Raw genomic sequence first — 55,538 nt, 5'->3', positions numbered from 1 at the left:
ATGTAGACGACGGCGGCGAAGGCGGACAGCAGGTAGGCAAGCGGCGCCTCGGAGAACTTGGTGAGGATCTGGTACCCGGCCCGGGCGGTTGCCGAGAGCGCGAACACCGCATAGACAGCAATCAGCAGCCGGCCCGGTCCGGTGTTGCGGGTATCCTTCGACGCCGGGCGGGCGGTCCCGGCGGCGGTTTCGCTCGGCTGCCCGGCGGTGGTCCCGGCGTCGCCGCCAGTGTGCTGTGAAGCCGTCATGTTCTTCTTTGCCTCTTCCACGTCAGTACCAGATCTGGTTCATTCGGGCCGCCATCACCAGCGCGGTGACGCCGACAGCCGCCAGCACGAAATTGCTCCACCGGGTGCGTTCCAGGATGGCCCAGTACACCGCGCCGACCGGGAGCATCAGCGCTGTGACCAAGTAGCCCCAAAACTCCCAGGGCTCCCCCGCGATGTGCTCCCCCGACGCGACCCGGATAATCGAACCCACCAGATAGACCAGCAGGGACAGTTCGACGGCGGCCACCGAGAGGATTGTCGCATCGTTCGGGGCCTTCTTCAGGATGCCGGCACCGACGCAAAGGAGGGTGGAGAGCAGCCCTACCACCAGGATGATGTAGAAATACGCGTCCAAGGCTAGCCCGCCGGCTCTGCGGAGGAAGGCGCCGAGGAAGGCGCGGAGGAAGGCGTCACGGAGGCAGTCTTCCCGGCGGCCGGTTTTTCATTGTCCGGCGCGAAGACCAGCACGGGCTTGGCATAGCTTCCGGCGTCGGCCAGCAGCGCCACGAGTGAGCCGTCCGGCGCGAACGCGGCCGCGGGCTTCTCCGGCGTTGCGGCGTCCGGCGTGCCGGCAGCGGCACCCGCCGCGATCCTGCGGCCGAAGGACAGTTCCGTGGTTTCTTCCGCCGTGAGCTCCCGGTTGGGCATGAGCGCCCGGGCTGCCTGAGACATCTCCAGGACGTCCAATTCCTCGGCCAGCTGCTCCAGGGTGCGCGCCTGCTCCAGGCTGTAGGGGCCAACCTGGGTCCGGCGCAGGGCGGTGAGGTGGCCTCCAACACCGAGGGCCTCGCCGAGATCCCGGGCGAGGGCACGAATGTACGTGCCGGAGGAACACTCCACGGTCACGTCCAAGTCCAGGGCTTCGCCGTCCTGCGTGCGGCGGAGTTCGTGGATGTCGAAGCGGTAGATCGTCACAGGCCGTGCGGCGAGCTTCACATCTTCCCCGGAACGGACGCGGGCGTAGGCACGCTCACCGTTGACCTTGATGGCACTGACACTGCTGGGAACCTGCTGGATCTCGCCGGTCAGGGCGGCGACGCCGGCCCGGATGCCTTCCTCGGTGACCGCGGCGGCACTGCGGGTTGCGGTGACCTCGCCTTCGGCGTCGTCCGTGACGGTCGACTCGCCAAGGCGGATGGTGGCGGTGTAGGTCTTGGAGGTGCCCACGATGTAGGTCAGCAGGCGGGTCGCCTTGTTGATGCCGAGCACCAGCACCCCGGTTGCCATGGGGTCCAGCGTTCCGGCGTGGCCCACCTTTCGGGTACCGGCGATCCGCCGCATCCGTCCAACCACATCGTGGCTGGTCCAGCCTTGCGGCTTATCCACTATTACCAGTCCAGAAAGCACGCCTCCCAGTATATCCGCGCCGGGACGGCCCCCGGCGCGGACGCCCGGGCCTGGCAGCCGGCCACGGCTAGGATGGCAGACATGCCCGAGCTTGCAGCCCACGTCCGCGACGTTCCCGTCAACCAGATCCGCGAAATCACCGAGGCCGCCTGGCACACGCCCGGCGCGATCGTGCTGAGCATCGGCGAGCCGGGCTTTGCCCTCCCCCGGCACATCCTCGAGGCCGGGATGGCCTGCCTGGACCGTGACGAGACCAACTACACCCCCAATGCCGGCATTCCGGCGCTGCGGGAAGCCTTCGCAGCCAGATTCCGCGAGCACAATGCGACGCCGGTCGGCGCCGAACGGGTGTACGTCGTCGACGGCGCGCAGCAGGGCCTGCACTTTGCCATGACCTTGTTGCTCTCCCCCGGCGACGAAATCCTGATCCCCAATCCGGGTTACCCGACCTTTGCGATGACGGCCAGCCTGCTGCATGCCGTCCCGGTCGGATACCCGCTCTACCCGGACCACGACTTCCAGCCGCGGATCGAAGACATCGAAGCGCTGATCACGCCGCGGACCAAGGTCCTGATCCTCAATTCCCCGTCCAACCCGCTCGGGGCCGTGCTGGGCGAGGAACTCACCCGCAGCCTCCTGGAGCTGGCCCGGCGGCACGATCTCTGGATCATCTCGGACGAGTGCTACGAGGCCTTCACCTATGACGTACCGCACATCAGCCCGGCCCGCTTCGACAGCGACGTTCCCGGCGAGGCCAGGGTGTTCACCTCCCTGACCCTGTCCAAGACCTACGGGCTTACGGGGCTGCGCATCGGTGCGCTGATCTGCCCGCCGGGGATCGAGCAGCAGATGAACAACGTGATGGAGGCGATCGTTTCCTGCGTCGCGTCGCCCTCGCAGTATGCCGCGCTGGCAGCCCTGACCGGCCCGCAGGACTACGTCAGCCACGCCCACGCGCATTACCGGGCCAATCGGGACGCCGCCTCCGCCGTGCTGGAGTCCAAGGGCATCCCGTTCCTCACCGCGCAGGGCGCCTTCTACCTCTGGGCCGACGTCTCGCACGTCAGCGGCGGAGACGTTCGGGCCTGGGTGCGGCGCTTCCTCGGGGACTCCGGAGTGTCCTTCGCCCCGGGCACCGCGTTCGGCTCCATCGGCGAAGGCTGGATCCGGATTGCCCTGTGCGGCAGCCAGGCGGAGCTTGTGGAAGGCCTGGGCCGGCTCCCTGCCCGCGACCCGGCCGTCTAGTCCTACCGCCCGGGCGCGCCAGGCAGTAGCCTGACCAAACGCGGGTGCGGGCGGATTCACGGCGGGTGCGCGGCTGGCCCGGGAGGAGGACCTCATGTGGTGGCAGGACTTGTTGTGGGGCATCTGGAACGGGCTCACGGCCTGGATTGTGCTGATCGCCCACGTCTTCGGGGCCTGGCGGGAGTTCCCCTTCTACAACATGGGGCGGGCCGGCAACTGGTATGACTTCGGCTTCCTGCTGGGGATGGGCTCCCCGCTGCTGGGCGGCCTGGGCGCCCGACGGCGGCGCTGAGGCAGCGACGCCGGCCGATCCGGATCAGGGTTACCGGCTCAAAGCCGGATTTCGTCTTCCGGCAACGGCAGCGGCGCCTGCGCCGCGCTGAAGGACATCTTGACGATGAAGTGTCCCTCGGAGCAGTTCCTCGCGATGATGGCCCCCGCTTCGCCGGCCAGCTTCACCCCGAATTGAAGTTCCAGATGTTCGGGAGCGAGCTCCCTCATCACGTCGGCAGCGGCCCTGGCTGCCGGCCTCACCGCGGCAAGGGCGTCTTCAAGCCGCCGGCCGGCGTCGAGGATGCCGAGTTCGTTGCGCGCCGGCCGTTCGACGCCGAAGCTGCCTTCCTCGACCACCACCAGCACCGTTCCCGACCCGACCTCGTAGCGCAGGATTTCAGTCATTGCTTGCTCCCTTCGGGCCGGGCTGCCAGCGCACCGTCCAGCCAACTGCGCAGGGCAGCAGCCGGCGGGGCTCCCGCCTGCCGTGCCACGACCTTGCCGTTGGCGATCACCAGCATGGTGGGAATCGCCTGCACATCGAAGCGCCGGGAAAGCTCCGGAGACTTGTCCACATCCACCTTGACGAGTTTGACCCGGCCGGCCCGTTCCTGCGCCAGTTTGTCCAGTACCGGGCTGACCATCCGGCATGGGCCGCACCACGCCGCCCAGAAGTCCACCAGGGCGGGCACCGGGGACCGCTCCGCGACGGGGGCAAAGTCTGCGTCGCCGGCCTCGACAATCCACGGCAGGTCCCGGCGGCACTTGCCGCAGCGCGGGTGCCCGGCCGCAGCGGCCGGTATGCGGTTGGTCGTGCCGCACTGGGGGCACTTGAGGAGCGTCGTCGTCACGGCCGGTCGCCGCCGTTCCACTTGCCCGCAGTCATGCCTCCATGGGACGCTCGGGCCGGGACCGGGCATAGAGTCCAAAGTCCTCCGGAGCCCTGGCGGACACAGAACTGGCCGGGCCCGTTTCCGGGTCCGGCCAGTTCTGGCGGTGCTGGGGTTACTTGTTGCTGTCCTCGTCGACGTCGCCGTCGGCGGTGAGGTCAGTGTCCTCTTCGTCGAAGTCGTCTTCGTCGAGCTCGACGTCCTCCGGGATGTCGCTCTTGTACGGATCGGCGTCGCCGGCGTGCTTGGCGCTGGCGGCCAGGGCCGCAACCTCGGCGTCGCGCTTCTTGGCCTCGCGCAGCAGTTCCTCAAGGTTCGAGGCCACCACGGGGATCTGGTCGGCCACGAATTCCAGCGTCGGCGTCAACCGGACGGTGATGTTGCGGCCGACTTCCTGGCGCAGCACACCCTTGGCCTTCTCCAGGCCCTTGGCCGCGTCGGCCTGGGCCACCTCGTCGCCGAAGACGGTGTAGTAGACGGTCGCGTGCTGCAGATCATTGGTCACACGCGCGTCGGTTACGGTCACGCCTTCCAACCGGGGATCCTTCACCCTCCGGCCCAAAGCCTCAGCGACGACAACCTTAATCCGCTGCGCCAACTTGGCAGCCCGTGCGGGATCAGCCATTTCCACTCCTAAAAAATTTGGATGTACGACGACGCCGAAACGAATGCCGCACATTGGTGAGTTTGGTGCCACGCGCCTAAGTCAAGCCTACGACGGACTCCCGTTAGATTTTTTCCGGCGGCCTGGGAGTGGCATCGGGCCTGCCGGAGCTGGGCGGCCGACGTCGTCAGACGTTGGCCGCCCAGCGCAGGGGCGGGGCCGCCGGAAAGAATCCAACGGCCCCGCACCTGTTACTGCTGACTCGCCATCAGGCGGACCGACTTAGACGCGCGGCTTTTCGCGCATCTCGAAGGTCTCGATGATGTCACCTTCGTTGATGTCGTTGTACGAGCCAAGGCCGATACCACACTCGAAGTCCGTGCGGACCTCGGTTGCGTCGTCCTTGAAGCGCTTGAGCGTCTCAACGGTGAGGTTGTCGCCGATGATCTTGCCGTCGCGGGTGATGCGGGCCTTCGCGTTGCGCCGGATGACACCGGAGCGGACGATCGAGCCTGCAATGTTGCCGAACTTGGAAGAACGGAACACTTCGCGGACCTCGGCGGTACCAAGCTGGACCTCTTCGTACTCCGGCTTGAGCATGCCCTTGAGGGCTGCTTCGATGTCATCGATTGCTGCGTAGATGACGGAGTAGAAGCGCATGTCCACGCCTTCGCGGTCTGCCAGTTCGGCAACACGCTCGGCGGGCTTGACGTTGAAGCCGATGATGACGGCGGAGTCGACCGTTGCCAGGTTGACGTCGTTCTGCGTGATCGCACCGACACCGCGGTGGATAACGCGGAGCTGGACACCTTCGCCGACATCGATCTTGAGCAGCGCGTCTTCGAGGGCTTCAACCGCACCGGACACGTCACCCTTGAGGATGAGGTTGAGGGTGTCGATCTTGCCTTCGGCGACGGCCTGGTCGAAGTCTTCCAGGCTGATGCGCTTGCGGCGCTTGGCCAGGGCGGCGTTGCGGTCTGCGGCTTCACGCTTCTCGGCGATCTGGCGGGCGGTGCGCTCGTCAGCGGTCACGAAGAAGGTGTCACCGGCGCGCGGGACGTTGGACAGACCCAGCACCTGAACGGGGCGGGACGGGCCGGCCTCGGTCAGCGCGCTGCCGTCGTCGTCGAACATGGCGCGGACGCGGCCGTGGGCCGTGCCTGCCACGATCGTGTCGCCGACGTGCAGCGTGCCGGACTGGACCAGGACGGTAGCGACCGCACCGCGGCCCTTGTCCAGGTTGGCTTCGATCGCGATACCGCGGGCGTCCTTGTTCGGGTTGGCGCGCATGTCGAGGGCGGCGTCCGCGGTGAGCAGGACTGCCTCGAGCAGCTCGTCGATGTTGAGGTTCTGGCGGGCAGAGACCTCAACGAACATGGTGTCACCACCGTACTCTTCCGGAACCAGGCCGTACTCGGTCAGCTGGCCGCGGACCTTTTCCGGGTTGGCGCCTTCCTTGTCGATCTTGTTCACGGCCACGACGATCGGCACGTTGGCCGCCTGGGCGTGGTTGAGCGCTTCGATGGTCTGCGGCATAACGCCGTCGTCCGCTGCCACCACGAGGATGGCAATATCGGTGACCTTCGCACCACGGGCACGCATGGCGGTGAACGCCTCGTGGCCCGGAGTATCGATGAAGGTGATCTTGCGATCGGTGCCCTCGTGGTTGTGCGTGACCTGGTACGCACCGATGTGCTGCGTGATGCCGCCGTGCTCGCCCGCCATAACGTCGGACTTGCGGATGGCATCGAGCAGCCGGGTCTTACCGTGGTCAACGTGGCCCATGACGGTAACTACCGGCGGACGAGCCTCAAGCTCCTCGTCGCCTTCGGCTTCCAGCTCCGCTTCGAAGTCAATGTCGAAGCCGGAGAGCAGCTCGCGCTCCTCGTCCTCCGGCGAGACGACCTGGAGCTTGTAGCCAAGCTCCTCGCCCAGCAGGGCAAAGGTTTCCTCGTCCAGCGACTGCGTGGCCGTGGCCATTTCGCCGAGGTGGAACAGGACCGTCACCAGTGCGGCCGGGTTTGCCTCGATCTTGTCGGCGAAGTCCGTGATCGACGAGCCGCGGCGGAGCCGGACAATGGTGTTGCCGTCGCCGCGGGGTACGCTCACGCCACCCAGCGAGGGGGCACTCATCTGCTCGAGTTCCTGGCGCTTGGCACGCTTCGACTTGCGCTGCTTGCCGCGGCCTGCACCGCCCTTGCCGAAGGCACCCTGGGTGCCACCGCGACCGCGGCCACCCTTGCCGAAGCCACCGCCGGCCGGAGCGCCGCCGCCGGCACCGGGAGCACCGGTTCCGGGAGCGCCACCCGGGCGGCCCGGACCACGGCCGCCGCCGCCGGGACGGCCGGCACCAGCGGGTGCGGGACGTTCGGTGCGGTTAGGCATCATGCCGGGAGTCGGACGGTTTCCGCCGGCTCCGGGACGGGCGCCGGGAGCGCCGGCCGGACGCGGAGCGCCCGGACGTGCACCGGCAGCGCCGGCCGGACGCGGAGCGCCCGGACGTGCACCGGCAGCGCCGGCCGGACGGGGTGCGCCCGGACGGGGACCACCAGCGCCTGCTGCGGGACGGGGGCCGCCGGGGCGTTCGCCCTCGGTGCGGCTTCCGCCCGGACGCGGCATGCCTTGGGAAGGAGCGAACGGGTTATTGCCCGGACGGGAGGTGCGTTCGTTGTCGCCGCCGCGGCCGCGGGGCATGCCCTGGGACGTGGCGAACGGGTTGTTGCCGGGACGGGGTCCGCCCGGACGCGGCGCCGAGCCGCCCTGGCGTGCCGGAGCAGCCGGGGTTTCGGCCTTCGGTGCCGGACGTGCGCCGGGCTTGGCGCCGGAGGACGGAGCCGCCGGGGCCTCGGCAGCCGGAGCGGCGGCGGGTGCCGCTGCTGCGGGCGCCTCGGCCGGAGCAGAGGGAGCCGACGGAGCCGGGGCTTCAGTCTTGGTTTCGGCGGCCTTCGGCGCGGCCGGAGCCGGCGCGGGCGCCGGTCGTGTCGCTGCGGGGCTGGCCTTGGGGGCGGACGCGGGCGCTTCGGACTTCGGAGCGGCAGGCGCGTCGGGGTAGGCGTTGCGGAGTTTCCGCACAACGGGGGCCTCAATGGTGGAAGAGGCGGAGCGAACGAATTCGCCCAGTTCCTGCAGTTTGGTTACTGCATCTTTGGAAGTAATACCGAGCTCTTTTGCAAGCTCATGTACGCGGACCTTGGCCACATTTCTCCTGTCTCGGTCCGCACCGAGCCAGGCACGAACCGTCTACTTCTTACTGCGGGCCTCCGCCGCGATTGCAGCTGAAAGGCCCATTGCAGAGCGCAACAAAGTTGTCATCGTTGCGCACTCATCGCTGGGAACTCATCGGGTTTCCATCAGTTTTCTGACCCGCTTTCAGGTTGGACGGTTGTTGCTGCGGCCACCGGGGTGTCCACTGCTTGCGTGCCTGCCGTGATCCGGCGTTCGACGTCGGCGGTTCCGGCAGCGCCATTGAGGGCGCGTCCGAACGCTCGACGTTTGACCGCCAGTGCCAGGCACTTTTCGCTGGGGTGCAGCCATGCACCCCGGCCAGCCATCCGGCGTCGTTCATCCACCACGACAGCGGATGAACCGCTGGCATCGGCGACGAGCCGGACTAACTCCGACCGCAGACCCTTCTTCCGGCATCCGATGCAGGTGCGCTGCGGCTGATTCCCGAGGTGTTGCACTTCTGCCACTACGAGTATCTTCCTGCCAGTACGCATCTGCCGGCCCCCGGCTCCCGGTCGGAAAACCGGTCGCGTCGAAGGCACGCGGACACCGGCCGTTAGGCGCGGTCATGTCTATTCTAGCCCCTCCGGCCCCCGTCGCCCGAAACGGGGGCTACGCGGGAACCCCGGAGGGGCCACGGGCGCGGGTGCCGCGGGACGGCCCCGGTCCGGTGCTATTTGTCGCGGTTCTCCGCGGCGTCGGAGACGATGTCGATCCGCCATCCGGTGAGCTTGGCGGCCAGGCGTGCATTCTGGCCTTCCTTGCCGATGGCCAGGGAGAGCTGGTAGTCCGGGACGACCACGCGGGCGGACCGGGTGGCCTCATCCGTGATGGTGACCGAATTCACCCGTGACGGCGAGAGCGCGCTGGCGATGAACGAGGCGGGATCGTCGCTGTAGTCGACGATGTCGATCTTTTCGTCGTTCAGTTCAGTCATCACGGCCCGGACGCGCGAACCCATTTCGCCGATGCAGGCACCCTTGGCGTTGATGCCGGGGGTGTTGGCCTTCACCGCGATCTTGGTGCGGTGGCCGGCCTCGCGGGCCAGCGCGACGATCTCGACCGAGCGGTCCGCGATCTCCGGGACTTCCAGCTCGAACAACTTCCGGACCAGCCCGGGGTGGGACCGGGACAGCGTGATCGAGGGGCCCTTGGTACCGCGGTGCACGTCGATCACGAAAGCGCGGAGCCGGTTGCCATGGGTGTACTTCTCGCCTGGAACCTGCTCGGGCGGCGGCAGCAGCGCCTCCACCGTTCCGAGGTTGACCTGGATCATGTGCGGGTTGTTGCCCTGCTGGATGGTGCCCGCGACGAGTTCGCCCTCGCGGCCCTTGAACTGGCCCAGCACGTTGTCGTCCTCGGCGTCGCGAAGGCGCTGCAGGATGATCTGCCGCGCGGTGCTCGCCGCGATGCGGCCGAAGCCGGCCGGGGTGTCCTCGAACTCGCCGATCGGCGCGCCGTCGTCGTCGATTTCGGTGGCCCAGATCGTCACGTGGCCGCTCTTGCGGTCCAGCTCTGCACGGGCCTTCTCGAAGGCCCCCGGGGTCTTGTGGTAGGCCACCAGCAGGGCCTGCTCGATGGTCGGAATCAGGAGATCCAGCGGGATTTCGCGCTCACGCTCCAGGAGTCTCAGTGCGCTCATGTCAATATCCATTAGGCCTCCTCGGAAGGTCCATTGTCGTTCTCCAGACCGGCCTCTTCGAGGTGGCTGAACTCTATCTCGACTTTTCCACTACGGATCCTGTCGAAAGGAAGTTTGACGGGTTCGCCCTGCTTGGGCTTCATCCCCTTTTTGACGGCCAGCTCCGGAACCAAGGTCACGCCGCCGTCGTCGACGGACTGGATGCGGCCGGTGACGTTGTCGCCCTGGATCACGTTGACCGTGACGAGCCGTCCGCGGGCGCGGTACCAGTGCCGTTCCTCGGTGAGCGGCCGCCCGACGCCGGGCGAGGAGACCTCAAGGTCGTAGGGGCGCGAGTCGGTGCTCGGATCGTTGTCCAGGATGTCCGAGAGGGTCTTCGAAATCTCGGCGATGACGTCAAGACTGACGCCGCCGGTCTCCTCCTGCGGCAGGTCCACCACCACGTGGACCACCCGGTTGGCGCCGGCAATGTGGATGGAAACGTCCTCCAGGTACAGCCGGTTTGCCAGGACTGCAGGCTCGAGGAGCGCGTACAGGCGCTCGGCCTCCAGATTGTGAGCGGGTGCGGCTTCAGCCTTCCCCGTCCCGGTCCGGTCTGTCGAAGTCGTGGCTTCTGCGTTGGTCATGATGCCGCCCGCCTCCCGCTAGATGATGTTGTGTCTACTAGCGTAGCGATATTCCCGGCGACGTGGTGCACCCACTTCCCGGCCGGCATGACAACATGGTCTGTTGTGAAAGACGACAGCAGGGAAGAACGACGGCGGCTCCGGGCTCCCCGGCACCTTCCCCGGCTGGCCCTCCTCGTCTGCCTCGCCCTCGTGGTGGTGAGCCTGGGTATCGCGTTTAGGCCCGGAAATCCGCCGAAACCACCGGAACCGCCCTTCTCGGAGCAGGCGCGCGCCGCCGCCCTGGCCGATACCCTGCAGTTGCGGACCGCCGGCGAGCAGCTCGGCGCCGCCCCCACCGGCACCGGACGCCCCGCCGCGCCGGCTGCCGCCCGGGCCGCCCTCACGCGGACTGTGAGTTTGCTGACAACCCAGGCCCGCGCACTGCTGCGCCCAGGTCAGGCGCCGGCTGCCGCGCCGGCAACGGCGGCTACTTCTGCGGCGGCTTCTGCAGTCCCCGCCGACGCCGCCAGGCTCGCCGCGGACCTCGCAAAGAGCGGACGGCAGCGGCTCAGCGATGCAGCCGCGGCCGACGGCGGGATGGCCCGGCTGCTGGCTGCTGTCGGGACCGCTCAGCTGCTTCAGTCCTCCGCCCTCGCCGCCGCGGCCGGCGCCCCCGACCCTGCTGGCTCGGTGCCCGCCCCGGGGGCGGCCGCACTGGAAGCGGCCCCCGCCGGATCCTGCTCCGCTGCGACGGCGTCGCCTTCGGCCGCGCCCGCCAGCAGCCCCGGAGCCGCAACCGGGAACGCCGGGCTGCCGGGCGCCCTGGCAGCCCTGGTCAGCACCGAGCTGGAGACCGTTTACGGCTACCAGGTGGCACTGACCCGCTTGAACGGTGCAGCGGCCAGGTCGGCCGCCGATCAGCTCGCGCGGCACGAAGCGCTGGTCTCCGGGGCGGAATCCCTGAGCCGATCGCAGTGTGCCCCAATCCCTCCACGGGAACCCGGCTACGCCCTGGACCCGTCGTTCCTGGCTTCCCCGGGGCCCGGACTGGCCGCGCTGGAGGCCGCCACGTTGCCCGCCTACGGGGACCTCGTGGCCCTCAGCGACGGCGAGACCCGAAAGTGGGCCGTCGCGGGGCTGCTGGGCGCTGCGCGCCGCGCCGCCCTCTGGGGCGCGGACCCGGGAGCGGTGCCGGGGCTGGGCGCGGATCCGGCGTCGTTCCCCTCCCTGCCCGCGGGCTGAGGCTGGCCGCGGACGTGTCCGCGTCAAGGCGTCCCGGGCCGGTTCTCCCCCGGACGACCAAGGTCCTGCTTACCTTGCTTAGCCTTCCAATACTGGCCCGCGGCGCCAGCTGATGATTTGCTGTAGGCATGGAAACCAGCGGAGCAGCAGCACTTCATGACAACGAGCCCCACCACAACGACATCGCGCACCGGCTCAACTGGCTCCGGGCCGGGGTTCTAGGCGCCAACGACGGCATCGTCTCGGTCGCTGCGGTCGTCGTCGGCGTCGCCGGTGTGACCACGGATTCGGGGCCGATCCTCATCGCCGGCTCCGCGGCGCTCGTGGGCGGCGCCATCTCCATGGCCCTGGGCGAGTACGTCTCGGTCAGTAGCCAGAAGGACAGCCAGCAGGCGCTGGTCGAGAAGGAACGCCGCGAGCTGGCCGAACAGCCCGAGGAGGAACTGGCGGAGCTGGCCGCCATCTACCAGGGCAAGGGACTCAGCCCGGAAACCGCCCGAACGGTGGCCACCGAGCTGACCGCGCACGATGCCCTGGCCGCGCACCTGTCGGCCGAGCTGCACATTGACGAGACGGACATCGTCAGTCCTTGGCACGCGGCCTTCGCCTCCGCCGTCGCCTTCCTGGTCGGCGCCATCCTGCCGATGCTGGCCATCCTGCTGCCGCCGGAAAACATCCGTGTCCCGCTGACCTTCGCGGCCGTGCTCGTGGCCCTCGCGGCGACCGGAGCCATCGGTGCCTGGATTGGCGGCGGCTCGAAGATGAAGGCAGCCGTCCGGGTGGTAATCGGCGGTGCCGCGGCACTGGCGGCGACCTTCCTGATCGGCAGCTGGCTGGGCGCCAGCGGCATCACTGCCTAGGCCAGCCACTACGCTGGAGGCGATGAGAACGCCAGCAGCCGTCCCGATCCCGCCCGGCCTCACCGGCCGCTACGGCAACAGTGCCGAGGGCCGGTCCTGGCTGGCGTCACTCCCCCGGCTGATCGGACGCTGCCTGGAACAATGGCAGCTCGAGCCTGACCTCGCCTCCGGCGTGCTGCCCTGGCACGGCCACGGCGCCGTCGTGGTCCCGGTGCGCCGCCGCCCTGATAACGGCGGGACTGGGCCCCAGCGGGCCGGCTCAGCGGCGGTCCTGAAACTTGCCTATCCGCACGAGGAAGCACTGGTCGAACGCCACGCCTTGGCGCTGTGGGGCGGCCGGGGCGCCGTCCTGGCCCTTGCATCCGACCCCGACGCCGGCGCGCTGCTACTTGAGCAGCTCGACGCCGGGCGCTCGCTGCAGGACGTTCCGCTGGATGCCGCCGCGGACGTCTGGGGCGGCATCGTCCACCAGCTGAGCCTGCCGCCGGACGGCCGGCCGGAGTGGCGCGAGTTCGACCATGTGGCGGCCCGCGCCGAGCAATGGAGCGACGACCTCCCGGAGAGCTGGGAACAGCTGGGCCGGCCCTTCCCCCGCTGGCTGTTGGAGGCCGCCCTGGAGGTCTGCCAGACCCGCGGCGCCGTCGGCCGTCGCTCCGGCACCGACGTGCTGGTGCACACGGATCTGCACTTCCTGAACATCCTCGCCGTGCCGGGTGCCCCGGCGGCGCCCGGGGACTTCAAACCCGGGGACTTCAAGGCGATCGACCCGCAGCCCATGATCGGCGAAGCGGAGTTCGCGGTGGCCCCGCTGCTCTGGAACCGTCTGGCCGAGCTGCCCCGGTCCGGCGCCGGCGAAGCCTTGCTGCAGCGTTGCCTGGACTTCAGCTCCGCCGCCGGCCTCGACGGCGAGACCGCCCGGCAATGGGCCCTGGCCCGCGAGGTGGACATCGCCTTGTGGTACGCGGCCAAACGGAACCACGACGGCGACCTGGCCCGCTCGCTCTGGGTCGCCAGCACCCTCGCCGGGAACACCCTCGAGGGCCTGCCCGGGCCGCAGGAGCTGCCGGCGCCCGGGGACGCCATCCACCAGCCGGGCCAGCCCTAGCGGTGCCCCCGGACCGCTGCCACAGCGTCCCGCACGGCGTCGACGGCGGCTGCCACGTCGTCGTCGTCCGTGCTCCAGTTGCTCACCGAAATCCGCAGGATGTCCCGGTCCTGCCAGCGTGAGCCGGACATCCAGACCCGGCCCTCGGCAATGATCCGGGCCGTCACGGCGCGCGTGCTCGCGTCGTCGCCGAAGGCCAGCGAGACCTGGGTGTAGCCGACGTCATTGAGCACCTCGACTCCGTCCAGCCCGGCGAGTCGTTCGGCGAGCTGCGCGGCGCGCTGGGCCAGCCTGCGGACCTGCTCTGCCACCCCGGTGCGCCCGAGCGATTTCAGCGCCGCCCACACTGGGACGCCGCGGGCCCGTCGGGAGAGCTCCGGGACGGTTTCCAGCGGATCCCCCGCCCCGTCCCCGGCTTGGATCAGGTAGCTCGTGTGCACTCCCAGCGACGAGCGGAGAGCCGTGCGGTCCCGGACCACGACGATGCCGCAGTCGTAGGGGACGTTGAGGGTCTTGTGCGCGTCGGTAGCCCAGGAATCGGCCAGCCCCATGCCCGCCGTCAGGCCGGCGAGTTCGGGCACGGCGGCGGCCCAGAGCCCGAAGGCGCCATCCACGTGGACCCAGGCGCCGTGCTCCTTCGCCACCCTGACCGCCTCGGCAAACGGGTCGAAGGCTCCGGAGTGAAGGTTCCCTGCCTGCAGGCAGACGAGGGCCGGACCGGCGCCCTCGGCGAGTTGGCGTTCCAGTTCGGCCGGGATGATCCGTCCCTGCCGGTCCGACGGAACCGGGGTGGGCGTCCCGAGCCCGAGGTAGCGCAGCGCCAGGTCCACGGAGTCGTGCCGTTCCCGGCCCACCAGGCAGCGGATCCTGGGGGCGCCGAAGAGCCCGTCCCGTTCAAGGTCCCAGCCCGCGTCGGTCATCAGCCGCCAGCGGGCCGCGGCGAGCCCGGCGAAATTCGCCATGGTCGCTCCGGTGGTGAAGCCGACGTCGGACTCCGCCGGAAGTCCGAGCAGTCCGACGAGCCAGTTCCCGGCGGCTTCCTCGATCGCGGACACCGCTGGCGCGGCATAGCGCAGTACGGCGTTCTGGTCCCAGGCGCTGACCAGCCAGTCGGCCGCCAGCGCGGCCGGAAGCGTGCCGCCGATGACCCAGCCGAAGAAGCGGCCGGAGGGCATGGCCATCAGGCCGGGTTCCGCCCTGGCCGCAAGGTACTCCACCACTTCGGCGGCGGGGGTTCCTGTCTCCGGCAGCGGGCCGCCGAACTCGGCCGCCAGTTCCGCTGCAGTGGCGCTGGGCGCCACCTTGCGGCTGGACTGGCTGTCCAGCCATTCGTGGGCGTGGCGCACGGCGGCTTCCAGGGCAGCGCGGTAGGGGTCCGGACCGTCAGGCATAGCTGCATGCTACGCCTGGCCGCGCCGGTCCGGGAGGGCTTGGAGGTGCCGGCGCCGGAGGGCCGTGGTCCTTCAGGCGAAGGCGTCTTGCCAGACGTCGGAGCCGAGCTTGAGGATCAGCGCGCCCACCACTACGAGGAAGACGATCCGGATGAACTTGCTGCCCCGGCTGACGGCGGTCCGGGCGCCGAGGTAGCCGCCGGCCATGTTCGCTGCGCCCAGGACCAGCCCGAGCCCCCACAGCAGCGAACCGTGCGGCAGGAAGAACATCAGCGCGCCGGCGTTGGTGGCCATGTTGACGATCTTGGCCTTGGCGCTGGCCTCCAGGAAGGCGTAGCCCATCGCGGAGACCAGCGCGATGATCAGGAAGGAACCGGTGCCCGGGCCGATCATGCCGTCGTAGAAGCCGATTACGGCGCCGATCAGGCAGGCCACGACATAGTGCCGGTGGCCGTCGTGCCGCAGCTTGGTCAGCTCGCCCACGTTGGGACGGAAGGCGGTGAACAGGGCGACGGCGACCAGCGCCGCCACAATGATCGGCTTGAACACGCTGGCCGGCAGGGTCGCCGCCAGCACCGCCCCGCCGAAGCTGCCGGCCAGGGCGATCACCGCCATCGGCACCGCGGTGCGCAGGTCCGGCCGCACGCGCCGGTAGAAGGTGACGGCGCTCGTGGTGGTGCCGAAGATGGAACCCATCTTGTTCGTCGCCAGTGCCTGCACCGGGCTGATCCCGGGGATCAGCAGCATGACCGGGAGCTGGATCAGCCCGCCGCCGCCCACCACCGCGTCGACCCAGCCGGCGGCGAAACCGGCCACCACCACCAGGATGAGCGTGCCGAGCTGGATCGACTCAAGTCCGGAAACCATTCCCTGCAACGCCGGGGCGGGTCAGTTGTTGCGGACGGCGTTGACCACGTAATCAACGGCCTTGTCAACGGTTACGTTCTCGGCGTTGCCACTGCGGCGGTCCTTGATCTCCACGACGCCGTCCACCAGCCCGCGCCCGACGGCGAGGATGGTGGGGACGCCCACGAGTTCGGCGTCGCCGAACTTGACGCCCGGGGACACCTTGGGGCGGTCGTCGTAGATGACCTCGAGGCCGGCGGCCTCCAGGTCGAGGGCCAGCTGCTCGGCGGCCGCGAAGATCTCCTCGCCGCGGCCCACCGCGACGACGTGGACGTCGGCCGGAGCGACGGCGCGCGGCCAGACCAGTCCCTTGTCATCGTGGTTGGATTCGGCCAGCGCGGCCACCGCGCGGGTGACGCCGACGCCGTATGAGCCCATGGTCACGACGACCTGCTTGCCGTTCTGGTCCAGGACCTTCAGGTCCAGGGCCTCGGCGTACTTGCGGCCTAGCTGGAAGATGTGTCCCATCTCGATGCCGCGGGCGGTTTCCAGCGGGCCGGAACCGTCGGGGGCTTCGTCGCCGGCGCGCACCTCGGTGCACTCGATTACGCCGTCCCAGCCGAAGTCGCGGCCGGCGACCAGGCCGAAGACATGCTTGCCGGCCTCGTTGGCGCCGGTGACCCAGGCGGTCCCGCGGACCACGCGGGGATCAACGAGGTAGAGGAGCTTTGAGGCAGCTTCGGCACCGAGCAGCGGCGCGTCCAGGGACAGGCCGGGGCCGATGTAGCCCTTGACCAGTAGGGCCTGCTTCTTGAGGTCTTCCTCGTTGGCTGCCTCGAGCGTGATCTCGCCGCCGATGGGCAGGAAGGCGCCGATGTTCGCTTCGACGCGCTTGAGGTCCACGCCGCGGTCGCCCGGCACGCCGATCACGACGAGCTGGCGTTCCCCGGTGGGCAGGGTCACGGCGAGGACCACGTTCTTGAGCGTGTCCGCGGCGGTCCAGGCGCCGCCGTCGGCCTCGCTGCGGGGAGCCAGGGCGTTGGCGGCGTCGACGAGCGTTTCGATCGTCGGCGTGTCCGGGGTGTCGCGGACCTCCGCGGCCGGGGCGTTGGAAAAGTCGATGTCCGCGGGGACAACGGTGGTGACGGCTTCGACGTTGGCTGCGTAGCCGCCGGCGGAGCGCACGAAGGTGTCCTCGCCGATCTCGGTGGGGTGCAGGAATTCCTCGCTCTTGGACCCGCCCATGGCGCCGGCCGTGGCCGTGACCGGGATGACCTCAAGGCCGAGGCGTTCGAAGATCTTCAGGTAGGCGCCGCGGTGCGCCGCGTAGCTGGCGTCCAGGCCGGCGTTGTCGACGTCGAAGGAGTAGGAGTCCTTCATGATGAATTCGCGGCCGCGCAGCAGGCCGGCCCGGGGACGGGCCTCGTCGCGGTACTTGTTCTGGATCTGGTAGATGCTCAGCGGCAGGTCCTTGTACGAGGAGTACAGGTCCTTGACCAGCAGGGTGAACATTTCCTCGTGCGTGGGGGCCAGCAGGTAGTCATTGCCCTTGCGGTCCTTGAGCCGGAAGATGCCCTCGCCGTACTCGGTCCAGCGGTTCGTCGCCTCGTAGGGCTCCTTCGGCAGCAGCGCGGGGAAATGCACTTCCTGCGCGCCGATGGCGGTCATTTCCTCACGGATGATCTGCTCCACCCGGCGCAGCACACTCAGCCCCAGCGGCAGCCAGGTGTAGATGCCCGGGGCCGCGCGGCGGATGTAGCCGGCCCGGACCAACAGCCGATGGCTGGCCACTTCGGCGTCGGCGGGGTCTTCACGCAGGGTGCGCAGGAACAGCTTTGAGAGTCGAAGGACCACTGGGAGGTATCCGTTTCTGAGGAAGTGCGGGTGGACTGGGTAGGTACGAAAATGTCCAGAGACTAATCTACCGCCAAGCCGGGGCCCGGTTCCCTTCCGGAAATGGAAGAGCCACGCCATGACACGGAAGCCCCTGGCCGTTTCCGGCTGGTCATCCTGTGATGGCGTGGCCCCTGCGACCCCAGTGCCGCTAAGTCCAAGGCTGCCGGGTTGACTGATGCTGCCCTGCCGGGTGGCACCCGCAGCCCACGGTTGGTTTCCCCCTGAGACCGCACGCGCCTGCACGGCGCGGCTAGCTAGAACCTATGTGATCCAAGTCGCTAAAACAAGAGTCTGCAACCAGATTTCTGTCATAAATGGCTGTCACGAACGTGTCTAGAAGAGCACGGTCGCAAAAGTTCCCACCTGGTGGAAACCCACCCGCTCATAGCTGGCGCGGGCACGGGTGTTGAAGTCGTTGACGTACAGGCTCGTGACAGGCGCCAGGGTCTGGGCCAGGACCACGACGGCGGCCATGTAGCCGGCGCTCAGGCCCAGCCCGCGGGAGGCCGGGTTCATCCAGACGCCCTGCACCTGTGTGACCTCCGGTGTCACCGCACCGAGTTCGGCCTTGAACACCACGTCGCCGTCCGGACCCAGATGGACCAGCGAGTGGCCGGCCCGGATCAGGCCCTTGACCCGGCGGCTGTAGTACTCTCGGCCGCCCAGGTAAGGCGAATAGCCCACTTCCTCCTCGAACATGGCCGCGCAGGCGGGCAGGATCCGGTCGAAGTCGGCGAGGTGGCCGAAGCCAAGCGCAGGGTTGGGCTCGACGGCCGGCGGCCCGGCGATGGTCAGGAGTGGCTGCTCGCTGCGGATTTCCTGGGCGGAATGGCCCAACTGCTCCAACGCGGCATGGAGCGCCAGGACCGCCTCGGCGGGGCCGAAGATGGAGGCGTAGCGGCGGCCGGCCCGGTGCGCCGCAGCTGCCACCGGGCCGGCCAGCTCCGGATCCAGCTGCACCGGCACCAGGTTGGCGCCGGCCCAGCAGGCGCCGACCAGGGCGCCGCCGTCGAACACGCCGAAAATGCTGGCGCCGCCGGCAGTGGGCGACGCCGTCCCGGCGGTCTCGAGGTGGGACAGGATGAAGACGTTGGCGACGGCGTCCTGCCGGGCCAGGTCCAGCAGGGCACGGGTGTCCGCCCCCGCCAGGACCCTGACGGTGAGGCCGGCGGTGAGGCCAGTGGCGGCGCCGGTTGCGGCACCGTCCCTACGAGACGCTAACCACGGGGCTACCCTGGACAGCATCTTCGCCATCGGACTCCCCCATCTCTTCAGCGAGACGCATGGCCTCTTCGATCAGTGTTTCAACAATCTGGTCTTCGGGAACAGTCTTGATGACTTCGCCCTTCACGAAGATCTGGCCCTTGCCGTTGCCGGAGGCGACGCCGAGGTCCGCTTCCCGGGCCTCGCCGGGACCGTTCACGACGCAGCCCATGACGGCGACGCGCAGCGGGACTTCCATGCCTTCCAGTCCGGCCGTGACCTGCTCGGCCAGCGTGTAGACGTCCACCTGGGCACGTCCGCAAGAGGGGCAGGAAACAATCTCGAGCTTGCGCGGGCGCAGGTTCAGGGACTGCAGGATCTGGTTGCCCACCTTGATTTCCTCCACCGGCGGTGCGGAAAGGGAAACCCGGATGGTGTCGCCGATCCCGCGGGAGAGCAGGGCGCCGAAGGCGGTGGCGGACTTGATGGTGCCCTGGAAGGCCGGGCCCGCCTCGGTCACGCCGAGGTGCAGCGGCCAGTCGCCCTTTTCCGCCAGCATTTCGTAGGCGGCCACCATGATCACGGGGTCGTTGTGCTTGACCGAGATCTTGAAGTCGTGGAAGCCGTGCTCTTCGAAGAGCGAGGCTTCCCAGACGGCGGATTCGACGAGGGCTTCGGGGGTGGCCTTGCCGTATTTCTTCAGGATGCCCGGCTCCAGCGACCCGGCGTTGACGCCGATCCGGATCGAGGTGCCGTGGTCCTTGGCCGCGCGGGCGATTTCCTTGACCTGGTCATCGAACTTGCGGATGTTGCCCGGGTTCACGCGGACGGCCGCGCAGCCGGCCTCAATCGCGGCGAACACGTACTTCGGCTGGAAGTGGATGTCCGCGATCACCGGGATCTGCGACTTCCTGGCAATGATCGGCAGGGCCTCGGCGTCGTCCGCGGACGGGCAGGCCACCCGGACAATGTCACAGCCTGAGGCCGTGAGTTCGGCGATCTGCTGCAGGGTGGCGTTGATGTCCGTGGTCGGAGTCGTCGTCATCGACTGCACGCTGATCGGCGAGTCGGAGCCGACGCCGACCGAGCCCACCTTGATCTGGCGGGTCTTCCGACGCGGGGCAAGAACGGGGGGCGGTGCCGACGGCATTCCCAGGCTGACCGAGGTCACGTGGACTCCTCTGTGAATCGAATTCTAGGTCGATGGATCGATGGCGGGATTGGCGGTGCGGGCTAGGCCGCAGGGCCGGCCAACAGGCCGGTCAGCGGAGCCCAAGCCATCGTACGGGTGCCGGAGATAGCGCTGGCACCGGCGAAGGGGTCCTGCTTGAGCAACTCATTCAGGGCCTCTTCGTCCGCGGCCTTGAAGATGAGCAGGGCGCCGGCGCCGTCCGAGTAGGGGCCGCTGGCCAGGATGGTGCCCTCCTGCGCAAGTGCGGCGGTCCATTCGCGGTGCGCGGGACGGGCAGCGTCCCGAGCTTCGGCGGATTCGGCATCGTAAACGTACTCAACAGCAAAAACAGTCATACAGCTACCCTATCGCCCTGCCCGCCCGGTTCCCATCCGCGCGGGCCCGTTCGCATTGTCGGGGATGTCCGACGCCGGCCCGGCTTCCGTTTGCGCCGCCTGGCGCCGTTTCCGCCGGGACGCGTCTCAGCCGAGGAAAAGCACCTTGGCGAGGGCCGCGACACCGGCCGCCCACAGCAGCGAGGTGAGGGTGCCGATGATGAACCGTTCCGCGGCCACCGGCGTTTCCTTCAGCTCCGCGAAGCGTCCGAGGCCCTTGATCGCCACGACGTAGGCGATCGCGACGGGCTGGCCGGTCAGGATGGCCAGGCAGACCGCCAACCGTTCGAGCACGCCGATGATCGCGCCGCCGCGCAGGATGCGGGTGCCGGCTCCCGGAACCGCGGGCACCGGTCCGGTGCCGTCCGCAGCAGCCTCCGGGGTGGCGCCGTCCTCCGCGGGCAGGGACGGCGCCGTAGCAGGCCGGGTGATCTCGCCGTCGACCGTTCCGTCCGCGTCGGGACTGTCAGGGGTACGGGAACCGCCGGCGGCGTCGGCCCGGCTGTCCGAGCGGTCATCAATGGTCCGGGCGAGCCGGAACACCAGGGCGGTGACCGGCCAGCCGGCGAACCCGGCAATCAGCAGGGCCAGCGTGATCCAGAGGGTGTTCACCGGTCTCCTTCGCTAGGGGCTTGGCGGGCGGCGTTCCGGCCGGCGTCGTTGTCCGGCCCGGCGGTCAGGCCGTTGGCCAGGGCCAGCAGCATTTCCGCAGCAGGCCTCGCCGCCCATTCTTCCTGCCAACCGGAACGAAGCAGCGCGCGGCTCACCGATTGTTCCGTGATTCCGAGTTGCCTGGCCGCGATCTTCTGGGTCCCGTGGGCGCCGGCGAGTCCCTGCCGGACGCCGCGCAGCACGTCGACCACCTTCCACTGCGCGGCGGTGCGGTCCTGGACAAGGCGCCCGATCAGCCGCAGCACGGCCTCCGCGTTGGCGCACTCAAGGGCGCCTGGCGAATCGTCCGCCGGGCCGGCGCCACTCCCCCGCCGTCGGCCGCCGGAGACGACGGCGAGCGGGACGTGGGAGGAGGCGGACTTGGCCCGTTCCACCGCGAGGCGGGCCGCGACAAAGGCCGGCCCCGAGCCTTCCCGCGGGCTCGCGGGCAGCGGGAGGTCCACGGACCCGACGCCGATGCCCACATACCAGCGCCCGCTGCGGAGCGCGTGCAGGGCAATCTCCACGACCTGGCCGGGGCGTTCCAGCACGCCCTGGACCTCGTCGCCGACGGAGCGCTCGAAGCGTGCGCCGGGGCAAAGCTGCACAAGTTCGGCCAGGAGCCCCGGGACGCGGTCGACGTCGGTGCTGCTGCCGCGCTGATCGATGGTCATCACGTACATAGCCCAACCCTAGGCGGCTGATCCTAATGTATCAACCGCTTAGGACTGATTATTCAAAATCAGCCGAAATAAGCTGAGGATAGCTAAACAGTCCCCCACGGTTAATTGGTTACCGGTTGGGGTGACCGGAGACCGCGGCGGCCGGTGCCCGCGGTGCCCGGCCGGCAGGACGTTGCCGGCCTAGCCGAAGAGGTTGACCGGCTTGACGATGTCCGCGTAGATCAACAGCGCGCCCATGCCCATCAGCAGCGCGGCCACAACGTAGGTCACCGGCAGCAGCTTGGCGATGTCGAACGCACCGGGGTCCGGCCGGCCCAGCAGCCGGGCAATTTGGCGGCGGGCCCCCTCGTACAGCGCCCCGGCAACATGGCCGCCGTCGAGCGGCAACAGCGGGACAAGGTTGAACACGGCCAGCGCGAAGTTAAGCCCGGCGAGCAGCCCAACCAAGGCGGCCAGCCGGCTCTGCAGCGGAACCTGTTCCATGGCGGCGACCTCGCCCGCCACGCGGCCCACCCCGACGACGCTGATGGGACCGTTGGGGTCGCGGGGCTCCTCGCTGAAGGCGGCCTGCGCCACGCCGGCCACGCGGGCCGGGAGGTTCACGACGACGCCGGCGATCTGCTTGATGTTCTCGCCGGCCAGCGGCAGCACGGCTGACGCCGGCTGCTGCACTAGCGCGGTCTGGGCGCCGATGCCAAGGAAGCCGACGTCCTGGTAGCGGAGCTTGCCGTCGGCGTCCTTGGCTTGCCGGCCGTCCGCCCCGACGACCGGCCGCGAGGACAGCACCGGAGTGACAGTGGTGGCGACCGGAGCGCCGTCGCGCTCCACCGTGATGCCGACCTGCTTGCCCGCCGAAGCGCGGATCCAGCCGGTGAGCTCCTCCCAGCTGGTGACCGCCCTGCCGTCGAAGGAGGTGATGCGGTCGCCCGGCTTGAGGCCCGCGGCGGCGGCGGGAGTGGGCTTGCAGTCGGCCGAGTTCGGATCCACGGTCTCGCCGGCCTTTACCTGGCATTTGGAGACGTCGGCGATGGTGGTGGTGGACGCGGACACGCCGAAGCCCATCAGCAGCACGGCGGTCAGCGCCACGCCGATCAGCAGGTTCATCGCGGGGCCGCCGAGCATGATGATGATCTTTTTCCAGACCGGGAGCCGGTAGAAGACCCGGTTCCCGTCGTCCGGACCGATTTCCTCGTGCGCCAGGGAACGCGCGTCGGCGGCGAGGGACTGGAACATGCCGGTGCTGGAGGGCCGGACGCTGCCGTCGGCCTTGTTCGGCGGGTACATGCCGATCATGGAAACGAAGCCGCCGAGCGGGATCGCCTTGAAGCCGTACTCGGTCTCGCCCCGGCGCTTTGACCAGATGGTGGGTCCGAAGCCGATCATGTACTTAGTGACCCGCACCTTGAAGAGCTTGGCCGGGACCAGGTGCCCCACCTCGTGCAGGGCGATGGACACGGCGATGCCGATCACGACGAAGACGACGCCGAGGATAAAGAGGACAACGGGACTCATGCTGGGCTTTGCTACTTCCTGGGCACTGGTGGGCTACTTCTTAGGCACTTCCCACGGACAAACGCTCGAGCGTCCGCGCACGTGCCCACTGTTCAGCATCCAGCACGGATTCGACCGTCAGCCCGGAGGATCCTGAATGCTCACTGAGGACGGCTTCGATGGTATCGACAATATCGGTGAAGCGGATCCGGCCGGCGTGGAAGGCCGTCACGGCTTCCTCGTTGGCGGCGTTGAAGACCGCCGGGAAGGTGCTGCCCCGCCTGGCGGCGTCCTTGGCCAGGCCGACGGCGGGGAACGCGCGGGTGTCCAGCGGCTCGAAGGTCCAGCTGGTGGCCTTGCTCCAGTCGCAGGGCTGCGCGGCGCCGGCCACCCGGTCCGGCCAGCCCAGGCCCAGGGCGATGGGCAGCCGCATGTCCGGCGGCGAGGCCTGGGCGATGGTGGAACCGTCCACGAACTGGACCATCGAGTGCACCACCGACTGCGGGTGGACCACGACGTCGATCCGCTCCAGCGGGATGTCGAAGAGCAGGTGGGCCTCGATGACTTCCAGGCCCTTGTTGACCAGGCTCGCGGAGTTGGTGGTGACCATCAGGCCCATGTCCCAGGTGGGGTGCGCGAGGGCATCCCGGGGGGTGACGTCCTGCAGCTGCTCCCGCGTCATGCCGCGGAACGGGCCGCCCGAGGCCGTCAACACCAGCCGGTCCACCTCGGCGGCCGTGCCGGAACGCAGGCACTGGGCAATCGCCGAGTGCTCGGAATCGACCGGGACGATCTGGCCTTCGCGGGCGGCCGCCTTGACCAGGGCTCCGCCCACGATCAGGGATTCCTTGTTCGCCAGCGCCAGCGTGGCGCCGGATTTGAGCGCGGCCAGCGTGGGGGCGAGCCCGATCGAGCCGGTGATGCCGTTGAGCACGACGTCGGCGGGGATTTCCGCGATCCGGGTGGAGGCGTCGGGGCCGGTGATGATCTCCGGACGGTAGCCGGTGACGCCGGCCGCGCGGGCGGCGTCGTCGATCAGCTGTTGAAGCGCCACCGCGTCCCCGCTGGCGATGCCGACGGCCCGGGCCCGGGTGTGCACGGCCTGCCGGGCGAGGAGGTCGGGGTTGCCGCCGCCGGCGCTGAGGGCCACGATCTCGAAGAGGTGCGGGGCGCCGTCGACGACGTCGATGGCCTGGGTGCCGATGGACCCCGTGGATCCGAGGAGGACGATTGTGCGCGGCTGCATGGCTTAAGTATCCCGCACCGCGCGAAGTGGCAGGTCACGGCAGTGTTTGCGAGGAACACTGCCGTGATCTGTCAGCTCGGCGATTACACGGACACGGGCGGCGTCACGCCGGCTCCAGCTCGTAGCGTCGTTCGGGACGGCCCGCGCCATACTTGAGGCGGACGCCCACCCTCGCCTCGTCGTGCAGGTACTCCAGGTAGCGGCGGGCGCTGACGCGGGACGTGCCCAGCAGGTCCGCGACTTCGGCCGCCGAGAGATCCGCCTCGGCCGCCTGAAGCACGTCGACCACCCGCCGCAGGGTCTCGGCGCTGCACCCCTTGGGGAGGCGGATTTCCGTGCGGTCCCCGCGCTCGGTGCGTTCCAGCCCGAAGACGCGGTTCACGTCCGCCTGTTCGGCCACGTCCTTGGCCTGGTCCAGCCCCTGGTAGGCGTTGCGATAGTGCTCCAGCCGCTCCTGCAGGTCCGACTGCGAAAACGGCTTGATCAGGTAATGCACAATCCCGCCCCGCAGTGCCCGGCGGACGGTCTCGACCTCGCGGGCCGCGCTGATCACCAGCACGTCCAGTTCCGGCGCCGTCTCCCGCAGCCTGGCCATCAGGTCCAGCCCATTAATGTCGGGGAGGTGAATGTCGAGGAGGACCAGGTCCGGCTGCAGCCGGGCGGTTTCGGCGAGCGCCTGGGCTCCGGTGTGCGCCAGGCCCACGACGGCGAAGCCGGGTGTGCGCTGAATGAATCCGGAATGGACTTTTGCCACCATGAAGTCGTCGTCGACGATGAGGACATTGATCACAGCCTGCCCACCTTTCCTTTCCCCGGCGCCCGCTTGGCCGGCGTCCTTTTCAGCCGGGCCGTAAAGACTGCCCCGCCGTCGTTAGCCACTGTGAGGCTTCCGCCGCTGCGCCGGCAGACCACGCGCGAGAGCGCCAGGCCAAAGCCCCGGCCGCCGTCGGGACCGGGTTGCTTGGTGCTGAACCCCTGGCGGAAGATCTCATCGGCCGCCGCGCCGTCAATGCCCGGGCCGGTGTCCCTCACGGTCACGACAACTTCCCCCTGGCTGTCTTCGACAAGGACCCGGACAGAGGCCTCCGTTGCCGCCGTGACGGCGTCGAGTGCGTTGTCCACGAGGTTTCCGGCGACGGTGGTCAGGTCCCGGGAAAGTTCGTCCCCCACCCGCGACAGTGACGACGCGGGGTCCAGCTGCAGCAGCACTCCGCGCTCCACGGCGAGGCTCGACTTGGCGATGAGCAGAGCGGCGAGCGCCGGGTCCTGGATGCGGCTGGTCACGTCGTCGCTGAGCCGCGTCCGGTCCACGGTGACGCCGTTGACGAACTGCACCACGGAGTCGTACTCGCCAATCTGGATCAGTCCCGAGATGACGTGCAGCTGGTTTGCGAACTCGTGGGCCTGCGCCCTGAGGGTGTCCGTGGCCGTACGCGTTGCACCGAGCTCGCGTTCCAGTGACGAGAGCTCAGTCCGGTCACGCAAGGTAGCGACGGAACCCATAACCCGGCCCTTCGAACGAATGGGCACCCGGTTCAGCACCACGAGTCGTTCCCCCACCAAAACCATCTGGTCCTGGCCCGGCTGTTCGCCGGTCATCACTTCCTTGAGCGCCGGTTCAACCGGGAGCCCGGCCAGGTCCTTGCCCACGCAGTCCGGCGGCAGGCCCAGCAGCGCCCGGGCACTGTCGTTCGCCACGGTAATCCGTCCGCGAAGGTCCAGTGCCACCACTCCCTCCTTGAGCCCGAAAAGCATCGCCTCGCGGTTCTCCACCAGGCCGGAGATTTCGCTCGGCTCCATGCCGAGGGTCTGCCGCTTCACCCTGCGGGAGAGCAACAAGGAGCCGGCGACGCCGAGCACGCTGGCGACGCCCAGGTAAGTGAGCAGGTTGGGGATGGCGTCGCCCAGCCGTTCCCACGCGGAAGGGTAGTTCCGGCCGATCGAGGCAATGCCGATCATGGTGCCGGAATCGTCCAGGACGGGAACGTGGGCTGAGAGCAGGACGGTGCCCGTTCCTCCCACCACACCGGTCCAGGCCCGTCCCTCCATGACGCGGCTCTCCCCTAGTTGCAGCGAGCGGCCCAGCAAGGACGGGTCTGAGGAGGCCACAACCGTGCGGTCCAGCTTGGCGAGCGCGACCTGCGACGACCCGGAAACCGTCCGGACGGATTCCGCCACCGACGGCAGGGCCGAGCCTTTTGCCGGCTCTGCCGCGGGAAGCAACGCCCGGACGGCGGGATTGCTGCCCAGCGCTTCGGCGGCGGATAGCGCCCGGCGGCCCTCGATGCGCTCGAAGGCGGCACCAGACTGCGCCAGCGAAATGGCGACGACGCCCACCAACACGGCCATGACAATAAGCAACTGCAGAACCAGATACTGTCCTGCCAGGGACATTCCTCTTCGTCGAGTCACGAACTGTCTTTCCTCAGGGTGCTTGCCACGCCGCGGGAGCGCGGGAACGGCGCGTCTGTGCATCACGATCCGCGGCGGTGCCGTGAACTATACCCCACCCAACGGTGCCGCTTCCGCTCCGCTGCGGGCCATGTGAAGTGCCGGAAACGTGAACGAAATGAACTTAACTTTCTCTGCGTACACAAGAGTGGCCCCCGTCACGTCGGCCCCTAACATCAAACCACCGGCCAGTCCGCTGGCCGATTATTGACTAACCAAATTTGAGAAGAGGAAACATGCGCCAAATCCGCGCATTGCGAATTGCCGCCGTCGCTGCCGGCATCGCGCTGATGGCCACCGGCTGCGGTGCCACCGGCAAGAGCTCCACCGGTACGGCCAGCTCCGGAGCCGCTGCGGGGCCCATCACGGGCCTGCAGATCCTGGTGCCCAACACCCCGGGCGGAGGGTACGACACCACGGCCCGCGCCGCCGCGAAGGTCCTCGACGACGAGAAGATCGCCAGCAACACGGAGGTCTTCAACCTCGCCGGCGCCGGCGGTACGGTGGGCCTGGCCCGCGTGGTCAACGAGAAGAGCAACGGCGACCTCGCCATGCTGATGGGCCTCGGCGTCGTCGGCGCGAGCTACACCAACAAGTCCGGGTCGAAGCTTACGGACACCACTCCGCTGGCCCGGCTCATCGAAGAGCCAGGCGCGATCATGGTCGCCAAGGACTCCCCGTATAAAACCATCAAGGACCTGGTGGCGGCGTGGAAGGCCAATCCCGGATCGATCAGCGTAGGCGGCGGCTCCTCCCCCGGCGGGCCCGACCACCTTCTCCCCATGCAGCTGGCCGGTGCAGTCGGCATCGACGCGACCAAGGTCAACTTCGTTTCCTACGACGGCGGCGGCGATCTCCTTCCGGCCATCCTCGGCAACAAGCTCGGCTTCGCCGCCTCCGGTGCCGGTGAGTACCTGAAGCAGATCGAGTCCGGCGAAGTCCGCGTGCTGGCGACCAGCGGGGAGAAGCGCCTCGACGGCGTCGACGCCCCCACGCTCAAGGAATCCGGCATCGACCTGGTCTTCAGCAACTGGCGCGGTGTTGTTGCCCCTCCCGGCATCAGCGACGCCGACAAGGCTTCCCTGATCGCTGCCCTGGAGAAGATGCACGGCACCGCTTCGTGGAAGGAGGCCCTCAAGTCGCACAGCTGGTCCGACGCCTTCCTCACCGGTGACGACTTCAAGTCCTTCCTGACCGAGCAGGACAAGCGCGTGGCCGATGTCTTGACGAAGCTTGGACTGGCGTGACGTCTTTGACTTCCAGGCTCAAAGGCCGCTCCGAGCTGGGGGTCGCCCTCCTGCTCGGGGCGGCCGGCGGGGTGGTCCTATGGGACGCCGTCGGCCTGGTAACCCCGTACTCCAAATCGGACCCGGTCGGCCCGAAAACGGTCCCCTACATCGTGGCCGGCCTGCTGATTGTGTGCGCGGTGATGCTGGCCATCAACGTGCTGCGGGGCGGACACGGCGAGACTGAAGGTGGCGAGGACGTCGACCTGTCCCATCCTGCCGACTGGAAGACCGTGCTTCCCCTCGCGGGAGCGTTCATCGCCAACGTCCTGATCATTGATTGGGCCGGCTGGGTCATTTCCGGAACCGTTCTCTTTTGGGGCAGCGTCTGGGCCCTCGGCAGCCGGCACTACGTCCGCGACGGGCTGATCTCCGTTGCCCTGTCCCTGCTCACCTTCTATGGCTTCTACCTCGGCCTCGGAATTTCGCTGCCCGCCGGGCTGCTGGAAGGGATCCTCTAAATGGACGTCTTTAGTTCCTTGATGGACGGCTTCGCCACCGCCCTGACCCCCATGAATTTCCTCTACGCCGTGATCGGCGTGGTCCTTGGCACCGCCGTCGGCGTCCTGCCGGGACTGGGCCCGGCGATGACCGTGGCGCTCCTGCTCCCCGTCACGTACGTGCTGGAGCCCACCAGCGCCTTCATCATGTTCGCCGGCATCTACTACGGCGGCATGTACGGCGGATCCACCACCTCGATCCTGCTCAACACCCCCGGTGAGTCCTCGTCCGTGGTCACGGCCATTGAAGGCAACAAGATGGCCAAGGCCGGGCGGGCCGCCCAGGCACTGGCCACCGCGGCCATCGGTTCCTTCGTGGCCGGAACAATCGGCACCGCCCTCCTCGCGGTCTGCGCACCCATTGTGGTCAAATTCGCCGTCAGCCTCGGATCGCCGAGCTACTTCGCCATCATGGTCCTGGCGCTCCTGGCCGTCACCGCAGTGCTCGGTTCCTCCCGCCTCCGCGGTTTCGCCTCGCTGGGCCTTGGCCTGGCGATTGGGCTGGTCGGAATGGACTCCGTCACAGGGCAGGCGCGCCTCACGTTCGGCCAGCCGCTGCTCAGTGATGGGCTCGACATCGTGGTGGTAGCCGTGGCCATCTTCGCCGTGGGCGAAGCCCTGTGGGTGGCCGCCCACCTTCGCCGGACCCCGCTCCACATCATCCCGGTGGGGCAGCCCTGGATGGGCAAAGAGGACTGGAAGCGGTCCTGGAAGCCCTGGCTGCGGGGAACCGTGCTCGGCTTCCCGTTTGGTGCGCTGCCCGCCGGGGGCGCGGAGATCCCGACTTTCCTGTCCTACGTCACGGAAAAGCGGCTCACCAAGCACCCCGAGGAGTTCGGCAAGGGCGCCATCGAGGGTGTCGCCGGACCGGAAGCCGCCAACAACGCGGCGGCGGCCGGCACCCTGACCCCGATGCTGGCGCTGGGGCTGCCGACCAACGCCACCGCCGCCGTGATGCTGGCGGCCTTCACCTCGTACGGCATCCAGCCGGGGCCGCAGCTGTTCGAGAGCGAGGGACCGCTGGTGTGGGCCCTTATTGCCAGCCTCTTCATCGGAAACTTCCTGCTGTTGGTCATCAACCTGCCGCTGGCACCGCTCTGGGCAAAACTCCTGCAGCTGCCGCGACCGTACCTGTACGCCGGGATCCTTTTCTTCGCCACCCTTGGCGCCTACTCCGTGAACCTGCAGGCGTTCGACCTGGTGATCCTGCTGGTGCTCGGCGCGCTCGGGTTCATGATGCGCCGGTTCGGCCTGCCGGTCCTGCCGCTCATCCTCGGCGTGATCCTGGGCCCCCGGGTCGAAGGCCAACTGCGCAAAACACTGCAGCTTAGCGCCGGGGACCCGGCCGGTCTGTGGAGCGAGCCGATCGCCGTCGGCATCTACGTCATCGTGGCGATCATCCTGGCGTGGCCGCTGCTGCTGAAGGCCTGGCGCAGGTCGCGGCCACAGGCGGAGCCGGCGTTTGCCGGCATGCACGCCACGCCGGAGGCTGACCCTGACCGGACAGACGCCGGTGGCGCGAACGCCCAGCCCTTCGATGACCGCGACATGGACACCACCACGAACACAGCAGCAGGACGACAGGAGCGACCATGAGCATCATCGTTGGCTACCTTCCCACTCCGGAGGGAACGGCGGCACTCGAAGCAGCCATCAGCCAGGCCCGCAAGGATGCGAAACTCCTGGTGGTGATCAATTCCTCACGGGGCGACGCCCTCGTGGACAAGCGCTACGCCGAGGATGAGGAGATCGTCGGGATCGAGGAACGGCTGAAGAAGGAGGGCATCGAGCACCTCGTCCAGCAGCCGGTCCGTGGAAACGACGCAGCCACCGAGGTCCTGCAGGCAGCAGAACAGCACCGGGCGGACCTGATCGTCATCGGCCTTCGGCGGCGCACCCCGGTGGGGAAACTCATCATGGGGAGCACGGCCCAGCAGATCCTCCTCGAGGCAGGCTGCCCGGTGCTTGCCGTAAAGGCCGGCCACCAGCCCTGACCGGGCCCTAAGCCCGAAATGACACTTCGCGGCAATGCCTGGGTGCAGCATTGCCGCGAAGTGTCATCTCGCGAGGGCAGTTGTCACGGGCGTCCGGCGCGGCGGAGCGTGGCTTCGGCGTGCTTGAGGATGGGACCGTCGATCATCTTGCCCTGGTACTGGAACACGCCCGTTCCGGCGGCAGCGGCGGCGCGGAGCAGTTCGGTGGCCGCGGCGACGTCGGATTCGGACGGGGCGTAGGCGTCCCGGACCACGGCCACCTGGTTCGGGTGGATGCAGGCCTTGGAGCCGAAGCCGGACGCGACGGCGTCGCGGGCCTCGGCTCCGAGGCCGTCAAGGTCGGGAATGTTAACGTAGACGGAGTCGATCGCGTCCTTGCCGAACGCGCGGGCGGCCAGCAGCACGGTGGAGCGGGCGTGCAACGCAACGGCGCGGTAGCCGCCGTCGTCGCTCCGGCTGGAGGTGCCGCCAAGTGAGGCGAGCAGGTCCTCGGCGCCCCACATCAGGCCCACCACGTTGGGTTCCGCGGCGATAGCGGCGGCGTTGACGATGCCGGCGGCCGTCTCGCACAAGGCGATCACGCTGTAGCCCTCGAGCTCTTTGAGCTGGGCGGCGCTTTCGGCCTTGGCAAGCATCACGTGCCGGTAGGGAGTGTGCTTGAGGCAGTGCAGGTCTTTCTCAAACTCCTCCGTACCGGCCGGGTTGAGCCGGATGATTGTGCGGCTGGGATCCAGTTCGGGGACGTCCCCGGCGGAGCCGAGCTGGGCGAGAATGGCGCCGCGGGCGCGCTGCTTGTCGGCCGGCGCGACGGCGTCCTCGAGGTCCACGATGACGGCATCGGAGCGCTCGGCGGCCTTTTGGTAGCGCTCGGGTCGGTCGGCGGGGCAAAACAGCAGGGCGGGGCCCATCAGGAAGCTCATGCTTCGATTGTCCCCTTTTCGGCTGCGTCTTTCTGCCCCGGTGCCTGCTGCGCCGGTTCCTGCTGTGAGGCATGCGCCTCCCGCGTCCACATCAGGCAACTGCGGGTCGCTAGGGCCACCACGACGCCGTCCTGGTTCCGGCCGGTGTGCTGCATGGTCACGATGCCCTGGCCTGGCCGGGACGAGGAGAGCCGCTTGCCGGTGACCACGGTCTCCGTGTAGAGCGTGTCCCCGTGGTACAGCGGGTGCGGGAAGGACACGTCCGTCAGTCCCAGCTGCGCGATGATGGTTCCTTGGGTCAGTTGCGGGACGGACTGCCCTACCAGGGTGGCGAGGGTGAACATGGAGTTCATCAGCCGCTGGCCGAACGGCTGTCCGGCGCTCCAGGCGGCGTCGAGGTGCAGCGCCTGGGTGTTCATGGTCATGGTGGTGAACAGGACGTTGTCCGTCTCCGTCACGGTCCGGCCGGGCCGGTGCGCGTAGAGCACGCCCTCTTCAAGTTCGTCGAAGTAGAGCCCGCGCTGTTCAATCACCCGGCGGCCGGTTCCGGACCCGGGCGCTGCATTCGTTGTCATACGGTGAGTTCCTGGTCTTCCTCGAAGAGTTCGGCGCCGGTGGCCGCGGCCACGTCCTCCGCGGTGACGTCGGGCGCCAGCTCGCGCAGCACCAGCCGGGACTTGCCGCCTTCGGTCACGACGTCGATCACGGCAAGGTCGGTGATGATCCGGTCGACGCAGCCCTTGCCGGTCAGCGGCAGGGTGCACCGTTCCACGATTTTCGGGTTGCCGTTGCGGTCCACGTGCTCCATCATCACGATCACGTTCTTGGCGCCGAAGACCAGGTCCATCGCCCCGCCCATGCCCTTGACCATCTTGCCGGGGATCATCCAGTTGGCGAGGTCCCCGTTCTGCGCCACTTCCATGGCGCCGAGCACCGCCACGTCGACGTGGCCGCCGCGGATCATGCCGAAGGATGCGGCCGAGTCGAAGAACGCGGCGCCCTTGTTGACGGTGACCGTTTCCTTGCCGGCGTTGATCAGGTCCGGGTCCACCTGGTCCTCGGCCGGGTAGGGCCCGACGCCGAGGATCCCGTTCTCCGAGTGCAGCACCACCTCGACGCCGGCCGGAATGTAGTTGGGGATCAGCGTGGGCATCCCGATGCCGAGGTTGACGTACTGGCCGTTGTGCAGCTCCTGGGCCACCCGGGCGGCCAGTTCGTTGCGCGTCCAGCCCTTGCCTTGCACGCCGGCGGGGTGTTCGACGGCGGAACGCCGGTATTCGTGCCGGACCGCTTCGGGCCTGGGCGGCGCGCCCTGCGCGTTGTTCGTCTCCACGGCTATGCTCCTGCCTTCTCGGTGGTGCTGGAGGTGGTGCTGGAGGTGGTGCGCTTTTCGATCCGTTTCTCCGCCTGCGGCGCGAGGACCACCCGCTGGACAAAGATGCCGGGGACGTGGACGTGCTCCGGGTCCAGCTCCCCCGGCTCCACGAGCTCCTCAACCTCGGCGATGGTGATCCGGCCGGCCATGGCGCAGAGCGGATTGAAGTTCATTGCGGTGGCATGGAACACCAGGTTGCCGTGCCGGTCGCCCTTCCAGGCGTGCACCAGGCCGAAGTCGGGGGTCAGTGCCTCCTCCAGCACGTAGTCGGCGCCGTGGAAGCTGCGGACTTCCTTGGCTGCGGAGGCGATAGCGACGGTCCCGTCGGCGTCGTACTTCTGCGGCAGGCCGCCGTCGGAGACCTGGGTCCCGACGCCGGCGGGCGTGTAGAAGGCCGGGATGCCGGCTCCGCCGGCGCGCAGCTTCTCGGCCAGCGTGCCCTGCGGGGTCAGGACTACTTCGAGTTCGCCGGCCAGGTATTGCCGGGCGAATTCCTTGTTCTCCCCCACGTACGAGCTGATGGTGCGGCGGATCCGGCCGTCCTTGAGCAGGATGCCGAGCCCCCAGTCGTCCACGCCGCAGTTGTTGCTCACAGTTTCCAGATCCGTCGCGCCGCTCTCATGCAGGGCGTCGATTAGCGCCACCGGGATGCCGCACAGCCCGAAGCCGCCGACGGCGAGGGAGGCGCCGTCGGGGATGTCCGCGACGGCCTCGGCGGCGCTGGCAACAACTTTGTTGATCATCGGTGACCCTTCCGGCCGGCTACAGTCCCAGTTCGCGGGCGATCAGCATCAGCTGGACCTCCGTGGTGCCCTCGCCGACTTCGAGGATCTTGGAGTCGCGGTAGTGGCGCGCCACGGTGAATTCGTTGATGAAGCCATAGCCGCCGAACACCTGGGTGGCGTCCCGCGCGTTGTCCATGGCTGCCTCGCCTGCGACCATCTTAGCGATGGCCGCCTGTGTCTTGAACGGCTTGCCGGCGAGCATCCGGGCGGCCGCGTCGTAGTAGGCCAGGCGGGCGGTGTGGGCGCGGGCTTCCATCCGGGCGATCTTGAACGCGATGGCCTGGTACTTGCCGATGTTCTGGCCGAAGGCGCTGCGCTCCTTGGCGTATTTCACCGACTGGTCCACGCAGCCCTGGGCGGCGCCGACGGCGAGGGCGGCGATCGCGATCCGGCCCTCGTCGAGGATGGAGAGGAAGTTCGCGTAGCCGCGGCCCCGGGTGCCGAGCAGGTTTTGCTCGGGGACACGGACGTTGTCGAGGGTCAGCGGGTGGGTGTCCGAGGCGTTCCAGCCGACCTTGTTGTAGGCCTTCTCCGCCGTGAAGCCGGGCGTGCCGGCGGGCACCAGGATGGTGGAGATTTCCTTCTTGATGCTTCCGTCCGGGCGTTCCTGCTGGCCGGTCACCGCGGTGACGGTGACGAGCTTGGTGATATCGGTGCCGGAGTTGGTGATGAACTCCTTGTTTCCGTTGATGACCCACTCCCCGCCCTCGAGGCGCGCGGTGGTCTTGGTGCCGCCGGCGTCGGAGCCTGCCTCGGGCTCGGTCAGGCCGAAGCCTGCGAGCGCCTTGCCGGAGGCCAGCAGCGGCAGCCATTCCTGCTTCTGCGCGTCGGTGCCGAAGCGGTGGATCGGCATGGCGCCGAGCGAGACGCCGGCCTCGAGGGTGATCGCGACCGACTGGTCCACGCGGCCGAGCTGTTCCAGGGCCAGGGCGAGGGCGAAGTAGTCCCCGCCCATGCCGCCGAACTCTTCCGGGAACGGCAGTCCGAACAGGCCCATGTCCGCCATCTGCGAGACGACCTCGTAGGGGAAGCTGTGCTCTTCGTCGTGCTTGGCGGAAACCGGGGCCACCACCTGGTCGGCGAATTCGCGGACGGTGTTGCTGAGGTCCTGGTAGTCCTCGCTGAGTTCAAAATCTGGCATGGGGGTGACTCCTGTGTCTGGTGTGGCTGTGGTGTGGTGGTGGGCGTACGGGGCTAGTCCGCCGCGCCCATCGCGATGACGGCTTCTTCGATCGTGTCTTCGGCTTTCGACGGCTCGGCGGGGTGGATGGTGGCCAGCACCTGGTCCGCCTTGACGAGGTCTCCGGTGCCGGCGCTGATGTGGACGGTGCCGTCCAGCGGCGCCACCAGCTGGTGCTCCATCTTCATGGCCTCCACCGAGAGCAGGACCTGTCCGGCTGTCACGGTCTCGCCGTTGCTGACCGAGACGGACACCACGGTGCCGGGCATCGGCGAGCGCACCGCCGGGTCGGCGGCGCCTTCCTCGCGTTCGACGGCGGCCAGCACCCGGGCGAGCCGGGCCTCGCGGCTCAGCACCTCGAGGCGGCAGGACCAGCCGTCGTTGCCGAGGAATATGTCGGTGGGCGCAGGGCTGTCCGGCCCCGGGTGGTCGGGGCCCGTGGACACCTGTGCAAGGGAAAACCGTCGGGCTTCCCCGTCGAGGGTCACCTCTGCCTGGTTGCGCCCGGCGAAACCCAACGATGCTGTGCGTTGCGGGCCGCCATTGACGCTGACCGTCGCAGTCCCCCGCCCTAGCGAGCCGGACACCTCAACGTTGGCGATTCCGCCGTCGGGCGTTCCGAGACTGATCCGGCGCGGGGCAGCTGCACCGAGCCTCCAGCCGTCACGGCGGCGCCAAGGTCCTTCCCCGGCGTCAACTGAATCGGGTTCCCGCATCGCCGCGGCGAAGACGGCGGCAGCGGCCACCTCGAAGTCGCCCGCATGCCGGAACGTGAACTCGGGCATCTTGCGTTCGATCAGGCCGGTGTCGAGGCGTCCGGCGCGGACATCGGCGTCATTGATCAGCAGCCGCAGGTACTCGACGTTGGTGTCAATGCCTAGGGCGGTGTACCCGGCGAGCGCCCGGTCCAGGGTGTCCAGGGCCTCCGCCCGGTCCCCGCCCCAGGCGATGACCTTGGAAATCATCGGGTCGTAGCTGCTGGAGATCTGGAGGCCCTCCAGCAGGGCCGAGTCGACACGGACGCGGCCCGCTGCGGCATCCGGCTCTTCGTCCAGCAGCACGACGCGTCCGATGGATGGAAGGAAGTTCTTCTCCGGTATCTCGGCGTATACCCGGGCCTCCACCGAGTGTCCGGTCAGCACGACGTCGTCCTGGCGGAGGGTGAGTTCCTCCCCGGCGGCGATCCGCACCTGCCATTCGACCAGGTCCACGCCGGTGACCATCTCGGTGACCGGGTGTTCGACCTGCAGCCGGGTGTTCATCTCCATAAAGAAGAACTCGTCCGGGGCGTTGTCCGAGACGAGGAACTCCACGGTGCCGGCGCCGCTGTAGCTGACGCTGCGTGCGGCCTGGCAGGCGGCCTCGCCAATCCGGGCACGGATGTCCGCCCCGTCGGGCAGGGTTTCGAGCAGCGGGGAGGGTGCCTCCTCGATGACCTTCTGGTGCCGGCGCTGCAGGGAGCACTCACGCTCGCCAAGGTGGATGACGTTGCCGTGGTTGTCCGCCAGCACCTGGACCTCGATGTGGCGCGGCGTGGTGACGAGCCGTTCCAGGAACAGGGTGTCGTCGCCGAAGGCACTCGCCGCCACCCGGCGGGCGGTGGCCAGCGTGGCTTCCAGGTCCTCAGGCCGGTCGACGACGTGCATCCCCTTGCCGCCGCCGCCGGCGGAGGGCTTGATCAGCAGCGGGAAGCCGACGCCGGCCGCCGCCTCGATCAGCTGCGTGTCGGTCATGCCGGGTTCGGCGATGCCCGGAACCACGGGGACGCCGTAGCCGGTGACGTGGTTCTTGGAGCGGATCTTGTCTCCCATGACGTTCAGGGATTCGACGCCGGGCCCAATGAACGTGATCCCGGCTTTTTCCAGTGCGCGGGCAAAGTCGACGTTCTCGCTCAGGAAGCCGTAGCCGGGGTGCACGGCGTCGGCGCCGGTGTCCCGGCAGGCCTGGATGATGGCCTCGATCTTGAGGTAGCTCTCGGTGGCGGCCGCGGGGCCGATCCGGACGGCGACGTCCGCCTCGCGCACGTGGCGGGCGTCGGCGTCGGCGGCGGAATAGACCGCCACGGAACGGATGCCGAGGGCCCGGAGGGTGCGGATCACTCGGCAGGCGATCTCGCCGCGGTTGGCGACGAGGACGGTGCCGAAGAGCGGCTTCCGGGGTGCTGGAAGAGAAGTAGTCGACGAAAAAGTAGTCATTGCTGGCTCACATCCGGAACAGGCCGAAGGAGGTCTCCGGCAGCGGGGTGCGGGAGACGACGTCGAGCGCCAGTCCCAGGACGGTGCGGGTGTCCGCGGGGTCGATTACGCCGTCGTCCCAGAGGCGGGCAGTGGAGTAGTAGGGGCTGCCCTGGTCCTCGTACTGGGCCTTGATGGGGGCCTTGAAGGCTTCCTCGTCCGCGGCGGACCATTCCTCGCCGCGGGCCTCGTACTGGTCCCGCTTGACGGTGGCGAGCACGCTGGAGGCCTGGTTGCCGCCCATCACCGAGATCCGGGAAGCCGGCCACATCCAGAGGAAGCGCGGCGAGTAGGCGCGGCCGCACATCGAGTAGTTGCCGGCGCCGAAGGACCCGCCGATCACCACCGTGAGTTTGGGAACCCGGGCGGTGGCGACGGCGGTGACCATCTTGGCGCCGTTCTTGGCGATGCCGCCCTGCTCGTAGTCCTTGCCGACCATGAAGCCGGAGAGGTTCTGCAGGAAGATCAGCGGGATGCCGCGCTGGTCGCAGAGTTCGATGAAGTGCGCGCCCTTGAGCGAGGACTCGCTGAAGAGCACGCCATTGTTCGCCACGATGCCTACGGGGTGGCCGTGCAGCTTCGCGAAGCCGGTGACCAGGGTGGTGCCGTAGTTCTTCTTGAATTCGTGGAAGCGGCTGCCGTCCACCAGCCGGGCGATAACCTCGCGGACGTCGTACTGCGCGTTGACGTCGGTGGGCACCGCTCCGTACAGCTCGTCCGGGTCGGCAACGGGGTCGACGACGGTGTCCACGTCCCAGACGGGGGCCGCCGGCTTCGGCAGGGTGGAGACGATGTCCCGGACAATCTGCAGGGCGTGTTCATCGTTCTCGGCGAGGTGGTCGGTGACGCCGGAGATCTTGGAGTGCACCTCGCCGCCGCCAAGTTCCTCGGCCGTGACGATCTCGCCGATCGCGGCCTTCACCAGCGGCGGGCCGCCGAGGAAGATGGTGCCCTGGTTGCGGACGATCACGGTCTCGTCGCTCATCGCGGGAACGTAGGCGCCGCCGGCGGTGCAGGAGCCCATCACCGAGGCGATCTGCGGGATCTTGGCTGCGGACATCTTGGCCTGGTTGAAGAAGATCCGGCCGAAGTGCTCCTTGTCCGGGAAGACCTCGTCCTGCTTTGGCAGGAAGGCGCCGCCGGAGTCCACGAGGTAGATGCAGGGCAGCCGGTTCTCCAGCGCGATTTCCTGCGCCCGGAGGTGCTTCTTCACCGTCATCGGATAGTAGGTGCCGCCCTTGACGGTGGCGTCGTTGGAGATGACCAGGACCTGGCGGCCGTGGACCAGGCCGATCCCGGCAATCACCCCGGCGCCCGGCGAGTCGCCGTTGTACATGCCCTCGGCCGCCAGCGGGGCGATCTCCAGGAAGGGGCTGCCGTCGTCGAGCAGCCGGTCGATCCGTTCCCGCGGGAGCAGCTTGCCGCGTGCCACGTGCCGTTGCCGGGACTTCTCCGGCCCGCCCAGCGCGACGGCGGCGAGGCGGTCCTTCAGCTCCCGGGCCAGGCCGAGCTGCGCCTCGCGGTTCGCGGCGTAGCCCGGGCTGCCCGCGTCCAGCTGGCTGGCGATTGTCTCCATTGACTGCTTTCCGTCCCCGGCCGTGCGGTGCCCGCCCCCGTGGGGCGTCCCGGCCATTTCGGTTAGTAACGCATAACTGAGATTTAGGTTAGTCTCTATTAACTGTGATGTCCAACACAGGATAGTCTCAACACAGGACAGTCGAGAGGGACGCCGGTGACCGAGTCCAGCCAGACAACCCAGCGAAGCCAGGCCAAGGAGAACCGCCGGAAGGCGCTGCTCACTGCGGCGGCCGCCCTCTTCGCAGCGGACGGCTTCAACCGCGTTTCCTTGGAGGACCTGGGCGCCGCCGCCGGGGTCAGCGGGCCCGCCGTGTACCGCCACTTCGCCGGCAAGCAGGCGGTCCTCGGGGCCCTGCTGCTCAGTGTCAGCCAGGACCTCCTGGAGGGCGGCCGCAGCGTGGTGGCCGGATCCGAGGGTGCCGCCGCGGCCCTCGCCGGGCTGGTCGAATTCCACGTGGACTTCGCGCTCAGCAACCCGGACGTCATCCGGGTCCAGGACCAGGACTTCAGCAACCTCGACGACGATGACGAGGCCGAGGTCCGCACCCTGCAGCGCAACTATGTGGAGCTCTGGGTGGACGTCCTGGCCGGGTTGCATCCGGACACCGATCCGGCTGAGCTGCGAATGCGCGCGCACGCCACCTTCGGCCTGATCAACTCCACGCCGCACTCGGTACGCAACCACGGGCGCCGGATGGCCCTCAAGCGCGCCCGGCCACTGCTCGAAAGCATGGCCCTGGCCGCCCTGACGGCGCCGGCCACACCGCGCCCGCTCGGCTGAGGGCTGGCCTCTTCCCGGCTCAACCCCGCAGCACTCCGGGGGCACATTGGCGCGGACACGCCGACAAACCAGGGCCCGCCGTCGAATATTGCCCTCAAAGTGCCCCCGGACGGCAAAGGGCCGGGCACCCATAGCGTGGATGCCCGGCCCCGAAGTGCCTAGACCATCGCCAGCGCCATGCCGGGATCGGCCAGGATGGCGCCCAGGTCCTGCAGGAAGCGGGAGCCCTGTTCGCCGTCGACCAGCCGGTGGTCGAAGGACAGGCTCAGCGTCATGACCTGGCGCAGCGCCACCTCGTCCTGGTACTCCCACGGCATCTTCCGCACCGCGCCGAGAGCCAGGATGGCGGCCTCGCCGGGGTTGAGGATGGGCGTGCCGGCGTCGATGCCGAAGACGCCGATGTTCGTGATGGAGATGGTCCCGCCGGAGAGGTCCGCCGGGGCCGTTTTACCGGCCCGGGCGGTCTCAGTCAGCTCCGTAAGCGCGGTAGACAGCTGCAGCAGCGACATCTGGTCCGCGTCCTTGATGTTCGGCACGGTCAGCCCCCGCGGCGTGGCGGCCGCGATGCCGAGGTTGACGTAGTTGAACTGGACGATCTCCTGGTTGGCCTCGTCCCACCGGGCGTTGAGCGTCGGGTGGTTGCGCAGCGCGATCAGCACAGCCTTGGACACCAGCGTCAGCGGTGTCAGCTTGTAGCCCGCGAACGAGCGGCTGGCCTTGAGCCGGCCCAGCAGCTCCATGGTGGGAGTGACGTCGAGCGTCAGGAACTCGGTGACGTGCGGCGCCGTGAAGGCGCTGGACACCATGGCCGCCGCGGTGAATTTCCGCACGCCCTTGATCGGGGTCCGGGTTTCCCGCTCGCCCTGTACCGGTGCCGGCGCAGCGGCCTGGCCGCCGGCGAGTTCCTGGGGCGCCACCGGAAGGTCGCCGCCGCCAACGAAGTTCCGCACGTCATCGCGGGTGATGAGCCCGCGCTCCCCCGTGCCGGTGATGGCTGCGAGGTCGACGCCGAGGTCCTTGGCCAACTTGCGCACCGGCGGCGTGGAGCGCGGACGCTCTGCCGGAGTGGTGTCAGCGCCATGGGTGTCTGCCACCGGCGCGGGTTCGGCCACGGTCTGCACGGCTGCCCCGACCGGCGCGGCAGCCGGGGTTTCAGCGGGAGCTGCCACAGGAGCCGCCGGAGCTGCCGGGGCTGCCGCGGCGGCGAAGCTGCGGGCGCGGCGGGCCGGACGGCCGGAGCCTTCCAGTACGGCGCCGTAGCCGACCAGGTTCGGTTCCCGCTTGGCGGGGGCTTCCCCGGAGTCACCGCCGCCGTCGTCGCCCTCGATCTCGAAGGAGACGATCGGCTTGCCGACCTCAACCACGGTGCCCGGCTGCTCATGCAGCGCCGTCACGACGCCGGCGAACGGCGAGGGCAGTTCGACGACGGCCTTGGCTGTTTCCACCTCGGCGATGATCTGGTTAAGCGTGACGGTGTCCCCGACGCCCACCTTCCACGCGACGATTTCTGATTCCGTCAGGCCTTCGCCGAGGTCCGGAAGCCGGAATTCCTTGATCATGGTGGCGGTCATCCTTCCAGCCCGCTAAGGGAGTTGGGGCGGCCCAGGGCCCGGTCGACGCCGTCGAGGATCCTGTCCAGGCCCGGCAGGTGGTGCATTTCAAGCTTTGAATACGGGTACGGGACATCGAAGCCGGTCACCCGGACGGGCGCCGCTTCGAGGTGGTAGAAGCAGCGTTCCGTGATGCTGGCGGCCACTTCGGCGCCGAGGCCGCCGGACTGGCTGGCTTCGTGCGTGATGACCAGCCGGCCGGTCTTCCGGACCGAGGCCTCCAGGGTCGCGAAGTCCAGCGGGGCCAGCGAGCGCAGGTCGATCACCTCGACGGAGACGCCTTCATCCGCGGCAGCGAGCGCGGCGTCGCGGGCGGTCTTCACGAGCGGACCGTAGGCGACCAGCGTCACGTCGGTGCCCTCGGTGACCACGCGCGCCTTCTCCATGGACAGGGCGGCGGCGAGGTCGAGCGACTCATCGACTTCGCCCTTGTCGTGGTAGCGGCGCTTGGGCTCGAAGTAGAGCACCGGATCGTCAGAGGCGATGGCCTGCTGGATCATGGTGTGGGCGTCCTGCGGGTTGGAGACGCTGACCACGCGCAGGCCCGAGGTGTGGGTGAAGTAGGCCTCGGGCGACTCGGAATGGTGTTCCGGTGAGCCGATGCCGCCGCCGAAGGGCACGCGGATGGTGATCGGCATCTTGACCGCGCCCTGGGTGCGGTAGTGCATCTTGGCAACCTGGCTGACAATCTGGTCGAACGCCGGGTAGATGAAGCCGTCGAACTGGATTTCAACCACCGGGCGGTAGCCGCGGTAGGCGAGGCCGACGGCGGTGCCGAGGATGCCGGATTCGGCGAGCGGGGTGTCCACCACGCGGTGCTTTCCGAAGTCTTTCTGCAGGCCGTCGGTGACGCGGAAGACACCGCCAAGGGTGCCGATGTCCTCGCCCATGAGGATCACCTTGGGATCGTTTTCGAGGGACTTGCGCAGGCCCGAATTAATGGCTCGGGCAAAGGTCATCTGCGTCATCAGCGTGCACCTTCTTCGGAAGCGGCCTCTGCGGGATCGCCGAAGGAAGCCAGGTAACGGGTGTAGTGGTCCTGCTGGCGCTCCAGCGAGGAGTTGGGCGTGCTGTACACGTGCTTGAAGATGTCCAGCGGCGCCGGTTCCGGCATGTTGATGGTGCCGGAGCGCAGTTCCTTGGCGACGGCGTCGGCTTTGGCGGCGACGGCGGTTTCCAGCTCGGCGGTCAGCAGGCCCTTACGGTCGAGCAGGGTCTTCAGCCTGGCGATCGGGTCCTTCGCGGCCCAGTCCTCGAGCTCGTTGGCGTCCCGGTAGCGGGTGGGGTCATCCGCCGTCGTGTGCGGTCCCATCCGGTAGGTGACGGCCTCAATGAAGGTGGGTCCCCCGCCGCGGCGGGCACGGTCGATGGCGATCCTTGTGGCGGCCATGACGGCCAGCACGTCGTTGCCGTCGACGCGCATGCTCGGGATGCCGAAGCCGGAGGCGCGGTCCGCGATCTGGATGTGGGATTGCAGCATTACGGGCTCGGAGATGGCCCAGTGGTTGTTCTGGCAGAAGAAGACCACGGGGGCCTGGAAGCTCGCCGCGAAGACCATGGCCTCGTTGACGTCGCCTTCGCTGGTGGCGCCGTCGCCGAAGTAGGCCACGGCCACCGAATCAGCGCCGTCGTTCTGGATCCCCATGGCGTACCCGGTGGCGTGCAGCGACTGGGCGCCGATGATGATTTGCTGCGTCGCCACGTTCACCGTGTAGGGATCCCAGCCGGCCAGGGCGTTGCCGCGCCAGGCTTTCACGATGTCCGCCGGCTGGACCCCGCGGACATAGGCGACGCCGTTGTCACGGTAGCTGGGGAAGACGAAGTCGTCGTCGCGGAGCGCACGTGCCGAGCCGATCTGGGATGCTTCCTGGCCCAGCAGCGGAGGCCACAGGGCGAGCTCGCCCTGGCGCTGCAAGGCGGTGGCCTCGGCGTCGATCCGGCGGATGGCCACCATGTCCTCGTAGAGCGAGGTGAGTTGTTCGTCGCTCACGTCCTGGACCCAGGAGTCGAACTCCGGATGGCTTACGCGCTCACCTCCCGGGGTGATGAGCTGGACGAGATCGCCGCCCGAGCGCCTGTTTGATTCTGCACTGTTCCCGGGGCCGCCGGCGGCAATGCCGCCCTTGCCCGCGTCGTCGGTAAACACAGTTTGTCCGCACCTTCTGACGTCGTCTGACCCTGCCCGCGGGACTCGTGATCCCTACGCGCGACGGCCACCCGGGCGCCGTTGCCCCGGATAATTGTGACCCTACTCACAACTGCCATTGGGTACAACCACCCTCGAATAAATTGAGCATTCTGCCCTGTCTGGCCCTTTGGGACCGTGCTAACCTTGCGCATTATGCAAGCTTTGGATGGCACCGACACCCGCCTACTTTCGGCCATGGCGAGGGATCCCCGGCGTACCGTGGTGGCACTGGCGCAGAAGCTGGGCTTGTCGCGCAATACGGTGCAGGCCCGGATGGCCCAGCTGGAGAAAAAGCACGTCTTCCTCTCCTTCGAACGCCGGATCAACCCGGCCGCCCTGGGCTATCCCCTGATGGCGTTCATCTCCGTCCACGTCCAGCAGCAGAAACTGGGCCAATTGGCGGTGGAACTGGCGGGCATCCCGGAAATCCTGGAAGGCTACGGCCTCACCGGTTCCGCCGACCTGCTGCTCCGGGTGGTTGCCCTCGACGCCGAGGACCTCTTCCGGATCAACGGCAAGATCCTCGCCTGCGACGGCGTGGAGCGCACCGATACCGCCCTGGCCATGGGTGAACTGATTCCCTTCCGGATCCAGCCGCTGCTGGAACGCGGCTCCGCGGAGGCCTGAGCCGTTCACCTGGCTGCCTGGCAACCGCAAGGCAAAGAGGAGCCCCCGTGCAACTGCACGGGGGCTCCTCGTCATTGGTGTTGCCTGCCGGGGCCGCCTGCTTGTGGTCCGCGGCCCGGCCGGGCGTTTAGTGGTTGGTGGCCTTTTCGGCGCCCACCCCGGTCAGGGAGCGGACCTCCATTTCGGCCTGCTTGGTGGTGTCTTCGAGCTTCTTGTCCAGGACCGTGCCCAGCCAACCCAGCAGGAAGGCGAGCGGGATGGAGACGATGCCGGGGTTGCTCAACGGGAAGATCGCGAAGTTGGCCCCCGGGATCATCGACGTTTTGGCGCCGGAGACCACCGGGGAGAGCGCGATCAGGATGATGGCCGAGCCGAGCCCGCCGTACATGCTCCAGATGGCTCCCTGGGTGGTGAACCGGCGCCAGAACAGCGAGTACACGATCGTGGGCAGGTTGGCCGAGGCCGCCACCGCGAAGGCGAGTGCTACGAGGAACGCGACGTTCTGTCCGTTGGCGAAAATTCCGCCGATGATGGCGAGCAACCCGATCACGACGACCGTGCGACGGGCAACCTTGACCTCGGTATTGGCGTCGGCCTTGCCCTTGGCGATGACGCTGGCATAGATGTCATGCGCGAAGGACGCTGCCGCCGTGATCGTGAGGCCGGCGACGACGGCCAGGATCGTGGCGAACGCCACCGCGGAGATGAATCCGAGCAGCAGGGGTCCGCCCAGGTGGAAGGCCAGCAGCGGCGCTGCCGAGTTGACGCCGCCCGGCGCCCCCTTGATCGTGTCGGCACCCACCAGCGCGGCTGCGCCATAGCCCAGGACCAGCGTGAACAGGTAGAAGATACCGATCAGCCAGATGGACCACACCACGGACTTGCGGGCTTCCTTGGCGGTCGGAACCGTGTAGAAGCGCATCAGGACGTGCGGCAGGGCCGCCGTGCCGAGGACGAGCGCCAGGCCAAGGGACATGAAGTCAAGCTTGGAGGTCTCGGTCTTGCCGTACTGCAGGCCCGGGTTCAGGATGCTCGGGTTCTTCGAGGTTTCCACCGCGCCGCCGAGCAGGTCGGAGAGGTTGAAGCCGTAGATGGCCAGCACCCAGAAGGTCATGACGGCCGCGCCGGCAATGAGCAGCATGGCCTTGATGATCTGGACCCAGGTGGTGCCCTTCATCCCGCCGATCAGCACATACATGATCATCAGGGCGCCGACGACGACGATCACGAGCGCCTGGCCGCCCCAGTCGCTGATGCCCAGCAGCAGCGAGATCAGGCTGCCGGCTCCCGCCATCTGGGCCAGCAGGTAGAAGAAGCAAACGGCCAAGGTCGAGATGGCCGCGGCGATGCGGACCGGGCGCTGCTTGAGCCGGAATGAAAGGACGTCGGCCATGGTGAACTTGCCGGTGTTGCGCAGCAGTTCGGCCACCAGGAGCAACGCGACGAGCCACGCCACGAGGAAACCGATGGAGTACATGAAGCCGTCATAGCCGTTGATGGCGATGGCGCCGGTGATACCGAGGAACGAAGCCGCAGAGAGGTAGTCGCCGGCGATCGCGGTGCCGTTTTGCGGGCCCGTGAAGGAGCGGCCGGCGGCATAGTAGTCCGCCGCGGTCTTATTGTTTCGGCTCGCCCTGACGACGATGACCATGGTGATCGCGACGAACAGGGCGAAGATGCCCATGTTCAGCGCGGTGGTGTCCTTGAGATCCGCAACGTTGACCGCGGGAACCATAAACGTCATTTTGTTTCTCCGCTCACTCGGTTGCCGTGCTTGTCGAACTCGTGGCCTTCGATTCCGTGGCGGATATCGGCGGCGATCGGGTCCAGTTTCCGGTTCGAGTAGCTGACGTACCAGCCGGTGATGGCGAACGTGGAGACGAACTGCAGCAGGCCCAGGATCAGGCCGATGTTGATGTTGCCCCAGACCTTGGTGGACATGAAGCCCACCGCGTAGTCGGCCAGCAGGACGTAGGCGAAGTACCACAGCAGGAATGCGATGGCCATCGGAAAGACAAAGCTGCGGTGACGTTTACGCAGTTCCTGAAACTGCTCCGTCGATTGGACTTCCTTGAAGTCCACGAACGCCGGTGCGTCCGTTTCTTGGGCTTCGTGACCCATCGTTCCTCCTCATTGAGACTGGCGAGCCACCCCCGGGTACCCCGGGCTCCGGGAAACAGACTTCCGGCCTTGTGTGACTGCAATCACTGTGCCTCGTGATGCGTATTACATTCCAGCACCGCCGTGTTTCCCGTCGCTCAACGGTCGCGATGCTGCGCCCAACGGCGCCTTTCGGCCGTTCCGCCGGTGTTCTCCCCCGGCCTGCGGGCCGCCACGCTACGCTGGCAGCATGCCGGACTCTCCCCTCTTCACCGCCGCGGCGATCGCCGTGATCGCCTTGGCAATCGCCGTCGTCGTGGCTGTCGGGCTCAAGGTCCTGCGCTCCTTCCGCGAGCTGGGTACCGACGCGGAACGCGCCACCTACAAGACGTTGCACGCGGCGTCCCGCGCCGGCCAGTATCTGCGCACCGGACTGAACCCGGCCGGCGCAGCCAAGGCGAGCCGCCAGCTGCGCAGCCTGCTGGGCTGCGATGCCCTGGCGATCACCGACACGACCGGGGTGCTGGCCTGGGACGGTGCCGCCGAAGAGCTCAAGCCCGCCTTGATGGGCCTCGCCGCCAAGGTACTGGAAGGCGGCCACACCGCCGTGATCCCGGCAGGCGAACTGCAACTGCTCGCCAACGGCAAGGCCGCCGCGCCGCTGGCCCCCGGGACGGAACGCGCCGTCGTGATCGCCCCGATCAAGGCCAGCACCCGGGTGGTGGGCGTGGTGGCGGCCTTCGCCCCGGCGGCCGGCGCGGGGCTGGTGCGCGCCACCAGTGAGGTGGCCGACTGGGTGGCGACGCAGGTGGAACTGGCCGAGCTGGACGCGTCCCGGACGCTGCTGATGGAGGCCGAGGTCCGTGCGCTCCGGGCCCAGATCAGCCCGCACTTCATCTACAACTCGCTGAACGCGATCGCGTCCTTCATCAACACCGACCCGGTCCGCGCCCGCGAGCTGGTGGTGGAGTTCGCGGATTTCACCCGATATTCCTTCCGCCGGCACGGCGACTTCACCACGCTGGCCGAGGAACTGCGCTGCATTGACCGGTACCTGCTCCTGGAGCGCGCACGCTTCGGCGACCGGGTGCAGGTGAGCCTGCGGATCGCCCCCGAGGTGCTCAGCACCGTCATCCCGTTCCTGAGCCTGCAGCCGCTGGTGGAGAACGCGGTCCGGCACGGGCTGGAGGCCAAGGAGGGCCCGGGCCACATCAGCATCACGGCCAACGACTCGGGCGCCTTCGCCGAGGTGACCATCGAAGACGACGGCGTCGGCATGGATCCGGAGAAACTGCGTGCCGTCCTGGCCGGGCACAGCGACGGCGAACACGTCGGCCTGCACAACGTCGATGCCCGGCTGCGACAGGTGTACGGCGAGGACAACGGCCTGGTGATCGAGACGGCGCCGGGCGAGGGCACCCTGATCACCATGCGGGTGCCCAAGTCCCAGCCGCGGCACGACGCCTGAGTCCGTACCCGGCAGTACCCTAGAACCATGATTAACGTCCTCGTCGCCGATGACGAGCTGCCCGCTGTCGAGGAGTTGGCCTTCCTGCTGGGCCGGGACGAGCGGATCGGGGCGATCCACCGTGCTTCCTCCGGCGCCGAGGCGCTGCGCGCCCTCGAGTCCCAGGAGGTCGACGCCGTGTTCCTGGACATCCATATGCCGGCCCTCTCCGGCCTGGACATCGCCCGGGTCATCGCCCGCAGCGCCAAGCCTCCCGCCGTCGTCTTCGTCACCGCCGACGAGGACTGCGCGCTGGAGGCGTTCGAGCTGGCGGCCGTCGACTACCTGCTCAAGCCGGTCCGCGCCGAGCGGCTGGCCAGGTCGATCGGCCGCATCAGTGAGCTGATCCGTGAGGGGGCACCGGCGCCGGAGATGATCACGGTGGATCTGGGTGGAACCACCAAGATGATCCGGCGCGAGGACGTCACCTACGTCCAGGCGCAGGGCGACTACGCCAGGCTGCACACCGCGGACGCCAGCTACCTCATCCGGGTGCCGCTGGCAGACCTCGAGCAGCAGTGGGCCGATGCCGGGTTCCTGCGTATCCACCGCTCGTACCTGATCGCCCTGAACCACGTCGGCCACATGAAACTGGCCGTGGCCCGTCCCAGCGTGACCGTCGCCGGGGCCGAACTGCCGATCAGCCGCCGGCACCTGCCGCCGGTCCGGGAGAAACTCGAGGCGACCCGGATCCGGCCGCAGGCATGACCCGGGTCCGCGTCACCGCACCGCGCAGCTTCAAGGTAGGCAGCGCCGCGTCAGGCAGCATCGCCGCCGGGCGCTCGGCCGCCGACACGCGCGAGGCCGCCGAGGAATCCGACGCCGGGCAAGTATTCGTCCGCTCGCTGATCCGCTCCCAGCTCCGGCTTGGCATCGTGGTGGCCGCCGGTTTCCTGCTCATCCTGCTCGCCTTCGCGCTGATACTGGGGCTGGTGCCTGGCTTGGCCGAGCTGCGGATCGCGGGGCTGCCCTTCGACTGGGTCCTGCTGGGCGCCGGGATCTACCCGGTGATCGGGCTCAGCGCCTGGCTGTACGTCCGCACGGCCGCGCGGAACGAGTCCCGCTACCGCGACCTGGCCGGGGACAAGTGAGGCGCGGGTGAACCCGGTCGTCGGCATCGCCGCCTTCGCGGCAGTCTCGCTGGCCACCGCCGTCATTGGTTTCTACGGCCTCAGGGTCTCGCGCACCACCGGGGATTTCTACGTCGCCTCCCGCACGGTGCGGCCCTGGTGGAACGCCTCGGCGATCGGCGGCGAGTACTTGTCCGCCGCCAGTTTCCTCGGCGTCGCCGGACTCATCCTGCTTTCCGGCACCGATGCCTTGTGGTTCCCGGTCGGGTACACGGCCGGCTATCTGATGCTCCTGCTGTTCGTGGCCGCCCCGCTCCGCCGGTCCGGCGCGTACACGATTCCCGACTTCACCGAGGCCCGGTTGGATTCCCGGGCGGTCCGCCGGGTCACGAGCTTCGTGGTGGTGGTGGTCGGCTGGCTTTACATCGTCCCGCAACTCCACGGCGCGGCGCTGGCCATCCGGATCACCACCGGGCTGCCGGCCTGGGTGGGACAGGTGGCCGTAGTCGCCGTCGTGTGCGTGACGGTGGTGTCCGGCGGGATGCGCTCCATCACCTTCGTCCAGGCGTTCCAGTACTGGCTGAAGCTGACCGCGCTGGCCGTCCCTGCGCTGTTCATCCTGCTGGTGCTGGCCGGCAACGGCTCCCGTGCGGTCGCCGAGGCGTCGGTGAACCCCACCGCGATGGCCCCGGCCGGGCCCTACCAGAACATCTCGCTGCTGGTGGCGCTGCTGTTCGGGACCCTGGGGCTGCCGCACGTGCTGGTGCGCTTCTACACCAACCCGGACGGCCAGTCGGCGCGCCGGACGACCTTGATTGTGCTCGGCCTGCTCTCGGTCTTCTACCTGTTCCCGACGGCGTACGGCCTGATCGGGCGGACGTTCGCCCCGGGTCTGGCCAAGAGCGGCCAGGCCGATGCCCTGGTGCTGCTGCTGCCGGGCCGGATGATCGGCGGAACGGCAGGCGACCTGCTCTCCGCGCTGGTGGTGGCGGGCGCCTTCGCCGCCTTCCTGTCCACCACCTCGGGGCTGGTGGTGTCGCTGGCGGGTGTCATCAGCCAGGACATCCTGGGCGGCAGCGTGCGCGGGTTCCGGCTCGCGGCGCTGATCTCGGCAGTGGTTCCGCTGGGGATCGCGACCATGACGGACTCCACGGCGCTGGCCGGGAGCGTGGGGCTGGTCTTTGCCTTCACGGCCTCGACCATCTGCCCCGTGCTGTTGCTGGGCATCTGGTGGCGCGGGCTGACAGACGCCGGCGCGATCGCCGGAATGCTGACCGGGGCGGTGTCCTGCGGCGGCGCCATGCTGGCCGGCGCCATGCTGGGCTCCGCCGGCACGCCGCCGTGGCTCGCGCAGCCGGCCGCGTGGACGGTCCCGGCTGCGTTCGCGGTGATGGTCCTCGTCTCGCGGGCCACCCAGGGCCGGGTTCCGCGGACCATCACCCGGCTGATGACAAGGCTGCACACCCCGGAACGGCCGCTCGCCACCGAACGGTGACGCGCCAGTCTGTGACGCGTCGGCCGGTGGCGTCAGTCGATCGCGGCCATCAGTTCGACGACGCGGTCCAGGAAAGCGTCGACCTGGCTTTCCTCGTAGCCTTCGCGTCCGACGGCGGGACGGAAGACGGCGCGGCGGATGTTGTCCACGCTGAGCGGCTGGTCTTCCTCGAGGTAGCCGATCAGCTCGTGGCAAAGGTCGTCGACGTCGGTGGTGTTGTAACTGCGCACCTTGGCCTTGGCCGGGCGGCGGAAGCGCTGGCCGTCGGGGCGGTGCAGGCGGCCGCGGAGCAGGCCCGCGAGCCGGCCGATTTCACGCAGCCAGGCTTCCTCGCCGCGCTCCCCGATCAGTTCGTCGCGTTCCCGGCGGGCCAGGGCGTCCTCGAGGCGGTCCAGGGCCGCGTCCACCCCGGCGGCTGAGTAGCCGCCCTTGACCGGGTCGAAGGAGACGGCCCGGACATCGGCGCTCTTGACCGCCCGTCCCGCGGCCTGGGGTGTTTCGAACGAGACCCGCGCGCGCTGCAGGAACTGGTCCACCTGCTTGGCGTTATAGCCGTACTGGTTCCGCTGCACGCGGTCAAAGGAGGCCGGAATCTGCCGTTGAATGTCCACTGTAACTATGTTTCCTTCGATGCCGTTCGGCTCTGGTTGCGCCAACTTCAGGCGTGTTTGCCCGGCACCATTCTAGGCACCGGGAGGAGGCGGGATGCCGCCTTAGCCGCCGGCGCCGGCGGAGAAGATCATGAATGCCACCGGGGAGGCGAAAACGATGGAGTCAAGGCGGTCCATGACTCCCCCGTGGCCGGGCAGGATGCTGCTCATGTCCTTGATGCCGAGTTCGCGTTTGACCATGGATTCGGCCAGGTCGCCGGCGGTCGCCGCGGCGACCATGCCCACGGCGAGGGCGGCGCCGAACCACCAGGGTTCGCCCAGCACGTAGACGCTGGCAAGGATGCCGACCAGGACGGCGCCCGCGATCGACCCGCCGAAGCCTTCCCAGGACTTCTTCGGACTGATCTTAGGGGCCATCGGGTGCTTGCCGAGGGAGGCGCCGACGAGGTAGCCGAAGGTGTCGTTGGAGACCACCAGCAGCAGCAGGGTGCCGATCTGCCAGGCCCCGATCGGCACCACACCGCCGGGCCAGGGTCCGATCGGGGTGACGCCGCCGGAGGCATGCAGCGGCAGCACGGCGAAGCTGATCAGGAACGGCACCCACGTCATCGTGAAGACGCCGGCGAAGATGCTGCGCGCGGACCCGGCCGCCCCCTCCAGGGAGCGCCACAGGAGCACCGCGACGCTGCTCAGCAGCAGCGCGAACAGCAGGCTTTCGGGGCCACCGAAGTAGGCTGCGAGCGGCATCGCCACGGTGCCCGTCATCGCCGGGATGATGGGCAGCCGGGTGCCGGAGGCCTCCAGCGCACGGAACACCTCCCAGACACCGAAAACGGCGAAGGCGGTGACGATCAGTACGAAGGCCATGGGCAGGAACAGCAGGCCGCCCAGCACGGCGAAGAGCATGGCAAGGCCGACCGCCGTGGCGGCGGGAAGGTTCCTGCCGGCTTTGGGCGTCGGATTCTTCCGCTCTCTCCCCCGCACCCGGACGCGCGGTCCGGGTGCCTGCTGTTCGTCCCCCATCAGACCTCGAGCAGCTCGGCTTCCTTGCGCTTGAGCAGCTCGTCGATGCCGTCGACGTGGGCCTTGGTCAGGGCGTCGAGTTCCTTCTCGCCGCGGGTGCCCTCGTCTTCGCCGGCTTCGCCGTCCTTAACCAGCTTGTCCAGCGTTTCCTTGGCCTTGCGGCGGATGTTGCGGATGGACACCTTGGCGTCCTCGCCCTTGGACTTGACGATCTTGACGTATTCCTTGCGGCGTTCCTTGGTCAGCTCCGGGATGGTGATCCGGATGACGTTGCCATCGTTGGAGGGGTTGGCCCCCACCTCGGAGTCGCTCAGGGCCCGCTCGATGTCCCGCAGTGCGGTCTTGTCGAACGGGGTGATGAGGATGGTGCGGGCGTCCGGGACAGCGAAGGAGGCCAGCTGCTGCAGCGGCGTCGGCGAACCGTAGTAGTCCACCAGAACCTTGTTGTACAGGCCCGGGGTGGCACGTCCGGTGCGGATCGAGGCGAAGTCTTCCTTGGCTACCTCAACCGCCTTGTCCATCTTGTCCCCGGCTTCGAGCAAGGTTTCTTCGATCACGTTCTCTCCTCAGAAATTGGTGCGCACCCCTTTGCCCGGGGAGCGGAGCTGTCCTAAAAACATCCTAGCCGCAGCTAGGGGGTGACTACGGTGCCCAGGTCCTCGCCGCGGATGGCCCGGGTGACGTTGCCTTCGCCCTCCATGCCGAACACCACCATGGTCAGGTTGTTGTCCTTGCACATGGTCATCGCCGTCTGGTCCATGACCCGGATATCGCGGCGCAGGGCCTCGTCGTAGCTGAGCCGGTGCAGTTTCTCGGCTGAGGGGTCCTTCTTCGGATCGGCGGTGTAGACGCCGTCGACCCCGCTCTTGGCCATCAGGACGACGTCGGCGTGCACCTCCATGGCGCGCTGCGCGGCGACGGTGTCGGTGGAGAAGTACGGCAGGCCGGCGCCGGCGCCGAAGATCACGACGCGGCCCTTCTCCATGTGGCGGATGGCGCGGCGCGGAATGTACGCCTCGGCAACCTGGCCCATGGTGATGGCGCTCTGCACGCGGGTCTCCACGCCGGCCTGTTCCAGGAAGTCCTGGAGGGCGAGGCAGTTCATCACGGTGCCGAGCATGCCCATGTAGTCGGCGCGGGAGCGGTCCATGCCGCTCTGCGAGAGTTCGGCGCCGCGGAAGAAGTTCCCGCCGCCGACGACGATTGCGACCTCGACGTCGGGAACGGCGGCCGCGATCTGCTTGGCGACTCCGCGGACCGTGTCCGGGTCAACGCCCAGTTTGCCGCCGCCGAAGACCTCGCCGGACAGCTTCAGGAGCACGCGGCGCCTGGTCTTCTTTGGCTGGGCTGAATTGTTGACGGTATCCATGGTGCCTTCCCGTTGGTGAGCTCTGAAAAAGGTTATCGTGCCGGGGGCCAAAGGCTGCATTCCGCCCCGGGCCAGCGTGAGCGGATGCATGCAAAAGGGGCGGCCACCGCAGTGACCACCCCCTCAGCGTGACTTACTTAGGAACCGACGCGGAAACGCGTGAAAGCGGTTGCCTTGACGCCGGCCTCTTCGAGGACCTGCGCGACGGACTTCTTGGCATCCTTGGCGAATGCCTGGTCAACGAGGACCTCGCCCTTGTAGAAGCCGGTAACGCGGCCTTCCACAATCTTGGTCATGGCAGCCTCGGGCTTGCCCTCGGCCTTGGCGGTTTCCTCGGCGATGCGGCGCTCGGACTCGACCAGCTCGGACGGAACGTCCTCGCGGGTCAGGTAGTTCGGGGCCATCGCGGCGATGTGCACGGCGACGTCGTGGGCGGCGGTGGCAGCAGCTTCGCCTTCGCCGTCAACGGCAAACAGCACGCCGACCTGGGCCGGGAGGTCCTTGGAGGTCTTGTGCAGGTACGCGTCGACCGTGGGGGCCTCGATGCGGGCAATACGGCGGACGACAACCTTCTCGCCCAGGATGGCGCCTTCTTCGACGACGACCTCGGAGAGCGGCTTGCCGTCGACGTCGGTGGCCAGCAGGGTGTCGAGGTCGGCAGCGCCGGACTCAACAGCAACAGCGAGCACCTTGTCGGCGAGCTGGATGAACTTGTCAGCCTTGGCGACGAAGTCGGTCTCGCAGTTGACCTCGATCATCACGCCGACGCCGCCGTCGACCTTGGCAGCAACCAGGCCTTCCGCGGTGGAGCGGCCTTCGCGCTTGGTGGCGCCCTTGAGGCCCTTGATGCGGATGATTTCGATGGCCTTCTCGGCGTCACCGTTGGCTTCGTCAAGAGCCTTCTTGACATCCATCATGCCGGCGCCGGTGCGCTCGCGCAGAGCCTTGATATCAGCGGCAGTGTAGTTCGCCATGTGAACCCCTCTGTCTAGAAATTTTGTGTGGTGTACGGACTGACAGGACGGCTGCTCACCGAGTGAGCGGCCATCCTGTCAGTACCCCTTGCGCAGCAGGCAGCTGCCTGCAGCGGTCGGGGAGATCCAGATTTACTTGTCTGACTACTTGGCTTCGTCGGCGGTCGGAGCAGCTTCGGCAGCGTCAGCGGCCGGGGCAGCTTCGGCGGCGGGAGCCTCCGGGGCAGCCTCTGCGGCTTCCGGAGCAGCAGATTCAGCGGCGGCCGGAGCGGCAGCCTCTTCGGCCTTGCTGCCTTCGAGGAGCTCGCGCTCCCACTCGGCCAGCGGCTCTTCCGGAGCTTCCGTGGTGCCGGTGGCGCGCTGGTTGCGGGCGATCAGGCCCTCAGCAACGGCGTCGGCAACAACGCGGGTCAGCAGGTTTACGGAGCGGATGGCGTCGTCGTTGCCCGGGATCGGGAAGTCGACTTCGTCCGGATCGCAGTTGGTGTCCAGGATGGCCACAACCGGGATGTTCAGCTTCTTGGCCTCGTCAACGGCGAGGTGTTCCTTCTTGGTGTCGACAACCCAGAGGAGCGAAGGCGCCTTGGTCAGGTTGCGGATACCACCGAGGTTGGTCTCCAGCTTGGTCAGCTCGCGGCGAAGGAGCAGCAGTTCCTTCTTCGTGTAGGCGGAACCGGCGACGTCGTCGAAGTCGATCTCTTCGAGTTCCTTCATGCGCTGGATGCGCTTGGAAACCGTCTGGAAGTTGGTCAGCATACCGCCGAGCCAACGCTGGTTCACGTACGGCTGGCCGACGCGGGTTGCCTGCTCGGCGATGGCTTCCTGTGCCTGCTTCTTGGTACCGACGAAGAGGACGGTGCCGCCGTGTGCAACGGTGGCCTTCACGAACTCGTAGGCACGGTCGATGTAGGACAGCGACTGCTGCAGGTCAATGATGTAGATGCCGTTGCGCTCCGTGAAGATGAAACGCTTCATCTTCGGGTTCCAACGACGGGTCTGGTGTCCAAAGTGGACGCCGCTGTCAAGCAGCTGGCGCATAGTTACGACGGGCATGCCGACGCTCCTTCCGGCAGGTCATTCATGAGAAAGCCCTGGGCTCTCTTACCCTGCCAATAGTTGACGGTTATTTAGCAACACCCAGGCGGGTGTTCCTCCTGGCATCCACCGCACCCCTCATCCGGACCCTGGGGCCGGACCGTAAGAGGCGCAGTCCTCCGCACCCGGAAGCCGGGCTTCGGACAGGGAGGGCTGGATACGCGTAGTCAGCCACTGCTCCCGCACTCCTGAATGAGATGTGCTGCCGCTCCAAATGACTGGAACAAAAACGGATCCAGCCAAAGTGAACAAGGCATGAGGGCACAGCAAACTGCTCCACCAAGTGTACTACAGCAGACCTGCCCGAATGGACCGTCTCGGGGTGCCCGCGGAGGGGGCTCCGAGTGTGGCTCCGGCGGGAAATCCACATAGCCTTCGAGGGGACTTTCCGGGCCCGGGCCGGCCGGCGCAGGCTGGCAGCATGAAGGCTTCTCTCTTATTCGCAGCATTGCTGCTAGTCCCGGCCCCGGCAACAGGACAGCCGGCTTCCCCGCCCGGGAGC

The 55,538-nt window shown here is 68.2% G+C and carries 56 protein-coding genes (2 of these 56 cut by a window edge); 16 read left to right on the top strand and 40 right to left on the bottom strand.

Annotation, left to right across the window (positions count from 1 at the left end; genetic code table 11):
• The 3 genes in view from AC1DBL_RS15320 to truB are tightly spaced (at most 22 nt apart) and all read right to left on the bottom strand, a layout consistent with a single transcriptional unit that may run on beyond the window.
• Positions 1–248, bottom strand: the 5' portion of a protein-coding gene (locus AC1DBL_RS15320; protein WP_441419366.1) for a hypothetical protein. 244 nt of this gene lie to the left of the window's left edge; 248 of the gene's 492 nt are visible here — the first part of the coding sequence; its start codon is at positions 246–248; its stop codon lies beyond the left edge, outside the window.
• A gap of 22 nt (positions 249–270) precedes the next feature.
• Positions 271–624 (bottom strand): hypothetical protein, encoded by a 354-nt coding sequence (locus tag AC1DBL_RS15315; RefSeq protein WP_476893560.1) that lies wholly within the window; start codon positions 622–624, stop codon positions 271–273.
• Positions 625–626: 2 nt separating this feature from the next.
• Complete coding sequence (truB, locus tag AC1DBL_RS15310) at positions 627–1,616, bottom strand: tRNA pseudouridine(55) synthase TruB (RefSeq protein ID WP_441419364.1); 990 nt, start codon at positions 1,614–1,616, stop codon at positions 627–629.
• A gap of 81 nt (positions 1,617–1,697) precedes the next feature.
• Here truB and AC1DBL_RS15305 point away from each other — a divergent pair, with 81 nt between their 5' ends.
• Complete coding sequence (locus AC1DBL_RS15305; RefSeq protein ID WP_476893558.1) at positions 1,698–2,861, top strand: pyridoxal phosphate-dependent aminotransferase; 1,164 nt, start codon at positions 1,698–1,700, stop codon at positions 2,859–2,861.
• Positions 2,862–2,955: 94 nt separating this feature from the next.
• The gene (locus AC1DBL_RS15300) at positions 2,956–3,153 is read left to right on the top strand and encodes a hypothetical protein (protein ID WP_175323187.1); all 198 of its coding nucleotides are present in this window, start codon (positions 2,956–2,958) and stop codon (positions 3,151–3,153) included.
• 38 nt (positions 3,154–3,191) lie between these two features.
• On the opposite strand, the gene AC1DBL_RS15295 is transcribed toward AC1DBL_RS15300, so the two are convergent.
• From AC1DBL_RS15295 to AC1DBL_RS15265, 7 genes are all read right to left on the bottom strand, one after another.
• Positions 3,192–3,539, bottom strand: a complete 348-nt coding sequence (locus AC1DBL_RS15295) for a CU044_2847 family protein (protein WP_476926416.1) — start codon at positions 3,537–3,539, stop codon at positions 3,192–3,194.
• Positions 3,536–3,985, bottom strand: coding sequence for a thioredoxin (trxA, locus tag AC1DBL_RS15290; protein WP_476917855.1), 450 nt, complete (start codon positions 3,983–3,985; stop codon positions 3,536–3,538). The genes AC1DBL_RS15295 and trxA overlap by 4 nt, the downstream gene beginning before the upstream one ends.
• 154 nt (positions 3,986–4,139) lie before the next feature.
• Positions 4,140–4,649, bottom strand: coding sequence for a 30S ribosome-binding factor RbfA (rbfA, locus tag AC1DBL_RS15285; protein ID WP_476893556.1), 510 nt, complete (start codon positions 4,647–4,649; stop codon positions 4,140–4,142).
• 261 nt (positions 4,650–4,910) lie between these two features.
• On the bottom strand, positions 4,911–7,826 hold the full coding sequence (gene infB, locus AC1DBL_RS15280) for a translation initiation factor IF-2 (protein ID WP_476926415.1): 2,916 nt from the start codon (positions 7,824–7,826) through the stop codon (positions 4,911–4,913).
• Between the two features lie 152 nt (positions 7,827–7,978).
• On the bottom strand, positions 7,979–8,320 hold the full coding sequence (locus AC1DBL_RS15275) for a YlxR family protein (RefSeq protein ID WP_476917543.1): 342 nt from the start codon (positions 8,318–8,320) through the stop codon (positions 7,979–7,981).
• A 206-nt stretch (positions 8,321–8,526) separates the two neighbouring features.
• The gene (gene nusA / locus AC1DBL_RS15270; RefSeq protein ID WP_175323181.1) at positions 8,527–9,507 is read right to left on the bottom strand and encodes a transcription termination factor NusA; all 981 of its coding nucleotides are present in this window, start codon (positions 9,505–9,507) and stop codon (positions 8,527–8,529) included.
• A complete protein-coding gene (locus tag AC1DBL_RS15265) occupies positions 9,507–10,121 on the bottom strand; it encodes a ribosome maturation factor RimP (protein WP_441419357.1) in 615 nt (204 codons plus the stop codon). Before AC1DBL_RS15265 ends, nusA begins: the two co-directional genes overlap by 1 nt.
• Before the next feature lie 105 nt (positions 10,122–10,226).
• On the opposite strand from AC1DBL_RS15265, the gene AC1DBL_RS15260 reads away from it, so the two are divergent.
• The 3 genes from AC1DBL_RS15260 to AC1DBL_RS15250 all read left to right on the top strand — a co-directional run bounded on the left by AC1DBL_RS15260 (position 10,227) and on the right by AC1DBL_RS15250 (position 13,310).
• A complete protein-coding gene (locus AC1DBL_RS15260) occupies positions 10,227–11,345 on the top strand; it encodes a ferritin-like domain-containing protein (RefSeq protein ID WP_476917542.1) in 1,119 nt (372 codons plus the stop codon).
• A 128-nt stretch (positions 11,346–11,473) separates the two neighbouring features.
• Complete coding sequence (locus AC1DBL_RS15255; protein ID WP_476926414.1) at positions 11,474–12,205, top strand: VIT1/CCC1 transporter family protein; 732 nt, start codon at positions 11,474–11,476, stop codon at positions 12,203–12,205.
• Between the two features lie 22 nt (positions 12,206–12,227).
• Complete coding sequence (locus AC1DBL_RS15250; RefSeq protein WP_476917541.1) at positions 12,228–13,310, top strand: aminoglycoside phosphotransferase family protein; 1,083 nt, start codon at positions 12,228–12,230, stop codon at positions 13,308–13,310.
• Here the strand turns inward: AC1DBL_RS15250 and AC1DBL_RS15245 are convergent.
• From AC1DBL_RS15245 to AC1DBL_RS15190, 12 genes are all read right to left on the bottom strand, one after another.
• On the bottom strand, positions 13,307–14,701 hold the full coding sequence (locus AC1DBL_RS15245) for a pyridoxal phosphate-dependent decarboxylase family protein (protein ID WP_476926413.1): 1,395 nt from the start codon (positions 14,699–14,701) through the stop codon (positions 13,307–13,309). The two genes, AC1DBL_RS15250 and AC1DBL_RS15245, sit on opposite strands and share 4 nt — an antisense overlap.
• A 72-nt stretch (positions 14,702–14,773) precedes the next feature.
• On the bottom strand, positions 14,774–15,568 hold the full coding sequence (locus AC1DBL_RS15240) for a sulfite exporter TauE/SafE family protein (RefSeq protein ID WP_476909699.1): 795 nt from the start codon (positions 15,566–15,568) through the stop codon (positions 14,774–14,776).
• A 21-nt stretch (positions 15,569–15,589) separates the two neighbouring features.
• Positions 15,590–17,401 (bottom strand): proline--tRNA ligase, encoded by a 1,812-nt coding sequence (locus tag AC1DBL_RS15235; protein WP_476917539.1) that lies wholly within the window; start codon positions 17,399–17,401, stop codon positions 15,590–15,592.
• A 375-nt stretch (positions 17,402–17,776) separates the two neighbouring features.
• Entirely contained in the window at positions 17,777–18,688 is a 912-nt protein-coding gene (locus AC1DBL_RS15230) for a GNAT family N-acetyltransferase (RefSeq protein ID WP_476893551.1), read from the bottom strand.
• Positions 18,651–19,817 carry a flavodoxin-dependent (E)-4-hydroxy-3-methylbut-2-enyl-diphosphate synthase gene (gene ispG, locus AC1DBL_RS15225; RefSeq protein ID WP_138769799.1) on the bottom strand — a complete coding sequence of 389 codons (1,167 nt, stop codon included), beginning with the start codon at positions 19,815–19,817 and terminating at the stop codon, positions 18,651–18,653. Before ispG ends, AC1DBL_RS15230 begins: the two co-directional genes overlap by 38 nt.
• A gap of 62 nt (positions 19,818–19,879) precedes the next feature.
• Positions 19,880–20,173, bottom strand: coding sequence for a YciI family protein (locus AC1DBL_RS15220; RefSeq protein ID WP_441419349.1), 294 nt, complete (start codon positions 20,171–20,173; stop codon positions 19,880–19,882).
• Between the two features lie 126 nt (positions 20,174–20,299).
• On the bottom strand, positions 20,300–20,824 hold the full coding sequence (locus AC1DBL_RS15215; protein WP_441419348.1) for a hypothetical protein: 525 nt from the start codon (positions 20,822–20,824) through the stop codon (positions 20,300–20,302).
• Positions 20,821–21,546, bottom strand: coding sequence for a MarR family transcriptional regulator (locus tag AC1DBL_RS15210; RefSeq protein ID WP_441419347.1), 726 nt, complete (start codon positions 21,544–21,546; stop codon positions 20,821–20,823). The genes AC1DBL_RS15215 and AC1DBL_RS15210 overlap by 4 nt, the downstream gene beginning before the upstream one ends.
• 180 nt (positions 21,547–21,726) lie before the next feature.
• On the bottom strand, positions 21,727–23,058 hold the full coding sequence (locus AC1DBL_RS15205; RefSeq protein ID WP_476893548.1) for a M50 family metallopeptidase: 1,332 nt from the start codon (positions 23,056–23,058) through the stop codon (positions 21,727–21,729).
• Positions 23,059–23,098: 40 nt separating this feature from the next.
• Positions 23,099–24,283 carry a 1-deoxy-D-xylulose-5-phosphate reductoisomerase gene (dxr, locus tag AC1DBL_RS15200; RefSeq protein WP_441419345.1) on the bottom strand — a complete coding sequence of 395 codons (1,185 nt, stop codon included), beginning with the start codon at positions 24,281–24,283 and terminating at the stop codon, positions 23,099–23,101.
• A 103-nt stretch (positions 24,284–24,386) separates the two neighbouring features.
• Positions 24,387–25,073 carry a response regulator gene (locus AC1DBL_RS15195; protein ID WP_476926412.1) on the bottom strand — a complete coding sequence of 229 codons (687 nt, stop codon included), beginning with the start codon at positions 25,071–25,073 and terminating at the stop codon, positions 24,387–24,389.
• The gene (locus AC1DBL_RS15190; RefSeq protein WP_476926411.1) at positions 25,070–26,677 is read right to left on the bottom strand and encodes a sensor histidine kinase; all 1,608 of its coding nucleotides are present in this window, start codon (positions 26,675–26,677) and stop codon (positions 25,070–25,072) included. The genes AC1DBL_RS15195 and AC1DBL_RS15190 overlap by 4 nt, the downstream gene beginning before the upstream one ends.
• 293 nt (positions 26,678–26,970) lie before the next feature.
• Here AC1DBL_RS15190 and AC1DBL_RS15185 point away from each other — a divergent pair, with 293 nt between their 5' ends.
• From AC1DBL_RS15185 to AC1DBL_RS15170, 4 genes are read left to right on the top strand one after another with little or no spacing between them, the layout of a single operon-like run.
• On the top strand, positions 26,971–27,981 hold the full coding sequence (locus AC1DBL_RS15185; RefSeq protein WP_476926410.1) for a Bug family tripartite tricarboxylate transporter substrate binding protein: 1,011 nt from the start codon (positions 26,971–26,973) through the stop codon (positions 27,979–27,981).
• A complete protein-coding gene (locus tag AC1DBL_RS15180) occupies positions 27,978–28,481 on the top strand; it encodes a tripartite tricarboxylate transporter TctB family protein (protein WP_441419341.1) in 504 nt (167 codons plus the stop codon). The genes AC1DBL_RS15185 and AC1DBL_RS15180 overlap by 4 nt, the downstream gene beginning before the upstream one ends.
• Positions 28,482–30,116, top strand: a complete 1,635-nt coding sequence (locus AC1DBL_RS15175) for a tripartite tricarboxylate transporter permease (protein WP_476926409.1) — start codon at positions 28,482–28,484, stop codon at positions 30,114–30,116.
• Positions 30,113–30,514 carry a universal stress protein gene (locus tag AC1DBL_RS15170; protein WP_476909708.1) on the top strand — a complete coding sequence of 134 codons (402 nt, stop codon included), beginning with the start codon at positions 30,113–30,115 and terminating at the stop codon, positions 30,512–30,514. Before AC1DBL_RS15175 ends, AC1DBL_RS15170 begins: the two co-directional genes overlap by 4 nt.
• An 83-nt stretch (positions 30,515–30,597) precedes the next feature.
• On the opposite strand, the gene AC1DBL_RS15165 is transcribed toward AC1DBL_RS15170, so the two are convergent.
• From AC1DBL_RS15165 to AC1DBL_RS15135, 7 genes are read right to left on the bottom strand one after another with little or no spacing between them, the layout of a single operon-like run.
• Positions 30,598–31,434: an HpcH/HpaI aldolase/citrate lyase family protein gene (locus tag AC1DBL_RS15165; protein ID WP_476926408.1), complete on the bottom strand. Its 837-nt coding sequence runs from the start codon at positions 31,432–31,434 to the stop codon at positions 30,598–30,600.
• Positions 31,431–32,009 carry a MaoC family dehydratase gene (locus tag AC1DBL_RS15160; protein WP_441419337.1) on the bottom strand — a complete coding sequence of 193 codons (579 nt, stop codon included), beginning with the start codon at positions 32,007–32,009 and terminating at the stop codon, positions 31,431–31,433. Before AC1DBL_RS15160 ends, AC1DBL_RS15165 begins: the two co-directional genes overlap by 4 nt.
• Positions 32,006–32,767, bottom strand: coding sequence for a CoA transferase subunit B (locus AC1DBL_RS15155; protein WP_441419336.1), 762 nt, complete (start codon positions 32,765–32,767; stop codon positions 32,006–32,008). Before AC1DBL_RS15155 ends, AC1DBL_RS15160 begins: the two co-directional genes overlap by 4 nt.
• Before the next feature lie 2 nt (positions 32,768–32,769).
• Complete coding sequence (locus tag AC1DBL_RS15150; protein WP_441419335.1) at positions 32,770–33,552, bottom strand: CoA transferase subunit A; 783 nt, start codon at positions 33,550–33,552, stop codon at positions 32,770–32,772.
• Between the two features lie 19 nt (positions 33,553–33,571).
• On the bottom strand, positions 33,572–34,735 hold the full coding sequence (locus tag AC1DBL_RS15145) for an acyl-CoA dehydrogenase family protein (protein ID WP_441419334.1): 1,164 nt from the start codon (positions 34,733–34,735) through the stop codon (positions 33,572–33,574).
• Between the two features lie 53 nt (positions 34,736–34,788).
• A complete protein-coding gene (locus AC1DBL_RS15140; RefSeq protein ID WP_476926407.1) occupies positions 34,789–36,969 on the bottom strand; it encodes an acetyl/propionyl/methylcrotonyl-CoA carboxylase subunit alpha in 2,181 nt (726 codons plus the stop codon).
• Between the two features lie 7 nt (positions 36,970–36,976).
• Positions 36,977–38,584 carry a carboxyl transferase domain-containing protein gene (locus tag AC1DBL_RS15135; protein WP_441419332.1) on the bottom strand — a complete coding sequence of 536 codons (1,608 nt, stop codon included), beginning with the start codon at positions 38,582–38,584 and terminating at the stop codon, positions 36,977–36,979.
• A gap of 156 nt (positions 38,585–38,740) precedes the next feature.
• Here AC1DBL_RS15135 and AC1DBL_RS15130 point away from each other — a divergent pair, with 156 nt between their 5' ends.
• Positions 38,741–39,367: an SACE_7040 family transcriptional regulator gene (locus AC1DBL_RS15130; protein WP_441419331.1), complete on the top strand. Its 627-nt coding sequence runs from the start codon at positions 38,741–38,743 to the stop codon at positions 39,365–39,367.
• A 158-nt stretch (positions 39,368–39,525) separates the two neighbouring features.
• Here the strand turns inward: AC1DBL_RS15130 and AC1DBL_RS15125 are convergent, their stop codons facing one another.
• Genes AC1DBL_RS15125 through pdhA form a run of 3 tightly spaced genes read right to left on the bottom strand, consistent with a single transcriptional unit; the run spans position 39,526 to position 43,123 of the window.
• On the bottom strand, positions 39,526–40,938 hold the full coding sequence (locus tag AC1DBL_RS15125) for a dihydrolipoamide acetyltransferase family protein (RefSeq protein ID WP_441419330.1): 1,413 nt from the start codon (positions 40,936–40,938) through the stop codon (positions 39,526–39,528).
• Positions 40,935–41,945 (bottom strand): alpha-ketoacid dehydrogenase subunit beta, encoded by a 1,011-nt coding sequence (locus AC1DBL_RS15120; RefSeq protein ID WP_441419329.1) that lies wholly within the window; start codon positions 41,943–41,945, stop codon positions 40,935–40,937. Before AC1DBL_RS15120 ends, AC1DBL_RS15125 begins: the two co-directional genes overlap by 4 nt.
• On the bottom strand, positions 41,945–43,123 hold the full coding sequence (gene pdhA, locus AC1DBL_RS15115) for a pyruvate dehydrogenase (acetyl-transferring) E1 component subunit alpha (RefSeq protein ID WP_441419328.1): 1,179 nt from the start codon (positions 43,121–43,123) through the stop codon (positions 41,945–41,947). Before pdhA ends, AC1DBL_RS15120 begins: the two co-directional genes overlap by 1 nt.
• A 195-nt stretch (positions 43,124–43,318) precedes the next feature.
• Here pdhA and AC1DBL_RS15110 point away from each other — a divergent pair, with 195 nt between their 5' ends.
• A complete protein-coding gene (locus AC1DBL_RS15110) occupies positions 43,319–43,792 on the top strand; it encodes an Lrp/AsnC family transcriptional regulator (protein ID WP_441419327.1) in 474 nt (157 codons plus the stop codon).
• A 127-nt stretch (positions 43,793–43,919) separates the two neighbouring features.
• Here the strand turns inward: AC1DBL_RS15110 and AC1DBL_RS15105 are convergent, their stop codons facing one another.
• Positions 43,920–45,536, bottom strand: coding sequence for a solute symporter family protein (locus AC1DBL_RS15105; protein WP_441419326.1), 1,617 nt, complete (start codon positions 45,534–45,536; stop codon positions 43,920–43,922).
• The gene (locus AC1DBL_RS15100) at positions 45,533–45,913 is read right to left on the bottom strand and encodes a DUF485 domain-containing protein (RefSeq protein ID WP_441419325.1); all 381 of its coding nucleotides are present in this window, start codon (positions 45,911–45,913) and stop codon (positions 45,533–45,535) included. The genes AC1DBL_RS15105 and AC1DBL_RS15100 overlap by 4 nt, the downstream gene beginning before the upstream one ends.
• 229 nt (positions 45,914–46,142) lie before the next feature.
• Here AC1DBL_RS15100 and AC1DBL_RS15095 point away from each other — a divergent pair, with 229 nt between their 5' ends.
• Genes AC1DBL_RS15095 through AC1DBL_RS15080 form a run of 4 tightly spaced genes read left to right on the top strand, consistent with a single transcriptional unit; the run spans position 46,143 to position 49,964 of the window.
• Positions 46,143–47,360, top strand: a complete 1,218-nt coding sequence (locus AC1DBL_RS15095) for a sensor histidine kinase (RefSeq protein WP_441419324.1) — start codon at positions 46,143–46,145, stop codon at positions 47,358–47,360.
• 27 nt (positions 47,361–47,387) lie between these two features.
• Positions 47,388–48,107, top strand: a complete 720-nt coding sequence (locus AC1DBL_RS15090; protein WP_476926406.1) for a LytR/AlgR family response regulator transcription factor — start codon at positions 47,388–47,390, stop codon at positions 48,105–48,107.
• Positions 48,104–48,490 (top strand): hypothetical protein, encoded by a 387-nt coding sequence (locus AC1DBL_RS15085; protein ID WP_441419323.1) that lies wholly within the window; start codon positions 48,104–48,106, stop codon positions 48,488–48,490. Before AC1DBL_RS15090 ends, AC1DBL_RS15085 begins: the two co-directional genes overlap by 4 nt.
• Positions 48,491–48,497: 7 nt before the next feature.
• A complete protein-coding gene (locus tag AC1DBL_RS15080; RefSeq protein WP_441419322.1) occupies positions 48,498–49,964 on the top strand; it encodes a sodium/solute symporter in 1,467 nt (488 codons plus the stop codon).
• 32 nt (positions 49,965–49,996) lie between these two features.
• Here AC1DBL_RS15080 and AC1DBL_RS15075 read toward each other — a convergent pair whose 3' ends face one another.
• The 6 genes from AC1DBL_RS15075 to rpsB form a co-directional block, all read right to left on the bottom strand.
• Positions 49,997–50,575 carry a DivIVA domain-containing protein gene (locus AC1DBL_RS15075; protein WP_441419321.1) on the bottom strand — a complete coding sequence of 193 codons (579 nt, stop codon included), beginning with the start codon at positions 50,573–50,575 and terminating at the stop codon, positions 49,997–49,999.
• A gap of 102 nt (positions 50,576–50,677) precedes the next feature.
• Positions 50,678–51,598, bottom strand: a complete 921-nt coding sequence (locus AC1DBL_RS15070) for a phosphatidate cytidylyltransferase (protein ID WP_476926405.1) — start codon at positions 51,596–51,598, stop codon at positions 50,678–50,680.
• Positions 51,598–52,155, bottom strand: a complete 558-nt coding sequence (gene frr / locus AC1DBL_RS15065) for a ribosome recycling factor (RefSeq protein WP_138769830.1) — start codon at positions 52,153–52,155, stop codon at positions 51,598–51,600. The genes AC1DBL_RS15070 and frr overlap by 1 nt, the downstream gene beginning before the upstream one ends.
• Before the next feature lie 74 nt (positions 52,156–52,229).
• Positions 52,230–52,967, bottom strand: a complete 738-nt coding sequence (pyrH, locus tag AC1DBL_RS15060) for a UMP kinase (RefSeq protein ID WP_146335261.1) — start codon at positions 52,965–52,967, stop codon at positions 52,230–52,232.
• Positions 52,968–53,104: 137 nt separating this feature from the next.
• A complete protein-coding gene (gene tsf / locus AC1DBL_RS15055) occupies positions 53,105–53,941 on the bottom strand; it encodes a translation elongation factor Ts (protein ID WP_441419319.1) in 837 nt (278 codons plus the stop codon).
• A gap of 144 nt (positions 53,942–54,085) precedes the next feature.
• On the bottom strand, positions 54,086–54,994 hold the full coding sequence (rpsB, locus tag AC1DBL_RS15050; protein ID WP_476926404.1) for a 30S ribosomal protein S2: 909 nt from the start codon (positions 54,992–54,994) through the stop codon (positions 54,086–54,088).
• Between the two features lie 463 nt (positions 54,995–55,457).
• On the opposite strand from rpsB, the gene AC1DBL_RS15045 reads away from it, so the two are divergent.
• On the top strand, positions 55,458–55,538 hold the 5' portion of the coding sequence (locus AC1DBL_RS15045; protein ID WP_476926403.1) for a murein hydrolase activator EnvC family protein. The gene runs 435 nt beyond the window's last position; 81 of the gene's 516 nt are visible here — the first part of the coding sequence; it begins with the start codon at positions 55,458–55,460; its stop codon lies beyond the right edge, outside the window.

This window comes from Arthrobacter sp. 10T44, from assembly GCF_056393885.1.
Note: the sequence above shows the minus strand (reverse complement) of the source record. Positions and strands in the feature narration are given on the sequence as shown.

Bases quoted from the DNA above. Each gene is read 5' to 3' on its own strand.
- AC1DBL_RS15305 (WP_476893558.1), top strand. From the start codon at position 1,698: ATGCCCGAGCTTGCAGCCCACGTCCGCGACGTTCCCGTCAACCAGATC.
- AC1DBL_RS15300 (WP_175323187.1), top strand. From the start codon at position 2,956: ATGTGGTGGCAGGACTTGTTGTGGGGCATCTGGAACGGGCTCACGGCC.
- AC1DBL_RS15295 (WP_476926416.1), bottom strand. From the start codon at position 3,539: ATGACTGAAATCCTGCGCTACGAGGTCGGGTCGGGAACGGTGCTGGTG.
- rbfA (WP_476893556.1), bottom strand. From the start codon at position 4,649: ATGGCTGATCCCGCACGGGCTGCCAAGTTGGCGCAGCGGATTAAGGTT.
- nusA (WP_175323181.1), bottom strand. From the start codon at position 9,507: ATGGATATTGACATGAGCGCACTGAGACTCCTGGAGCGTGAGCGCGAA.
- AC1DBL_RS15265 (WP_441419357.1), bottom strand. From the start codon at position 10,121: ATGACCAACGCAGAAGCCACGACTTCGACAGACCGGACCGGGACGGGG.
- AC1DBL_RS15255 (WP_476926414.1), top strand. From the start codon at position 11,474: ATGGAAACCAGCGGAGCAGCAGCACTTCATGACAACGAGCCCCACCAC.
- AC1DBL_RS15250 (WP_476917541.1), top strand. From the start codon at position 12,228: ATGAGAACGCCAGCAGCCGTCCCGATCCCGCCCGGCCTCACCGGCCGC.
- AC1DBL_RS15245 (WP_476926413.1), bottom strand. From the start codon at position 14,701: ATGCCTGACGGTCCGGACCCCTACCGCGCTGCCCTGGAAGCCGCCGTG.
- AC1DBL_RS15240 (WP_476909699.1), bottom strand. From the start codon at position 15,568: ATGGTTTCCGGACTTGAGTCGATCCAGCTCGGCACGCTCATCCTGGTG.
- AC1DBL_RS15230 (WP_476893551.1), bottom strand. From the start codon at position 18,688: ATGCTGTCCAGGGTAGCCCCGTGGTTAGCGTCTCGTAGGGACGGTGCC.
- AC1DBL_RS15220 (WP_441419349.1), bottom strand. From the start codon at position 20,173: ATGACTGTTTTTGCTGTTGAGTACGTTTACGATGCCGAATCCGCCGAA.
- AC1DBL_RS15210 (WP_441419347.1), bottom strand. From the start codon at position 21,546: ATGTACGTGATGACCATCGATCAGCGCGGCAGCAGCACCGACGTCGAC.
- AC1DBL_RS15205 (WP_476893548.1), bottom strand. From the start codon at position 23,058: ATGAGTCCCGTTGTCCTCTTTATCCTCGGCGTCGTCTTCGTCGTGATC.
- dxr (WP_441419345.1), bottom strand. From the start codon at position 24,283: ATGCAGCCGCGCACAATCGTCCTCCTCGGATCCACGGGGTCCATCGGC.
- AC1DBL_RS15190 (WP_476926411.1), bottom strand. From the start codon at position 26,677: ATGTCCCTGGCAGGACAGTATCTGGTTCTGCAGTTGCTTATTGTCATG.
- AC1DBL_RS15185 (WP_476926410.1), top strand. From the start codon at position 26,971: ATGCGCCAAATCCGCGCATTGCGAATTGCCGCCGTCGCTGCCGGCATC.
- AC1DBL_RS15175 (WP_476926409.1), top strand. From the start codon at position 28,482: ATGGACGTCTTTAGTTCCTTGATGGACGGCTTCGCCACCGCCCTGACC.
- AC1DBL_RS15170 (WP_476909708.1), top strand. From the start codon at position 30,113: ATGAGCATCATCGTTGGCTACCTTCCCACTCCGGAGGGAACGGCGGCA.
- AC1DBL_RS15165 (WP_476926408.1), bottom strand. From the start codon at position 31,434: ATGAGCTTCCTGATGGGCCCCGCCCTGCTGTTTTGCCCCGCCGACCGA.
- AC1DBL_RS15160 (WP_441419337.1), bottom strand. From the start codon at position 32,009: ATGACAACGAATGCAGCGCCCGGGTCCGGAACCGGCCGCCGGGTGATT.
- AC1DBL_RS15150 (WP_441419335.1), bottom strand. From the start codon at position 33,552: ATGATCAACAAAGTTGTTGCCAGCGCCGCCGAGGCCGTCGCGGACATC.
- AC1DBL_RS15145 (WP_441419334.1), bottom strand. From the start codon at position 34,735: ATGCCAGATTTTGAACTCAGCGAGGACTACCAGGACCTCAGCAACACC.
- AC1DBL_RS15140 (WP_476926407.1), bottom strand. From the start codon at position 36,969: ATGACTACTTTTTCGTCGACTACTTCTCTTCCAGCACCCCGGAAGCCG.
- AC1DBL_RS15135 (WP_441419332.1), bottom strand. From the start codon at position 38,584: ATGGAGACAATCGCCAGCCAGCTGGACGCGGGCAGCCCGGGCTACGCC.
- AC1DBL_RS15125 (WP_441419330.1), bottom strand. From the start codon at position 40,938: ATGACCGCCACCATGATCAAGGAATTCCGGCTTCCGGACCTCGGCGAA.
- AC1DBL_RS15120 (WP_441419329.1), bottom strand. From the start codon at position 41,945: ATGACGCAGATGACCTTTGCCCGAGCCATTAATTCGGGCCTGCGCAAG.
- AC1DBL_RS15110 (WP_441419327.1), top strand. From the start codon at position 43,319: ATGCAAGCTTTGGATGGCACCGACACCCGCCTACTTTCGGCCATGGCG.
- AC1DBL_RS15105 (WP_441419326.1), bottom strand. From the start codon at position 45,536: ATGACGTTTATGGTTCCCGCGGTCAACGTTGCGGATCTCAAGGACACC.
- AC1DBL_RS15100 (WP_441419325.1), bottom strand. From the start codon at position 45,913: ATGGGTCACGAAGCCCAAGAAACGGACGCACCGGCGTTCGTGGACTTC.
- AC1DBL_RS15095 (WP_441419324.1), top strand. From the start codon at position 46,143: ATGCCGGACTCTCCCCTCTTCACCGCCGCGGCGATCGCCGTGATCGCC.
- AC1DBL_RS15090 (WP_476926406.1), top strand. From the start codon at position 47,388: ATGATTAACGTCCTCGTCGCCGATGACGAGCTGCCCGCTGTCGAGGAG.
- AC1DBL_RS15085 (WP_441419323.1), top strand. From the start codon at position 48,104: ATGACCCGGGTCCGCGTCACCGCACCGCGCAGCTTCAAGGTAGGCAGC.
- AC1DBL_RS15070 (WP_476926405.1), bottom strand. From the start codon at position 51,598: ATGGGGGACGAACAGCAGGCACCCGGACCGCGCGTCCGGGTGCGGGGG.
- pyrH (WP_146335261.1), bottom strand. From the start codon at position 52,967: ATGGATACCGTCAACAATTCAGCCCAGCCAAAGAAGACCAGGCGCCGC.
- tsf (WP_441419319.1), bottom strand. From the start codon at position 53,941: ATGGCGAACTACACTGCCGCTGATATCAAGGCTCTGCGCGAGCGCACC.
- rpsB (WP_476926404.1), bottom strand. From the start codon at position 54,994: ATGCCCGTCGTAACTATGCGCCAGCTGCTTGACAGCGGCGTCCACTTT.